A 56,017-nucleotide genomic window follows, 5' to 3' on the forward strand; every position below is an offset into this window, starting at 1 on the left:
CGATGGAGCGGCTGGGGCAGCTCATCGACAGTAATGAGGACGCGGCGGATGCCACGGTGCCGACCATTGCGGCGCCAATCAAGCCGGCAAAGGAAAATGTGATCGAGCTGAACCCCGCTGTTTCGGCCGAAAGACCGACCACCGCGACGGCATCGGAAAGTGACGAAGACCAGGTAGCGCCGGTCACCGCCGCGGCCTTTGCCGCGGTGCCGCCGGATGCCGAATCTGTCGAACCGGCGGAGGAACTGGCCCGGCTGCCCGACGATCCTGGCGTCGATCCGGACGACGAAGACCAAAAATCACCACGCAAGTTTCGGTTGTTTTGATTTGGCTGAGCTTGATAGTTTTGGCCGATGGGAAGTAAGAATCACATGTTCGAACGTGTTCTGTCGTTTCTGAAGGACCTGCCAGCAGGTGGCAGCGCCCGCAACAACGCCGATGATCCGCGCGTTGCCGCATCCGCCCTTCTCTACCATGTGATGAGTGCCGACGGCGTGCGTCAGGATGCCGAATGGGAGCGCTTCAAGGCGGTGCTGGCGGAAAGCTATTCGATCAGCGGCGACGAGCTCGACGCGCTGGCCGCCGCCGGCGAGCGGGCCGACAATGAGGCGATCGACCTCTACGCCTTCACCAGCGTGTTGAAGGGCCAGCTCGATCCGGACGCGCGAAAAGCCTTCATCGGCCTGATGTGGGAAATCGTCTATGCCGATGGCGAATTGCATGAACTTGAGGACAATATCGTCTGGCGGGTCGCCGAGCTGATCGGCGTCGAACGCCGCGACCGCGTCGAGGCACGCCGCAAGGCGGCGGCCGAAGCGCCGGGCGCCACCGGAACGTCGAGCGACGAATAGACGGGATCCCCATGCCATCCACGCCGAGGCCGAGACCAAAAATCCTGATCGTGCTGCATCAGGAGAGTTCGAGCCCCGGGCGCGTCGGCCACATGCTTATCGAAGAAGGCTTCGACCTCGATCTCCGCTGCCCGCCGCTCGGCGACGCCTTGCCGGAAACACTGGACGGTCATGCCGGAACCGTGGTGTTCGGCGGACCGATGAGCGCCAATGACGAGGATGACTTCGTCCGCCGCGAGACCGACTGGCTGAAAGTTCCGCTCAGGGAGAACCGGCCGTTGCTCGGCATCTGCCTCGGCGCGCAGATGCTGGTCAATCATCTTGGCGGCAAGGTCGAGGGTCATGGCGAGGGGCTGGTCGAGATCGGCTGGTATCCGCTGAAGGCGACGGAGGATGGCCGGAAGCTGATGCACTGGCCTGACATGGTCTACCAGTTTCACCGCGAGGGCTTTTCGCTGCCGCGAGACGCGACGCTGCTGGCGACGGCCGAAACCTATCCCAACCAGGCCTTTCGTTATGGCGACAATGCCTGGGGCATCCAGTTCCATGGCGAATTGACCCGGGCGATGATGCAGCGCTGGGTCGTTCGCGGCGCGCACCGCTTCGAGTTGCCCGGCGCGCAGCCCGGCCGCGACCACCTCGGCGGCCGGCTGATCTGGGACATGCATCTGAAGCGCTGGCTCGGCGAATTCCTGCAGACGATCTTCGGCAAGCCCGCGCTGTCCTAATCTAGTCTAACAGCTGACCCTTTGTGAGACGCGCTCGCTGGTCGCCCTTCGTCATTGTCGTCGTCTTGCGCTCAGCTGAGTTCTTGGGCGAGCCCGATGAGAAGCCCTTCAGGCCCGCGGATGTAGCAGAGCCGATACGCGTCCTTGTACTGGACTACTTCGCCTACGAGCTGCGCGCCGCGATTGCGGAGCCTTTCAAGCGTCTCGTCGATGTCGTCCACGGCGAACATGACGCGGAGGTAGCCTAGAGCGTTAACCGGGGCGTTGCGGTGATCCGCGACGGCAGGCGGCGTGAGGAAGCGGGATAGCTCGAGCCGGCCGTGGCCGTCCGGCGTGCGCATCATGGCAATCTCGACGCGCTGATCGCCCAGTCCAGTGACCCGTCCGGCCCATTCTCCTTCGATCGTGCCCCGCCCTTCGAGCTCAAGACCGAGCTCGCGAAAGAAATCGATCGTCCCTTCGAGGTCATCGACGACGATTCCTACGTTGTCCATCCGTTTGAGCGCCATGTGTCCAATCTACAAGGTGTCGTCCTAGGCCGTAAACTCATAAAACTGCTTGCCAGGTGAGCATTCAGGGCTCTGGAAGGGAGCCTTGTGATGCGTCGCTGGTTGATCTGAGGGATTTTGCTCTTCGCTACTGGATTAAAAGGTTATGAGACTGCGGCCTAACGTATGCCGGGGCGCGCTTCTGGCGACCATTGCGACGATTGTTTCGAAGAGTTCGTCCCGCGCCTGCGCGGCCGTGATTTCTTCGGTCGCGGCAGCATAGGACAGGGCCCCGGCTGCGCCGAGCATCGCCCAGAGGCCCGCTGAAGCGACAGCACCAGTTCCGGCGAATGGGGCAAGCGCAATCCGGCACCTCTCGATGAACGCCGTCTCGCAGTCGCGCTTGATCCTTTCAAGCTCAGGCGAACCGGCCAGCGCCGCGATGACACCGGGTATCTCGCGGCCTTGGAGAAGCACGCAGTCGACATAGGAAGACGCGATGACCGCGGCTCTGCCCGTCAAGGTCGGTTCGCTCGCCTGAAGCGCTGCGTCCATGAGCGAATTCTGGCGCGCGTCGAATTCCCGGTAGAGCGCCGCCAGCAGCCCGGACCGCGTGCCGAAATGGTCGTAAACGACGGGTTTTGTAACAGCCGACTGCTCGGCCAGCCGCCCGAGCGTCAAGGCTTCCGTTCCTTCTTCCCCGATCAGCCGCCATGCGACGTCCAGAAGTTGGCGATGCCGTTCCTCCCGCGACAGGCGGCGACGCGGTCGCGAATGGGAAGTCTGCTCCCTTGATCCGGCGCTTGACATGCTTATGTACCATTAGTAACTTACTAAGAGTATATAAGCCTGGCCCTTCGGCCGCAACCAATCAGCAGGAGTTTTGATATGCACGCGCTGATCGTTATCGCGCATCCCGATCCCAGCTCGCTCAGCCATAGCGTCGCCAGGCATGTCGCCGAGGGTGTGTCCCTATCCGATCCCGGCAATTCCTTCGAAATTGCGGACCTTGCGGCGGAAGCTTTCGATCCAAGGTTCACCGCGACTGATCTCGCCGTTCATCGCAAGGGAGCACCGCCCTCAGCCGATGTTGCCGCCGAGCAAGCGAGGATCGATCGCGCCGATGCTCTTGTGCTGGTCTATCCCGTCTACTGGTGGTCGATGCCGGGGCTTCTCAAGGGATGGATCGATCGGGTATTCGCGAACGGTTGGGCTTACGATGAAGGCCCGGACGCCAAACTGGTGAAGAGGCTTCGCCACCTCCGGGTTCATTTGGTTGCCATCGGCGGCGCCAATTTGCGAACCTATGCGCGGCACGGCTATTTCGGAGCCATGAAGACGCAGATCGACCATGGCATCTTCGATTATTGTGGTGCGTCCGTCGTGACGTCCGAGCTCCTGCTCGGCTCGGAGACGCAGGATCCGGCCTCTCATTTCAGCGCCGCGCGCGCCATCGGCGGCAACCTCTTCAAGGCGTCCGCGCGAGGCGCGGAGGCAGCATGACCGCGTAGCGCACCGGCAGCACATGGGCACGGTGTTCGCGGCCCCCGTGCCTGGATCAGTGCCGCCTGAAGCGCCTACAATTCCTGCCGGTTCGACCGAAGCAGGATGTCGTTGACGTCAGACCGGCAGGCCGTTCTGCTTTCGCAGGCTTTTGTCGAATGCGGATGCGGGGACGAAACGGCGCAGGAAACTGACCTGGCGTGCCATTTTTCCCGCCGCATAGCGCCTCCTCGGAACGGAATCGGTCGCTGCTTTCAAGACCGTCCCGGCTACAATTTCGGGAGCATCACCTGTTTCCATCGCTTTGCGCAGGATCACATCCATGCCAGCGCGCGCAGCGTCATAGATTTCAAGCAACTGGTCCGGCCTGGCGAGATTTTCTTCAAATGACGTACGGGTATAGGCAGGCTCGACCAACACGACTCGAATTCCGAGAGGGCGCAGTTCGTGGTCGAGCGATTCGGAATAGCCCTCGATGGCATGTTTGGTCGACGCATAGAGCGCGGAATAGGGTGCTGGGATCAAACCCAGCACAGAACTCAAATTGACGATTCTGCCCGTCCCTTGACGGCGCATTGTCGGCAGGACTGCGTTGGTCACGCGGAGAACGCCGAAGACGTTCACGTCGAACAGCGCCTGAGCCTGGACGGTCGAGGACTCCTCTGCGCCTCCGAGCAGGCCGACGCCGGCATTGTTGACGAGCAGGTCGATACGCCCGGCTTCAGCCAACACGTCATCGACCAGTTTCGCAACGGACGCGTCATCGGTGACGTCGCAGGTCAGCATGGTAACGCCGTCGGATCGTTCGGCGACCGCACGACGGCTGGTTCCGAACACGCGAAAGCCCGCGTTCTGCAGGGCTTTGGCCGTTGCGTGCCCGATGCCGGTGGATGCGCCCGTCACCAGGGCGACGCCTAGATTGGTGTTGTTCATGGAAATCACTTCTTTCTTTGTGCTGGATTTGCCGGCTGCAGGCGTGCGCAAATGGAGATAGGCGCACGCCCCCGCTCCGATGAGGCCATTACTCGGCAATGGCCCCAGTTTGCTGGTTGGACACTGGTCCCACCTCGGTGACGGTAAGCTTGTCGCCGGAGCGCGAAATCTCGAGGTTTTGCTCAGGCTCGCCCAATTTCCGCGGCACGGATATCGTAGCCGACTGCCCTTCGGCGAGAGTGGCCGAGAAGCGCAAGGGAATCCCGGTCTCTCCTTCCGCTATCGTTGCGATCACCCGATAGCCGTCATTTTCGTCGGTGTAGTGTACGACGCCGCGAAAACCGCCGAGATCGATACTCTCCCCGGCCATGGCCGACAGCTCACCGGCATGCAACGGGGACGCGGCCAGGAAGAATGCCGCCACGCCACCAATAAGGTTGATCATCGCGAGGCTCCGTTTGGATGGCGCCGATCTCGGCTGGCCGGCGGCGACATGATGCATCGGTTGCGCGCTCTGACGGTTAAATTCCGGGTTGGTCCTGTTCATGAGGGTCACTCCTTCTTTGTGCTGGATTGCATTTCAAAAAGATGTTACTATCATTTCGATATTAAGTCACTATCAAAATGATATTAACATGAAAAATCTTTCCGATGCCTTTTGCCCGATCGCCCGCGGCCTCACCTGCGTCGGCGATGCGTGGAGCATGTTGATCCTTCGCGACGCGAGCCTGGGCCTCACGCGCTTTGACGAGTTCCGGAAAAGTCTGGGCATCGCTCCCACCATTCTGACCCGGCGGCTGGCGACGCTGACGGAAGAGGGACTTCTGGAACAGCGGCGCTACTCGGAGCGGCCTCCGCGCGATGAGTATGTGCTGACGGCGGCCGGACGCGATTTCTTGCCGGTGCTCATCTTACTGGGTGCGTGGGGACGCCAGTACCGCGGCGAAGGCAGGTTGGCGCGATACGTCGACGCAGAGACAGGAGAAGAAATCGAGCCGGTGGCCGTGGATGCCGTCACAGGGGCAAAGATCGGCACCCGCCCGATTCGCGTTGCAACACCCGAATAGCATCCGCGATCGCAAGCGCCGGGCTGCCAGGCGGTCGGAAGTCAATCACCGGACTCTGCGATGCTTGCGCCGGCGAGCTCGTCCGTCCAGCGCCGGAATAGCGCGCTGGCATTGACGCCTCCGAAGCCGAAGCCGTTGGAGATCGCGTAGTCCATTCCCATCGGCCGGGCTTGGTTTGCGACGAAGTCGATCCCGTCGCCCGCTGGATCCGGAGCGCTCAAATTAAGGGTTGGTGGCGCCACTTGATCCCTCAGCGCCAGGATTGCGAAGATGGCTCCAAGCCCGCCGGCGGCTCCGAGCAGGTGTCCGGTCGCCGATTTGGTTGCGCTGACAGCTATGCTGGAATCTGCGCCGAAGATTCTTTTGATCGCCTCGATTTCCCCGAGATCACCGACTGGCGTGGAGGTCGCGTGCGCATTGAGATGAGATACCTCACGCGCCGAAATGCCGGCTTGGGCAATCGCGATCTCCATGGCTCGGCGCGCGCCGTCGCCGTCCTCGGGACCGGAGGTGACGTGATGAGCATCCGCCGTCGTGCCGTAGCCGACGAGCTCGGCGAGTGGTTTCGCGCCGCGCGCAAGCGCGTGGCTCAGTTCCTCGATAATCAGGATGCCGGCCCCTTCACCCATGACGAAGCCGTCCCGCGACGTGTCGAAGGGGCGCGAGGCTTGAGCCGGCGTCTCATTGAAGCCGGTGGAAAGAGAGCGTGCGGCAGCAAACCCACCGAGACTGACGATGTTCATGCATGCTTCCGTGCCGCCGCACACGGCGATATCGGCTTCATTGGCGCGGATAAGACGGGCCGCGTCGCCGATCGCCTGAATGCCGGCCGCGCACGCCGTCACCGGTGCGCCGAGTGGCCCCTTGAGACCATAGCGGATCGAGATGTGGCCTGCCGCAAGGTTAACCAGGAAGGACGGCACCGTAAAAGGCGAGAGACGGCGGACGCCGCGCCCGTCGACCGTGCGCACCGCCTCGGTTATGGCTGGGAACCCGCCGACCCCTGAAGCAATGATCGTTGCCGTGCGCAGGCGAGCCGCTTCCAAGGCAGGCTTCCATTTCGCCTGCGCAAGCGCCTCTTCTGCCGCCGCCAGCGCAAAGAGAATGAACCGATCCACCTTGCGGCGATCTTTCGCAGCCAGGATGGCATCGGGATCGAAACCAGCGTCCGGATCTTCTTCCAAGGAGGGAACCACGCCGCCGATCTTCGCCGGCAGGTCTCCCACGACATCGTCCGAAAGTCTACGAATGCCCGAGCGACCGGCCAGGAGGCGTGACCAGGACGCTTCGACATTGGCAGCAAGGGGCGTGACCGCTCCCATGCCTGTAACGACAATTCGTCGCATCTGCTCTCCTATCAATTTGGGTGCGCCGCCAGCGTTGCCTACGCCGTTCAAGCGGCGACTGCTTCGCGAACCTGATCGGTCGCCGCATCCAGAAAAGCCTGCGCGAGATCGGGGTCGTTGACGACGCGCGAGAGCAGCACCGCGCCGACCATTGTCGAGAGAATGGCCATGGTCTTGCCGCCAGCCTCCTCGCCGTCGGCCTCGCTAACCCAACTGCCGAGCATCTCAAGGTATTCCCTGATCCCGGCCTCGAATGACGCCTTGACCTCGGCACCCTGTCTGGCGGCATCCGAGCCGAGCGCCACGACCGGGCAGCCGTCCATCTTTTCTCCGCGATGGCCCATGCTGAGGTAGAATGCGATCACCGCGCCGAGCGGATCCTCAGGCTTTGCCGCAGTCGCGGCCGACCATCGGTGAGTGGCGCTCTCCATCGCCCGCCTGGACGCCTGCGCCGCCAGGTCCTCCTTTGATGCGAACTGCTTGTAAAAGGCGCCCTGGGTCAGACCGGCTCCCTTCATAAGATCTTTAAGGCCGATGCCGTCAAAGCCGCGCTCCCGAAAAAGGCGGCTTGCCACATTGATCACGGTTTCACGGTTTTCCGCGGCCTGCATGCGACTCACGCGCATCATCATCTCCTTTTTTAGATTGCATTCGTAATCTATAACCCTTATAGAGGACGAACGCAATCTATTTCGAGATGAGGCGATGGGCATGAAAAACAGACCCGCCATCTTGCTGGCGGGCGTGGCGGCGAACGTCGTCAAAAATCACCGGACGGGAGCGCCACACGGTGCCCTCGATCACGCCATCGAATAAGTTTGGAGGAGAGGTCAAATGCTATACAGTTATTTTGTCGAGAAATCGATCCGACAGAGCTTCGACCACGTCAACAACCATCGCTGGAATGAGGCGGTGAAAGCACTCGTGCCGCGTGTCCGTCACCGCGTTTCCGGCGCCCACGCGCTTGGCGGTGAGCGCCACGACAAAGAAGCCGTGCGCCGCTGGTTTGAGCGCCTCGGCCGCGTCCTGCCCAATCTCCATCTCACGGTCAACCATATCTGGGTGAAGGGCTGGCCGTGGCATACCACCGTATTTGCCCAATGGGACGGCACCGCAACGCTGCTCAACGGCGACGCGTCGTACGTCAACCGTGGTCTCCACGTGTTCACCCTGCGGTGGGGCAGGGTCTATGCACTCGAGGAATTTTACGATTCACAAGCAGCGGCCCGCGGTCTTGCCGCCCAAGCGGCAGCTGGCCTCGAAGAAGCTGCCGCCGAACAAATTGTGAGCTAGCAGCTCGCTTGGACGGGCACCTCGACGGTGACGCCGCGGGGTCGCCTTCGTCGTTGGCGCGGTCCTCGCTGGGCATCGCCCGCAGACGACCCATCCGCCCGAATTCGATCACCTCTGCCGTCTGCTGCGCCCGGATCAGTGCGCTCTGGATCAGTTTCGCCCGTTGAGGTGGCGCACCTTGCGCAGCTGCGGGAACAGCACCGCCCACAACCCGGCGACAATGACTGCGCCGACGCCGCCAATCACCACCGCGGGCACGGTGCCGATCAACGCCGCCATGGTGCCTGCGCGGAATTCGCCGAGCTCGTTGGAGGCGCCAACGAAGACCTGGTTGACGGCGTTGACGCGACCGCGCACCTGGTCCGGGGTCCACAGCTGGATCAGCGTCTCTCTGATATAGACGCTGAACATGTCGGTGGCGCCGAGCAAGGCGAGTGCTGCGATCGACAGCCAGGTGATGGTGGAGAGGCCGAACACCACGGTAAAGGTGCCGAACAGCGCGACGAAGCCGAGCATCACTAGGCCGGCGTGGTTGCGGATCGGATGTCCGGCCAGCCAGATGGCAACGCAGATGGCGCCGATGCCCGGTGCCGAGCGCAACAGTCCGAGGCCCCACGGGCCGAGTTCGAGGATGTCGCGCGCGTAGACCGGCAGCAGTGCTGTGGCGCCGGACAAAAGCACGGCGAACAGATCGAGCGAAATGGCGCCGAGCACGATCTTCTCGCTCCAGATATAGCCGAAGCCGGCAAACAGGGTCTGCATCGTCGGCTTGTCGGTCTCGCTGCGCTGGGCTGGCTTCGGGATGGTGAAGATCAGCACCGCGGCGACAAACATCAGAACGGCAGCGGTGCCGTATGCTGCTTCGGCCGAAAGCCCGTAGAGCAGGCCGCCGGCGACGGGTCCAATGATGGTTGCCGTCTGCCAGGCTGACGAATTCCAGGCGATTGCGTTGCCAAAATCCTCTGGTGGCACGAGATTGGCGAACAGCGACGCTGCGGCCGGTCCGAAGAAGGCGCGCGCGATGCCGAACATGGCGAGCACGCCGAAGATCAAGCCCGGTCCGCTAAGGCCGCGCAGCGTCAGCAGCAGCAGAGCCAGCGCGCAGATCGCCTCCAGCAGGACCGTCAGCGCCATAATCAGACGGCGTCCGAAACGGTCGGCGACCACCCCGGTGACCAGCACCAGCAGCAGCGAAGGCAGGAACTGGACAATGCCGACAAGCCCGAGATCGAACGGATCACGGGTCAGGTCATACACCTGCCAGCCGACGGCGACGGATACGATCTGGGTGGCGAATGTGGAGAGGAAGCGCGCCGCCCAATAGCTCAGGAAGGGTTTGTGGCGGAAGGCGGCATAGCGCTGGTCGGGTGATGTTTGTTCGGCTGTCATTTGTGAATGGCCCCGGCGAGACTGTGTATCGGCCGGCGGGGCTCTTCCACAATGGGCGCTGGTCCGACCACAGCGCTTTTTAGCGCAGTTCGGTGCGGGGCGCGCGCAAAAATCGGCTCTGGATCAAGGGTTTCCAGGTGAGATTGGCGAAATTCTTTTCGAAGGCGTCCTTCTCCCCGTCACTATACGGGGAGAAGTGCCCGGCAGGGCGATGAGGGCAGCGCAAACCTGAAGCGATCAGAGAGATGTCCGCCGGGCGTCGAACGGCGTGTCAGACCGTGGCCTTGGGCTTCCTGGTCTTCTTGACGGGCGCCGGCGGGGCGGCCTTACGGCCGAGGCCGATTGCCTTCGCCAGTTGCGAGCGCGAGGCCGCATAGTTGGGGGCAACCATCGGATAGTCGGCCGGCAAGCCCCATTTGGCGCGGTAGGCGTCCGGTGTCAGCCCGAAATGAACACCGATATGGCGCTTCAGGGATTTGAACTTCTTGCCGTCCTCAAGGCAGACGATGTAGTCCGGCGTTACCGATTTCTTTGGGTTGACCGCGGGGATCAGCGGCGCTGCCACCGGAACGGCGGGTTGTCCGAGTCCACCTATCGACGCGCTGACGCTCGCGATGAGATCGCCGAGGCCGGAAGCGGGCAAGCGGTTCTTCTCGACGTAGGCGGACACGATGTGAGCGGTCAGCTCGAGAAGGTCGATGTCCTTGCGGGCCTTGTTGCTGTCGTCGGTCAATCTATTTTCTCCGTCCGTGGGGGTCATAGAGTTCCTAGTCGGCAAATCTGCGTAACGCAATGACGCCGAGCCACGTCGCACATTATTTTGAATAACAATACTAACGGCAGGGTCGGTTCAACAGGTCTGACCCCAAACCGCCATAATATCAGATAATCAGGGATTTGTCGCGCCACAGTCGAAACCCACCTTCGAAGGCGCGTGTGTTGTCGCCGCGCCTGCAACCGGCAGGCAACTCGTCGAGTTCGTCGACATTGCCGCCGCCGATGACCACATAGTCAGGCTGCATGGCGGCGCGAAGCCGCTCGATGACGTCGAAGACGTGCTTGCGCCATTTCTTCCTGCCGCGCTTCTCCAGGCCGCGTTCGCCGACATAGTCCTCGAAACTGCGGCCCTTCTTGTAAGGAAGATGCGCGAGCTCCATCGGCTGGGCGACGTTGTCTACGATCATCGCAGCACCCAGGCCCGTTCCCAGACCCAGGAACAGCATGCGCCCACCCTCGTAGCTGCCGACAGCCTGCATCAACGCGTCGTTGATCACCTTCACCGGCTTGCCGAACTGCGCTGCGAAGTCGCATCCGACCCAGCCCTTTCCGAGATTGGCCGGGTCGGTCAGCGGCCGGTTGTGATGCACCGGGCCGGGATAACCCATCGAGACGACGTCGTAGGGCAAGCCATCGGCGAGTGCCTGCACGGCCGCGATCATCTGCTGCGGCGTCAGCCCGGGTCCGGAATCGGCCTTGCGCTCCTCGCCGCCGGCGCTGGTAAGGATCTTGACATGGGAGCCGCCAATATCGATCGCAAGCACGATCTTTTCGCTGTCCTGTGCCGGCTTTTTCGCCACCTTGGCCATTGCGTCGCCTCTCCAATTCATTTCGCCGGATTGATCCAGCCGTTCGGCGGTCCAAACCCGGCCATCGCATCGGCAGGCCCCCATGTCCCCGGCTCATAACGCGGGGGCGGCGTGGTGTCGCCAAGCACCGGGCCGACGATCCGCCAGGCAAGCTCGCTGGCGTCTTGGCGGGTGAACAACTGGCCGTTGCCGTTCATGGCATCGCCGATCAGGCGCTCATAGGGCGGCATGTCGTCCTTGCTGTCGTCGAGCGCGGTCAGCTCGACCTGCTCGCCGATCATGTCGTCACCGGCGGCCTTGCGCTGGGCGCCGATCGAGATCGCTACTTGCGGATCGATGCGGAAGCGCACGTGGTTGGCGTCGTCGGGCTTGATCGGGTCGAAGACGTCGAGCGGCGGCCGCTTCAGCCGCACGATTACCTCGGTGGCGTGCACCGGCATCGATTTGCCGGCGCGGATGAAGAAGGGCACGTCCTGCCAGCGCCATGTGTCGACGAAGAAACGCACCGCCGCGAAGGTCTCGACCGGCGAATTCGGCGCCACCCCGGGCTCCTGGAGATAGCCTTTGAATTGGCCGCGCACGACATCGTCTTTGGTCAGTGTCCGGATTGCCCGCAGAACCTGCACCTTCTCGTCGATCAGATCGTCAGCCGAGCGGCCAACGGGCGGTTCCATGGCGAGCAGCAACAGGATGTTGAGCAAATGGTTCTCGATGACGTCGCGGATGCAGCCGACCTCGTCGTAGAAGCGGCCGCGGCCTTCGACGCCGAAATCCTCGGCCATGGTGATCTGCACGCTTTCGACGAAATTGCGGTTCCAGATCGGCTCGAGAAAGGAATTGGCGAAGCGGAAATAGAGCAGGTTCTGGATCGCCTCCTTGCCGAGATAATGGTCGATGCGGAAGATCGACTGCTCATCGAATACCAGATGCAGCACCCGGTTCAGCCAGCGCGCCGATTGCAGATCGTGGCCGAAGGGCTTTTCCACCATCAGGCGCGCACCCTGGGCCGCACCCGACTGCTCCAGCCCCTGGATGACCGTCTCGAACATGGTCGGCGGAACCGCCAGATAGTGCAGGGGATGCTGCGCGGTCCCCAGCACGCTTTTCAGCTTCTCGAATGTCGCAGCGCCACGGTAGTCGCCGCTGACATAGCGAAGCAGCGAGGCGAGTTTCGCGAAGATTTTTTCGTCGACCTTGCCGGTCGCCTTGACGATGCCGTCGCGGGCTCGCGCCTGCAACTGCTGCAGGTCCCAGGCGTCGAAAGCGACGCCGATCACCGGCTCGGTGAGCGTTCCCTTGGCGACCATGGCGTAAAGTGCGGGGAAGATCTTCTTGTGGGCGAGATCGCCGGTTGCCCCGAAAAGCACCAGCGTATCGGACCGTTCCAGGCTCATGAGCGTGTCTCCCCCGTCACGAGCCGGCCTTCGGCTTTTCGACATGGCCGCCGAAAGCGTAACGCATGGCGGATAGCAGCTTGTCGGCGAACTCGGATTCGCCTTGCGAGGAGAAGCGGTCGAACAGGGCTGAGGACAGAACCGGCGCCGGCACGCCGGTGTCGATGGCCGCCTTCAGCGTCCAGCGGCCTTCGCCAGAATCCGAAACCCGGCCGCCGAACTGCGTCAGCCCCGAATCGGCCTTCAACACGCCCGCCGTCAGATCGAGCAGCCAGGAGCCGATGACGCTGCCATGCCGCCAGACCTCGGCCACCTCAGCGATATCGATGTCGAACTGGTAATATTGGGGATTTTCCAATGGACTGGTTTCAGCATCGGCCGTCCGCTGCCGCTTGCCCGCATTGGCCGACTTCAAAATGTTCATGCCCTCGGCATAGGCGGCCATGACGCCGTATTCGATGCCGTTGTGGACCATCTTGACGAAGTGGCCGGCGCCGCTTGGTCCGCAGTGGAGATAACCGAACGGGGCCGTTCCGGCATCCTTTCCCGGAGCAAGTGCCCCGGCATCGGTGCCCGGCGCCAGGGTCGCGAAGACCGGGTCGAGATGCTGGACCGCGCTGTCGGGGCCGCCGATCATTAGGCAATAGCCGCGCTCGAGGCCCCAGACGCCGCCGCTGGTGCCGACATCGACATAGCTCAGGCCTTTCAAGGCCAGACGCGCTGCATGGTCGACAGCCTCGTGATAATAGGAATTGCCGCCATCGATGATGATGTCGCCCGGCTCCATCAATGCGGCCACCTGATCGACGATTCGGCCGGTGATCGCCGCCGGCAGCATCAGCCAGGCGCTGCGCGGCTTGGTCAGCTTGCCGACGAACTCCTCCATCGACGCCGCTCCGATCGCGCCTGCCGTCACAAGGGCTGCGACGCTGGCCGGGTTGATGTCGTAGACCACGCATTCGTGACCATCGCGCAGCAGGCGCCGCACCATATTGGCGCCCATCCTGCCCAGTCCCATCATTCCGATCTGCATGTTTCTCGTCCTGATTCTTGAGGGATAGAAAACCTATTGGCTCTATTGTTGGAGCATGATCTTTTCCGAAAACCGGGTTCCACTTTTCGGGATCATGCTCTAATCCAGCTTGTCGATACCGATAGAAAAGTCGACATTCTCCCAACGGCCGGCATCGGACCAGAAAAAAGTAAAGACGATCGTATTGCCCGGCGAAACATCGGCAACCGGCAGATCCGTGAGATGGATGCCGAAGGCATTCTCGGTCGTCTCGGCGTCATGGGCGGTCGCCCAATTGTCGCTGCTCCAATGCACCACCGCTCGGGCCAGCAGCTCGACGCGCAGCATCTTGCCGGCGGGCAGGATGCGGACCTTGTGGTTGAAGCGCCATGTCCGGCGCGGCGACACGGTCCTGTCCTCGATGTAGCGCTTCACGCCTTGCGGCGGCATGTCGAAGACGGCGCCGTCGCTCAGCGAACGCAGCAGCTTGATGTGCTCCGAATGCGCCCAGACCAGCGGCATGGCGCTGCCCGATGGTCGGCCGCGCCACAATTCCCTTTCCGGCATGTCGGGACCGTCCCAGACCTGCTCGGGCAGCAGGCCGCCAGACCCGGCCGAGGCCTCGAACGTCTTCAGCAGGCTCGCCGCTCTGTCCTTGCGCCCCGCCGCCAGCTCGTAATGCGCGCGCTCGCCGGTGAGCAGCGGCCAAGCGCGACCCTGCCCGGTCCCGTCGAAGGGCGCGCCGTCGGCGTGTTCGCCATAGCCGTCGCCGCTATAGCGATACCAGACAGGCCCCTGCGGCAGGTCGCAGCGCAGCCGCGCATCGATGACCTTGACCGTGTCGACGACGCGCGGATCGTCGGCGGCCCTGAGGCCGAAGCGGACGAGCGCCAGCGCATCCGGGCTGACGATCGCCTCGGCCGGCCGGTCCGTATCGGCGGGCGGTCGGTTCTTGATCGGGACATAACCGTGTTTCGGCGACGCCGCGCCGGCGGTGTCGGGCGGCGCAATACGGACGTAGTAGCCTGCGACGCCAACCTCTTCGCACAGTGGAGTGCCAGTGACATAGGTCCAGCGCTCGATCTGGTCGTTCCAGACATCGGCGGTTTCACGCAGATAATTTGCCGGCTCTGCTTTGCCGCAAACACCGAACATGTCGGCCGCCGCAAGCAGCGCTGCGATCTCGACGGCAAGCGTGAACGGGCTGTAGCCGGCGTCCTCCTCCCAGCGGTCCTCGCCGGTGACCGGACCATTGCGCACGACATAGGAAGCGGCGCGCTCGATCATCGGCATGAAGGCGAGCAGCTTGGCGTGCGGCAGGTGCCCGGCCCGGCGCAGCGCGTCGGCGAGCAGCAGCGGAAAGGCGCATTCGTCCATCTGAATGCCGGGCCAATAGGCTGACCCGTCGAGCCAGGCATTCTGCGGCCAATGGCCGTCAGGCTGCTGGATGGAACGGAGATAGGCGAGAATCTCAAGCGCTTGCGCCGGATCGCCGGCGGCCAGGAAGCCGCCCGCGGTTTCGACCAGGTCGCGCGGCCAGACCAGGTGATAGCCGCCGAGATCGTCGTCGCCCATGCTGAAGCCCCATGGGATCGACAGGCTGGCGACGGCTGCGCCGGATTTCGCGGACGACCGGTGCGCTGCCAAAACAGCCGTGCTGACGCGATAGGTGTTGATCCCGGATACTGCATGCCGGTCGAGCGGAAGCAACCCTTTCTGCCATTTGCGCCATTTTTCGACATAGACCTCGGCAGCGGCATCGAAGCCTTGCTTCAAGCTGGCGGAAGCAACCCCCGCCGCCTCTTGCGGTGTTGCCCCAAAACCCAGCGCCAGCAAGACTTTTGGGTTCTCGGCCGAAAAGCCAATCTCCCCTGTCAGCGCTACATTGCCGTTCTCTGCCCTTTGATAAGCCGGATCGAACCGGCCGTCACAATGGAGTTGCTGCCACCCGTCGGAGGCGCCGACATAGCCGGCCGAGCAGGCTCCCCAAGGCAGCGACGAGGCGAGCGCCAAGTAAACACCACGCCCCGATGCAAACAGGACAGGCTTTCCCTCGTAGTCGTCGACCCAGGCGGTATTGCCCATGCCGGCGTTGACCAGATGCGGCGCCAGCAGCGCGTAGACGCGGTGATCGGCAACCGTGCCTCTCAGCAGCGTGAAGCTGATTTCCTGCAGCAAAACGGGACGTTCCGGATCCGTAATGATCCGCTTTTCGATCCGGTAGGTGCCATCAGCCGCGGTGTTGACCAACCTGTAGGCGGGCACGCCGTCCTCGAACGGCTCGATGCTGTGTTCGGCATCGCGCTTCTCTTCCGAGAAATAGCCGCCCGGTCCCGTGACGACCAACCCCATGTCGCGCGTGCAGGCGCTGTCCAGGTGGGGATAGTAGATCTCGTTGAGGATGCCGTGGCTGATCGTGAACCAGACGCGGCTAGCCAGTGAAAGCGCGGTGCCGACACCGCTCTTGGCGCTCGAGGTCCAGCGCGCCGCAATTCCGGGTGCGCCCGGCGCATCAGTCGGCGTCACTGCCATTCGATTTGGGCCTCCAGACCCTTCCCTAGCCCATGAACCAAAGGCTTTTCAATCATGCACCGCAAGTTGATCGCCAACTCTGCGCGGATTGCAGTTGACAGCTTGCGAGCCATCTGCATTTGTCTGACAATAGATAAAAAACAGGGACGCGAATTTAACAACCATCAGCAGTCAACAAAAGATCAGCAACTCAGGGAGGAGTATGACATGAAGAAAATGCTCATTTTGGGGGCATTCGCGGCGATGCTCGCGTCAGGCACCGCACTGGCCGATACCAGCGACAAGAAGATCGCCTTCTCCAACAATTATGCCGGCAATTCGTGGCGCCAGGCGATGCTCGACAGCTATGCCATCGTGACCAAGAAGGCGGTCGCGGACGGGGTGGTGGCAGCCGCGGACATCTTCACGACGGCCGACAAGGAGGTGCCGACCCAGGCGGCCCAAGTCCAGAACCTGATCCTGCAAGGCTATGACGCGATCGTCATCAACGCCGCCTCGCCGGATGCGCTCAACGGCGCCGTCAAGCAGGCCTGCGATGCCGGCATTGTCGTCGTCTCCTTCGACGGCATTGTCACCGAGCCTTGCGCCTACCGCGTGGTCGTCGACTTCAAGGACATGGGCAAGCAGGAAGTCGAGCAGATGGCCAAGTTCCAGCCCAAGGGCGGCAATCTGCTGGAAATCCGCGGCCTTGCCGGCACGTCGATCGATGACGCCATCCATGCCGGAATTCTGGAAGGCGTCGCCGCTCATCCCGAGTTCAAGATCGTCGGTTCGGTGACCGGCGACTGGGATCAGACCACAGCACAGAAGGCGGTCGCGACGATCCTGCCGTCGCTGCCGGAAATCGTCGGCGTCGTCGATCAGGGCGGCGACGGCTATGGCGCGGCACAAGCCTTCGCCGCCGCCGGCAAGCCGCGCCCGACCATCATCATGGGCAATCGTCAGGACGAGCTGCAATGGTGGAAGGAACAAAAGGACAAGGACGGCTACCAGACCTGGTCGGCCTCCATCGCGCCGGGCGTATCGTCGCTGGCCTTCTGGGTAGCGCAGCAGGTGCTCGACGGCCGCACCGACATCCCGCATGATCTTTTGGTGCCATACCTCGCGTTCACCCAAGATGATTTCGAGGCCGCGCTGCCGAAAATCCCCAAGGGTGGTGTCGCCAGCCACGAATACACACAGGAAGACGCCATCGCGGCGATCAAAGCCAACATCAAGTGAGCATGGCACATCCAATGCCGCACGCGTTGCCGACCGGATATCGCTAGGGATGCCCGAGGCCGGCGCAGACATCATCCGGCTGGACGGCGCCGAAAAACATTTTGGCGCCGTCCGTGCCCTCGCCGGCGTCGATTTCCACGTCGGTGCCGGTGAATGCGTTGGTCTCGTCGGCCACAATGGTGCGGGCAAGTCGACGCTCATGCATATGGTGGCGGGCACGCTAGTGCCCGACAGCGGCCAGATCGCAGTGCGTGGCGGCATCGAGAACAATTATTCGGTGCCGCGCGCCCAACAGCTCGGCATACGCTGCGTGTTCCAGGAACTCTCGCTCTGCCCGAACCTCAGCGTTGCCGAGAACACGCGTATCAACCACCCGGCATTGCGCGGCCTCGGCTGGCGACGCAAGGCTGCCGATCTCATCACGGCCAAGCTCGACGAGATCTTCCCGGACCACAGCATCTCCGCCTCCGATATCGCCGGCGACCTCTCCATCGGCAGGCGGCAGATGGTCGAGGTGGCGCGTGCCTTCACTGTGACGCAGGATCCGCTCGAACTGGTCATCCTCGACGAGCCGACATCGTCGCTCGACGCGCATACGGCCGGCCAGCTGCTGGCATTCGTCCGGCGCTTTGTCGCCGAAGGCAAGAGCTGCATCCTGATCTCGCATGTCCTTGGCGAGGTGCTCGGGAATGCCGACCGCATCGTGGTGATGCGCGACGGCAAGGTCGTTGCGTCAGATGCGGCAACGGCTTTCGATCGCGACAGGCTGGTGACGACCATGGGTGGGGCGGAAGCGCGTGAGAAGATCGCGGCCGAAATTGCGACCCAAAAGCCGGAGACCGGCCCGTTGCGGGTCCGGGCCCGCCCAGCGCGGCAGCAGGACGGCAACGAGCTTGTCGCGCATGCGGGCGAGATCATCGGCCTTGCCGGGCTGGCCGGCCATGGGCAAACCGACCTGCTGCTGGCGATCTTCGCCGCTGCGGCGCGCTCTAAAACCGGCATAGAGGTCACCGCGCCGGTAGCGCTAGTGGCCGGTGACCGGCAGTCGGACGGGATTTTCCCGCAATGGTCGATTGCGCAAAACATCGGCATCCGCTCGCTGAAGCGATTGCGCAACGGCCTGCTGATCTCGCCGCAGCGCGAAGCCGAGCTCGCCGACTTCTGGCGAGGGAAAATCGGCATCCGCACTCCGGACATGAACAACAACATCTTCTCGCTGTCCGGCGGCAACCAGCAGAAGGCCTTGTTTGCCCGGGCGCTCGGCTCCGACGCGAAGATCGTGCTGATGGACGACCCGATGCGGGGGGTCGATATCGGCACCAAGCTCGAGGTCTACGACCTCGTGCGCGAAGAAGCTGGCCGCGGCCGCACCTTCCTCTGGTACACCACGGAAACCGAAGAGCTCGACAATTGCCACCATATCTACGTCTTCAAGAACGGCCGGATCGTCGCCAATCTTGGGCGCGACGAGCTGACGGAGGAAAAGATCATCCAGTCCTCGTTCGGCGACGCGGCCTGAGATGACGGCAGCACCTGTCGAGACCGGCCTCAAAGGTTCCGCCGAGCGTGACAGGCTAGCGCGGGCGCGCCTGTTGCGCAGCCTGCTGCCGGCTTTATCGCTGGTGCTTGTGCTGCTGGCGATCGCGTGGCTCAACCCGCGCGCCATCAGCTATTTCGGCTTCAGCCTGATGCTCAATTTGGCGATCCCGATCGCCCTGGCGACGATCGCGCAGATGTTCGTCATCGCCGGCAACGAGCTCGACCTGTCGATCGGCACCTTCGTCGGTTTCGTCGGCTGCGTCACGGCGACGTGGCTGAAGGACGCGCCACTGGTCGGCATCTTGATCCTGCTCGGCTCGATCGGTGTCTACGCGCTGCTCGGCGCGCTGATCCATCTGCGCAACCTGCCTTCGATCGTGGTGACGCTCGGCATGAGTTTTGTCTGGCAGGGGCTCGCCATCCTCATCCTGCCGAAGCCCGGCGGCAAGGCGCCGGACTGGTTGCTGTCGCTCATGGCTTTCAAGCCGCCTTTCATTCCCTTTCCGATCATTGCCGCGCTGCTGATCGCGGCGGTCGTTTATTTCGGACTGATGCGCACCTCCTATGGCGTGATCCTGCGCGGATCGGGCGGCAATGCCGCGGCACTCAGCCGTGCCGGCTGGTCGCTGCTCAAGACCAAGATCATCCTGTTTGCACTCGCCGGCCTGTTCGGGGTGCTGTCCGGCATGGCCTTGATCGGCATCACCACCTCGGCCGACGCCAATATCGGCAATGGCTACACGCTGCTTTCGATCGCCGGCGTCATCCTCGGTGGCGGCGAATTCGTCGGCGGCCGGGTGTCGCCGATCGGCGCGGTGATCGGCGCGCTGACGCTGGCGCTGGCCGCGTCGCCACTGCTGACCTTCATGCACATTCCGCCCGATTGGCAGGTGGCCGCCAATGGCGCCATCCTGATCATCGTGCTGGCGGCCCGGGTGCTGATCAGCCGCAGGGAGAGGTGAGCGATGGCATCGTTGCGATTGCTGCTCGCCAAACCGTGGATCTGGTCCTTCATCGGCGCGCTGCTGGTGTGGTTGGCGACGATTGCCTTCACCGGCGGATATGGCGGCGGCGGCATGATCACGGCAGCACTTTCGCTCGCCGTCTTCACCGTCATCGTCGGTGTCGGCCAGATGTTCGTCATCACGCTCGGGCCGGGCAATGTCGACCTGTCGCTGCCGGCCAATATCGGCCTCGCCAGCGCCGTTGCCATGAAGGTGATGGACGGCAATGATTCGATGATCGCCGTCGGGCTTCTGGCGGCGCTGGCCTGCGGCATGGCGGTCGGTGCCGCCAACTATCTCTTGATCTGGGCGCTGCGCATTCCGCCGATCATCGCCACATTGTCGGCGAGCTTCATTATCCAGTCGATCGACATCAGCTATGGTCGCGGCTTGCAGATCAAGCCGCCGCCGGGCTTCGCCAGTTTTACCAACTGGCAGATTCTGGGCATTCCGGTCCTGGCGATCCTCACCGTGCTGTTCACCATCGGCGCTGCCATCGCGCTGCAGCGCATGATCTATGGCCGCTCTGTGCTGGCGATCGGCCAGAACCTCCGCGCCGCGTGGTTGGCCGGCATCAATGTTGGCCGCATCCGCTTCCTCACCTACACGCTGTCGGGCGCGCTCGGCGGCCTCGACGGGGCGTTGCTCGCCGGCTATTTCCGCGGCGCCAATGTCGATATCGGCAATGAATACCTGCTGGCCTCGATCGCCGTCGTCGTCATCGGCGGCACGTCGGTGGCGGGCGGCAAGGCCAATGTGCCGGGTGTCTGGGGCGCGGCGCTGTTCCTGGTGCTGCTCCTGACCATGCTCAACACGTTCGGCGTCAGCGCCGGCGTCCGGCTGCTGCTGACGGGGCTGATCATCGTCGGCGTCATCACCGCCGCCGGCGGCCAGAAGGCGCTGCGCTGATCACACCTTCGTCATCCTCGGGCTTGACCCGAGGATCCTGCCGTGACCCTCGCCGAAGATTGCGGCGGGTACGGATTCTGCACCGCTGCGGCGCTCTGATGTCACGGCATGGATCCTGGGGTCTGCGCCGCGTCGCTTCGCCCCTTGCTCCGCCCCAAGATGACGATCGCTGCGGCGGTCTTCCGCGAAAACATCCGGTTCCCATCCAGGCATTGGCCCTGTAAATCCCTCGGCATTGTCGGCGTCATCATTGCGAGAGGTTTGCTTGTCCGATTTCGTGAGCGTTACAAGGGATGGCCGCATTGCCGTCGTGACCATCGACAATCCGCCGGTCAATGCGCTGAGCTTCCATGTTCGCGAGCCGCTGATGCAGGCGCTTGTCTCCTTGCGCGACGAGCCTGATGTCGCGGCCATCGTCATCGCTTGCGCCGGGCGGACCTTTGTCGCCGGCGCCGACATCACCGAATTTGGCAAGCCGGTGCAGCAGCCGGATTTGCGCGCCATCATTGCCGTGCTGGAAACCATCGCCAAGCCGACGGTTGCCGCCATTCACGGCACCGCGTTGGGGGGTGGCCTGGAACTGGCGCTTGGTTGCCATTTTCGCGCTGCGGATACCGGCGCCAAGCTGGGCCTGCCGGAAGTCAAGCTCGGCTTGCTGCCGGGCGGTGGCGGCACGGTTCGGCTGCCGCGTCTCGTCGGCGCGCTGAAGGCGCTCAGCATGATCGTTTCGGGCACGCCGATCGGTGCGGCAGAGGCGCTCGCCGCCGGGCTGGTGGACGCCGTCTTCGAGGATGGCCTGACTGCGCAAGCGGTTCGTTTCGCTAGCGAAATGGTTGGCAGGGGCGGACCGTTCACGCCGGTGCGCGACCGTGACGGCCGTCTCGACCGGGCGGAATTGCCTGAATTCGATAGGCAAGCAGCGGAGCTTGTCAAAAAGGCGCGCGGGCTCGAAGCGCGGATCGCCTGCGCGCAGTCGGTTCGCAACGCCATCACGCTGCCGTTCGACGAGGCGCTGGCGGCGGAACGCGAACTGTTCGTCAAACTCGTTGCTGGTGACCAATCGCGCGCTCAGCGCCATCTGTTCTTCGCCGAGCGCGAGGCGGCGAAGGTTGGGGCTAAAGATATCGTCAGGCGCAAGATCGCGCGGGTCGGCGTCATCGGCGCCGGCACGATGGGCGGCGGCATCGCCATGGCGTTCGCCAATGGCGGGTTTCCTGTGACCCTGCTGGAAACGACGCAGGAGGCACTAGAACGCGGGCTGGCGACGATCGAGAAGAACTATGCCGTCTCCGTCGCACGCGGTTCCCTCAGCGAAGACGCCAAGCGCCTGCGGCTCGGACTGTTCAAGGGTTCCACCGACTATGGCGACCTCGCCGATTGCGACCTGATCGTCGAGGCCGTGTTCGAGGAGATGGCGGTCAAGCGCGAGGTGTTCGGCAGGCTAGACGCGGTGGCCAAACCGGGCGCGATCCTCGCCACCAACACCTCCTATCTCGACGTCAACGAAATCGCCACCTCGACGTCGCGCCCGCAGGATGTCGTCGGCATGCATTTCTTTTCGCCGGCCAACGTCATGAAGCTGCTGGAGATCGTGCGTGCCGAGAAGACCGCGCCCGATGCGCTGGCGACAATCGTCGAGCTGGCGCGGCGGATCGGCAAGGTGCCGGTCGTCGTCGGCGTCTGCCATGGCTTCGTCGGCAACCGAATGCTGGCCGCGCGGGGTTCGGAATCCGAGGCGCTTTTGCTGGAAGGTGCAACGCCACAGCAGATCGACCAGGTATTCACCGATTTCGGCTGGCCAATGGGCCCGTTCCAGATGGGCGATCTCGCCGGCCTCGACATAGGCTGGCGCAACCGCAAGGCGCGCGGCCAGACGGCAATAATCGCCGACACACTGTGCGAACAGGGGCATTTCGGCCAGAAGACCGGCAGCGGCTTTTACCTATACGAGAATGGGTCTCGTATACCGGTAGCCAATCCGAGTGTCGAAGCGCTGATCCGCGCCAAGGCGGTGGAGAAGGGCATCGCACCCCGCACGATTGCTGCTGACGAGATCATCGAGCGCACGCTCTATCCCCTGGTCAACGAAGGCGCGAAAATCCTCGAGGAGAAAATCGCCGCCCGCGCCTCCGACATCGACATCGTCTGGGTCAACGGCTACGGTTTTCCCGTGGGCAAGGGCGGGCCGATGTTCTGGGCCGGTCTCGAAGGGATCGACAAGATCATCGGACGGCTGGACCACTGGCACGAGCGGACCGGCAAGGACGTTTTCAAGCGGGCCCCCCTGCTCAGGCAGATGGCTGAAACCGGCTCCTGGGAAGGCGTTGCCAGCTAAAACTGCCCTGAGCGAAGCCATTTTCGAAATCATTGACTACCGAATCCGCGCGTCGATGATCTCGACGAAACGCGCGAAGAGACCAGCCTGCGATTTGATCTTGAGCTTGCGATAGATGTTGCGGCGGTGGACCTTTACGGTTCCCGGCACGATGCGCATCGCCCTGGCTATCGATTCCGTCGAATGGCCCTGAAGCACCAGGTCGACGACATGTTTTTCGCGCGGCGTGAGCGAAAGGCTCTTCCAGATATGGGCACGTTCGAACTCGTTGACCGGCGCAATCGCCTCGTCCTGCTTCGTCGCTGCCGGTTCGTCGGCCGGAAGGGCCGGCCAACGCAGCCTGGCGAGACCGATCACCGCCGGCGCCATGTCGCGCAGCAACCTGGCATCGGCGGTTCCGAATGGTCCCGAAGCATGCAGTCGCATCAGCGAGACCACCAGCGCGTCCTTTCCCGGCAGCGGCACGAAGAAACCGACCTCCTCGGCCAGCTTGGTCTGGCTATAGTAGGAGCGATAATATTCGCTGGCGTAGAAGCGGTCCGGCGCCAGCTCGCGCATGCGCCAAAAACCTTCCTTGCGCTCGACCGCCGCGTGGTGGAACGGGTCGAGCAGATAAGGCCCTTCCTGGTAGAGCGCGACGAAGACGTGGCTTTCGGCCGGCGAGAACGTCTCGAACAGCAGCGGCGGGCGCGAGGCGCCGCGATAGCCGAAGATCACACAGTGATCGAAGCTGACATGCCGCCGGAGCCAAGCGACCATCGCCTTGCCGAAAAGCTCGCCGCTCGTCTCCCGTGTCGCCGCGATGAGCGCAGCGAGCTGATTGTATTCGTCGCCGCGCGATCCGCTCAATTTATACCCCTTTAAACGAGAAAATAGACCAAATATACCACCTGCGAGGTATATACTAGTCACCGTTGGCTCTGATAGCGTCTTGAAAATCGCCTTCGCTGGAGCCCGCAGCTTTGACCGCAGTGCCAGATATCGAGTTTCGCGGGGTCACCAAACGCTACGGCAGCGTGACTGCGGTCAGCGGCATCGATCTAGCCATCCCGCCGTCTGCCTTTGTCGCCTTGCTCGGGCCGTCCGGCTGCGGCAAGACAACCTGCCTGCGCATGATCGGCGGCTTCGAACAGCCGAGCGAAGGCGCGGTGTTCATCCGCGGCCGCGACATGGCCGGCACGCCGCCCTACCGGCGGCCGGTCAACATGGTGTTCCAGCAATATGCGCTGTTTCCGCATCTGGATGTCGAGGACAACATCGCCTACGGGCTGCGCCAGGCAAGGCCGCGGCTGTCGTCGCGGGAGATCAGCCTGAGAGCAGGCGAGGCGCTCGCCATGGTGCGGCTTGCCGGCTACGGCCGCCGCAAGATCCACGAGCTTTCCGGCGGCCAGCAGCAGCGTGTCGCCTTGGCGCGCGCGTTGGTCAACAAGCCGGCGGTGCTGCTGCTCGATGAGCCGCTGGCGGCGCTCGACAAGAAGCTGCGCTCCGACATGCAGATAGAGCTGCAGAACCTGCAGCGCGAGATCGGCATCACCTTCGTCCTTGTCACGCACGATCAGGAAGAAGCACTGTCGATGAGCGATTTCGTCTGCGTCATGAATGGCGGGCGCATCGTCCAACTCGGACAGCCAAGCGAAATCTACGACGAGCCCGCCGATCTCTTCGTCGCGGACTTCGTCGGCAAGACCAATCTCTTGAGCGGCAAGGTCGCGGGGCATTCGGGCAACCTCGTCGAGGTGGCGCTTGCCGACGGCACCGTCATTGCCGCGCGCAAGCGGACTTCGCTGCGGCAGGACGAAGCCGTTGCCGTCAGCCTGCGTCCTGAATCCCTAAGCCTCGGCGCGCCGGGAAGCGGCCGGCTGAACGGCATTGTCCGCAACCGGATCTTTCTGGGCTCGACCGCGGAATATGCGATCGAGGTCGGCGGTATCGGAACGCTGCTCGCCAAGGCCGATCACCTGATCGGCAGTGGCAACCTCTTCAAGCCGGGTGAACCCGTCGCCATCGGCTTTACAGCCGGAACGCCGCTCGCGTTCCCGGACCCCAAGAATAACGGGACCAACCAGAGGGAAAATAAACATGTCGAAATCATATCGTGACGGACTGCCGATAAGCCCTGAAAAATTCGTCGATCAGTTGATGCGGCTCAAGCGCGGTTCCATCGGCCGCCGCGAGTTCCTTGGCCTCACCGGTCTTGGCATCGCAACGGCGGTGATGGCCCGCGAGCTCGGCATCATGCCGTCGCCCGCCTTCGCCCAGGAGGGTCTTGGCGACCGCATGTCGATCGCCACCTGGCCCAATTATCACGACCCGGCGACGTTCGAGAATTTCAAGGCGGAGACCGGCGTTGCTGTCGAGGTCAATGTGTTCGGGTCAAACGAAGAGATGCTGGCCAAGCTGCAGGCCGGCGCCTCGGGCTGGAGCCTCTTCGTGCCGACCAACTACACGATCTCCACCTACAAGAAGCTCGATATCATCGAAGCGCTCGACATGGCCAAGCTTGCCAATTTCGACGGCTCGCAACAGGACCCGCGCTTCACCGGGGAAGGCACGATCGACGGCGCGACCTACGCGGTGCCGAAGAACTGGGGCACCACCGGATTTGCCGTCAACACCAAGAAGCTCACCAAGCCGATAACGAGTTGGAAGGAATTCTGGGACACGGCCATGGCGGACGGCGACGGCCGGACCATGGTCCATGACTACCAGCTCACCACGATCGGCAATGCGCTGAAATATTTCGGTTTCTCGTTCAACTCGCTGAAGCCGGACGAGCTCGCCAAGGCGGAAGAATTGCTGCTGAAGGTCAAGCCGCATCTGTTCGCGGTTTCCAGCGATTATCAGCCGTCGATGCGTGCCGGCGACGCCTGGATGACGATGTGCTGGACCAATGACGGGGCGCAGCTCCACCGCGACATTCCCGAGATCGCCTATGTCCTTGGCAAGGAGGGCGGCGAGATCTGGACCGACTTCTACGCCATTCCGAAGGATGCGCCCAACAAGCCCGCCGGCTATGCCCTGCTCAACTACCTGATGGACCCGAAAGTCGCGGTCAAGGAGCACCTGGCCAACGGCGCGCCTTCCACCGACGCGCGGGTCAATGCGCTGCTGCCTAAGGAGGTGCTGGACAATCCGATCCTCTACCCGGCGGCGGAACTATTATCTCCGCTGGAATTCGGTGCGGCTGCGACGCTGACCGATCCGGCCCGGGCCGAACTGATGGCCCGCTTCAAGTCGGCTTGAACGGGCCATAAGTCCGATGCAGGCAACGCACCCGGCGGGCAGACGTCCGCCGGCACCGGGGCGGTTTTCAATGCGCAGCAATGTCCTTCGTCATAATCTCCTGACCGCGCTGCTGCTCGGTCCAGCAACCGCGTGGCTGGTGGTGTTTCTGGTCCTGCCGTTCGTCGCGATCGCCGTTTTCAGCGTCGGCGAGCGGGCGCCGGAAGGCGGCTATCAGGCTGCTTTCACGCTCACGCAATATGCCAATCTTCCGGCACGGGCGACTGCCTTCTGGAACACGATGGTGCTGGCGCCGGCAGGCGCCTTGGCCTGTCTCCTCGTCGCCTATCCGGTCGCCTATTACCTCGCCTTGCGCGCGCCGGAGCGGTGGCGGCTGATCCTGCTTGCGCTTGTCGTCATCCCGTTCTGGACCAGCCTGCTGATGCGAACCTATGCCTGGATGTATGTTCTGGGCGGGCGCGGCATCCCGGCATTGCTGGCCTATGTCGGGTTTGAAGACGTGCGGCTGATCAACACGCCGGGCGCGGTCCTGCTCGGCATCGTCTATGGCTATCTGCCGCTAATGATCCTGCCGATCTATGTCAGCCTCGAGCGGCTCGATCGCCGGCTGCTGGAAGCCTCCGCCGATCTCGGCGCCACGCCGATCTCGACATTCCTAGGCGTGACGCTGCGGCTGTCGCTGCCGGGTGTGATGACCGGCTTCTCGCTGGTCATGATCCTGCTGCTCGGCGAATATCTGATCCCGACGCTGCTCGGTGGCGGCAAGGTCTTCTTCATCGGCAACGCGCTGGTCGACCTGTTCCTGCAGTCGCGCAACTGGCCGTTCGGGTCGGCAATCGCGATAACGCTGGTTCTGGTTTCCGTGGTGGTGCTGCTTGCCGCCAACCGAATTTCGACCCGGCTTTCCGGAGCGCGCCGGGTGGACCTGATCTGATGCGCGCCTTCGTCATAGCGGTCTTTGCATTTCTCTACCTGCCGATCGCGCTTGTGGTGCTGTTCTCCTTCAATGCCGGCCGCCACGCCAGCGAGCTCACCGGCCTGTCGGTGCAATGGTACGGCAAGGCGCTGTCGAACCCGTTTCTGGTCGAGGCACTGAAGAACAGCCTGTTCATCGCCACCACCAGCGCCTTGCTCGCAGCACTGTGCGGCACGGCGGCGGCGCTTGGCCTGGCGCGCGTCGGCGCGCGGACACGCGCCGTTTTCGATGCGCTCCTGGGTGCTGCGATCGTTGTTCCGGGCGTCGTCATCGGCATCTCGACGCTGGTCGCGCTCGTCCAGCTGTTTGGGGTCCTCAATCCGTTTCTCGCGTCGCTGTGGCCGAACGACCAGCCGCCGCGCCTCGCACTCGGCTACGGCTCAATTATCGCCGCGCACGGGCTGTTTTCGATGGCGCTGGTGGCAATGATCGTCGGCACACGCCTCGGCAGCCTCGACCGCAATCTGGTCGAGGCCTCAAGTGATCTCTATGCCACCCCGCTGACGACGTTCCGCAGCATCGTGTTGCCGCAGATCATGCCGGCGGTGATCGCCGGCTTCCTGCTTGCCTTCACCTTCTCCTTCGACGATTTCATCGTCGCCTTCTTCGTCGCCGGCGCGCAGACGACATTGCCGATCTATGTCTTTGCCTCGATCCGGCGCGGCGTGACGCCCGAAATCAACGCCATCGCGACGATCGTCCTCGTCGCCTCCGTTCTGCTTGTGGTGCTTGCCCAATGGCAATTGCGCCAACGCAAACCATCAAACTGAAAGTCGCATCATGATTCTGAAAGATCGCATCGCCGTGGTGACCGGCGCCGGGTCGGGCATCGGGCGCGCCGGTGCGATGATCATGGCTAGGGAAGGCGCGGTGGTGGTGATCGCCGACAGGGATCAGGCTGCGGGCGAAGCCACGGCTTTCGACATCCGTACCGCCGGCGGCCGGGCCGAAGCGGTCGCCACCGATGTCGGCGACGATGCGGCGATCGAGCAACTCATTACGGGCACACTGGGCAAACATGGTCGGATCGATGTCCTGCACAACCATGCCGGGGTCCAGGTCGGCGGCACGCTGACCGAAGTCGGCGTCGACGGCATGGATGCCTCCTGGCGGATCAACGTACGGGCGCAGTTCCTCGCGGCCAGGCTCGTCATGCCGTCGATGATCGAACAGGGCGGCGGTGTCATCGTGAACACCGCCTCGAATTCGGGTGTGTTCTATGACCGCGAGATGATCGCCTACGCAACCTCAAAACATGCCGTGGTGGCGATGACCCGGCAGATGTCGCTCGACTATGCCAAGCACAATGTCCGCGTCAACGCACTCTGTCCGGGTTGGGTCGACACGCCCTTCAACGAGCCGTTCATCGCCCAGATGGGCGGGCGCGACGCGATCGAACGCTATGTCCGCACCAAGATTCCCATGCAGCGCTGGGCCGCGGCGGAAGAAATCGCCGAAGCGATCCTGTTCCTCGTCTCCGATCGTTCGTCCTTCATGACCGGCCAGGCGCTGGTGATCGACGGCGGCGAGAGCATCGGCTGACGCAGCCGTTCATATCTCATACGTGCTTGCGTCCGCCGGCCTCGCGAAACCAGCTGTCGGGATAGGGATACCACCAGTCCTGGATCGCTGGCTTGTGGTCGATGATGACCATCTTCGAACGGCGGAAGGCATCGAGGCCCTGGCGACCGAGCTCACGGCCGAGGCCCGACGCCTTCCAGCCGCCGAAAGGCAGCGCGTCATTGTCGATCAGCGGATTGTTGACCCAGACCATGCCGGCTTCGAGCCGTTCGGCGGCCTCATGCGCCTCGGCAAGGTCGGTGGTGAAGACCGAGGCGCCGAGCCCGAACGGGCTGTCATTGGCAAGTTCTATCGCCTCGTCGAAATCCTTGACCCGGCAGATCGCGGCGACCGGTCCGAAACACTCTTCGCGCACGATCGCCATATCGGGGGTGACGCCGGTCAGGATCGTCGGCTCGTAGAACCAGCCAACATTGTGCGCCGGGGGAATGCGCCCGCCGGTGACCGCCTTGGCGCCATTGTGCACCGCATCGTCAACCAGCCGCATGACTTTCGCGCGCGCCGCCTCGCTGACCAGCGGCCCGATCTCGGTCTTGTCGAGGCCGTTGCCGATGCGCAGCGCACGTGTCTTCTGCGCAAACAGCTCGACAAAGCGGTCGTGAACGGCATCGACCACAAAAAACCGCTCGGCCGAAGTGCAGACCTGGCCCGTGAGATGGAACGCGGCGGTGACGCTGCCGGCGGCCGCCACGTCCAGCGGGGCGTGTTGGCTGATGATCATCGGGTCGCTGCCACCCGCCTCGATGACGCAAGGCTTCATGCGTTCGGCGCAGGCGACGGCGACAGCCTTGCCGGCGGCGACCGAGCCGGTGAAGGCGACCGCGTGGATACGATCTGAAGCGATCAGGGCCTGCGCGGTGGCCGCCCCGCCGGGCAGGCAGGAAACCAAGCCATCAGGCAGGGAGCGGAACACGGTCATGTAATCCAGCGTCGACAATGTCGTCGCTTCAGCCGGCTTGATCACGCAGGCATTGCCGGCGGCAAGCGAGGCGGCGACGGTCCAGCACATCAGCAGGATCGGGAAATTGTAGGGCATGATGTGCACCGACGTGCCGTAAGGCTCGTAGCGCGCATACTGGAACGAACCGGCCTGCGTCGTGCCAGCAATCTTGCCGGCATCGTCGCGCGCCATCTCGGCGTAGTAGCGGAAGATCGGCGCGCAATTGGCGATCTCGCCAATCGCTTCCGGATAGGGCTTGCCCATCTCGCGCACCATCAGCTCGGCGCAACGCGTGAAATCGGCCGCCTCGATGGCATTGGCTACTGCATGCAGATGCTTGGCACGGCTCTTGGCGTCGAGTTTTTTCCAAGCCGCTTGCGCCTTGGTCGCCGCGGTGAACACAGCGTCGATCTCGCCATCGGCTGCGGCAGCGATGGCGCCCACGGTTTCGAGCGTCGCCGGATCGATCACCGGTTTTGCCGCACCGGTCATCGGCCGATAGTCCGGATTGACGAAAAAGGTCGGCCGGTCAGCAGAGAATTCCATGGTCTTCCTTTCAACCCCGCTCAGCGGATCATGTAGACCTTCTTGATCGTCTCATGAACGGTGCAGACGCCCTTCCAGTCCTGCGGAAAGAACGCCGCGGTGTCCGGCTCGATCTCGATCACCTCGCCGGATTCGTGGACATAGGTGCAGCGTCCCTCAAGGAAGTGGCAGAACTCGTCGCGGGTGACATGGCAGTGCCATTTGCCTGGGGTGCAGACCCACAGCCCGCATTCGGAGAGACCGTCCGGCCCCTTGTGCAGCAGCTTGCCGGAGGTGCGGGATTCGCCCTCGATCATGGTGGGAATGACGCCCCAGTCGACGAGGTCGGTGATGGCGAGCGGCGATTTCATGATCGGTGTCGGCATGTCGTGAAGCTCCAGTGCGGCAGGCTTGAGTCAGGCCAGCATGTAGACGTTGCGGATGGTCTCGTGGACGGTGCATTCGCCGGTCCAACCGGCCGGGAACATGACCACCGTGGCGGCGGAGACTTCTATCACCTCGCCGTCATCCGATCGGTAGGTCGCGCGGCCGGCAACGAAATGGCACAGTTCGTCGCGCGGGATTGCCAGCCGCCAGCGGCCGGGCGTGCAGACCCAGATGCCGGATTCCGGCTGGTTGTTCGGCCCCTTGTGCACCAGCCTGCCGGTGGAGTGCGAAGCACCTTCCAGCGCATCCGGCTGGGCGCCCCAGTCGACAAGGTCGGTGCGGGTGGAAGCTTGGTGGAGGTGTGGGGCGGAGGCGGTCATGCGGGTGCTCCGCTGGTGCGACGCATGACTTCGCGATGGTCTCGCTCTACGGCGCCCCCCTCTGTCCTGCCGGACATCTCCCCCACTTGGGGGGAGATCGGCAGCTTTGCCGGCAGCGCCTCTTTTGCGAGTTTGGTAATTGGCGAAACCAATGATGACGGCCAATCTCCCCCCAAGTGGGGGAGATGTCCGGCAGGACAGAGGGGGGCGCGAAGGAACGCCATACCCATCAGCCCGGTCACAGCAGCGCCTCCAACAGCCCAGTCGCTTTCTCCGGGCCGTTCTGCGACTGCATCTGCGCCGATGTCTTGGCCAGCTTGGCCTTCATCTTGGGGTCGGTCAGGCAGGTTTCGATCTTCGCGATCAGCTCGGCGTCGCTCCAGTCGTAGCGCGGCATGCCGAAGCCGTGGCCGGTTTCCTCGACCCGTGTAGCGTTGTCGTGGCCGTCCCAGACATAAGGCATGATGATCGCCGGCTTGCCGAAATAGAGGCACTCGGTGAATGAGTTGTTGCCGCCATGGTGGATCACCGCATCGACCTGCGGGATGACCGAGGGCTGTGGAAACCAGCTCTCGACGATGACGTTTTCGGGCACTTGCGCGTACTGGTCCTTGTAGCCGCCGACATTGACCAGCGCCCGGTAGCGCGTCTTGCCTAGCGTCGCGATAATGCGCTTCAGTAGGTCGACATCACCGGCGCCAAGGCTGCCGAAGGAAACATAGAGCAGCGGCCCGTCGTTATTCTTCGTAAAAGTCGGCACCGTGTAGGGTTTCTCCTGCCGCACGCAGCCTTCCAGATACTGGAATTTTGCCGGGTCGAGCGGATGGCGGCGCTTGAACTTTGCCGCCTCGGGATAGAGCAGCAAATTGAGGTAGGGCGAGGCCTCGAAGAACTGGCCGATTGGATAAGGCGCTTCGTTGTTGGCAGTGAGGAACGCGTTGAAGCCGTCATGGATCGGCTTGATGACCGCGTTGAAATGGTCGCGGTAGCGCTGATGACAGGCGTGATCGTTCTCGCCGCAGCCGGACAGATGCGGCGGGATGTCCTCGTCCTCGATCTCGTTCTCCGAGCAGGAGATGACGCGCACCCACGGCTTGCCATACTGCTTGATCGCCGGAAACAGGATGACGTTGTCGACGCAGATGACATCGGGCTTGATCGTCGCAAGCACACCGGGCAGGTCCTTCTCAGCCCATTTGGCGCTGTCGACGATCGCCGTCCAGCAATCCTTCACGTAATTGTCGACCTGGTCATAGGGCGACTTGCGGAAGTTCGGGATATGGCCGTTGATGAAGTCTTCCCAGAACTTGGCCATCTGTTCGGGCGGCATCGGCTCGGAAAGGTTCACCGGATGGGCTTCGAAGCCATAGCCCTTGTAGACGTCGATAAAGCCGGGATCCGACAGGAACACCGCTCTATGGCCGCGCGCCTCGACTGCCTGGGCGATGCCGACGGAATTGAGCGCCGGGCCATAGGCCGCTTCCGGAAAAAACGCGATCGTCTTCTGCGCCATGAAAGCTTCTCCTTCGATCAATCTGCGAAAATTCTGACGTCGGCGGCATCCCAGCCGAGCTCGACTGCATCGCCTGACGAGACCGGGCGCCGGTCAGCGGCGTCGGCGGTGACGCGCACCAGGAACGGCTTTGGCGACAGAGCGGTGCGGACATGCAGCTGCAGGTCGAGCCCCTGATAGGCCAACGCCTCGACGGTGCCGGCAACACGGTTGGCCGTTTCTGGCGACGGGAACAGCCGGATGCGTTCGGGCCGCACCGAAGCAACCGCCGCAGCGCCGGGCGAAAGTGTTGCGGGAACTGTGCCGACGATCCGTGTGCCATCCGCTGCCAACACGCCGTCGCTGGCGGCCTTGCCCGGCACGAAATTCATAACGCCAATGAAGTCGGCAACGAAACGATCGGCCGGATACTCGTATACCGCGTGCGGTGTATCGCATTGCAGCAGCTTGCCGTCCCTCAGCACCGCCATGCGGTCAGCCATGACGAGCGATTCCTCCTGGTCATGGGTGACGATGACGAAGGTGATGCCGACCTCGTGCTGCAGGCGCTTCAGCTCCAGCTGCATGGCGCCGCGCAATTTCTTATCGAGCGCGCCGAGCGGCTCGTCGAGCAGCAGCAGCCGCGGCCGCTTGACCAGCGCTCGGGCAAGCGCGACCCGCTGTTTCTGCCCGCCCGACAATTGCTCCGGCTTGCGGTCGGCGAAGGCGACGAGCTCGGTCGTCGCCAGGATGGCGTCGACACGGGAGCGGATTTCCTTTGCCGGCAAGCGTTCCATTTCGAGGCCGTAGGAGACATTGGCCCTGACGCTCATATGCGGAAACAGCGCATAGGACTGAAACATCAGATTGACCGGCCGTTTGTTGGGCGGGGTCCTGGCGATGTCGCGCCCGTCGAGCAGGATGCGACCTTCATTGGGTGTCTCGAAGCCGGCCAGCATGCGCAGCAACGTGGTCTTGCCGCAGCCCGAAGGTCCGAGCAGGGCGAAGAACTCGTTCTCGCGGATGTCGAGCGATATGCCGTCGACGGCGGTCACCCGGCCGAAGTTCTTCGACACCTTGTCGATCGCCAGCAGCGTGCGGGGCTCGTTCATTGGCCGATGACCCCGCGGTTGAGCCGCTGCGACAGGGTCAACGCGGTGATCGAGACCGCCATGACGATAGTCGCCAATGCATTGATCTCCGGCGTGATGCCGAAGCGGATCATCGAATAGATCTGCATCGGCAGCGTGGTCGAGGCGCGGCCGGCGCCGGCGGTGAAGAAAGCGATGATGAACTCGTCGACCGACAGGGTGAAGGCGAGCAGCGCGCCGGCGACCACCGCCGGCAGGATGACCGGCAATGTCACCCGCCTGAAGGTGGTGAGCGCGGTAGCGCCGAGATCGGCGGACGCCTCGACGATCGACCAGTCGAAGCTTTTCAGCCGGGCGCGCACCACCGAGCAGACGAAGGCGAGGTTGAACACGACATGGGCGAGGATGATGGTGTGCAGGCCCAGGGTGAAATCGAGCATGGAGAAGAAGCTGAGCAGCGCGATCGCCAGCACGATGTCGGGAATGATCATCGGCGCAAAGATCAGCGCCTCGAGGCCTCTTCCATACTGCCGGCGCATTTCGACGCCGATGGCCAGCAGCGTGCCGAGCAGCGTGGCGATTGCCGTCGAGACAAGCGCCACGATCAGCGTGTTAAGGGCGGCGGAAAGGATCGCGGCGTTTCCGGCGAGCGAGGCATACCATTTCAGCGAAAAGCCCGACCAGACGGTCGGCAGCCCGCCTTGGTTGAAGGACAGCGCCACCAGCACGGCGATCGGGATGTAGAGAAAGGCGAAGACGAACGAAAGCACGAGCCAGAGCGTGCGACGCGTGGCGGGGGAACGCTCAGCCATCGGCGCCTCCTTTCGCTTCGGCGATACGGCCAGCGGCGCGATCTGCGGCCAAAGCCTGCGCGGTCAGCACCAGCAGCATTATAGCGATCAGCGCCATCGCCAGCGCCGCGCCGAAGGGCCAGTCATTGGCGGTCAGGAACTGGTCGTAGACGAGATTGCCGATCATCTGGAAGCGGCCGCCGCCGAGCAGCGCCGGCGTGACGAAATTGCCGATCGACAGCACGAAGACGAAAACCGCCCCGGCGGCGATACCCGGCACCGTCAACGGCAGAATGACCCGGCGAAATGTTGTCATGGCCGAAGCGCCAAGGTCGCGCGAGGCTTCAGCGAGCTCCGGGTTGAGCCGCGACAGCGGCGCGTAGCAGGCCAGGATGACGAAGGGTAAATAATTGTAAACCAGACCGGCGATGACGGCGCCTTCGGTATAAAGCATCGACGGCGGCTCGCCGGTGTAGCCAAGCCAGCGCAAGAGCTGGGTGATCAGGCCCTCGCGGTTGAGCAGCACGATCCAGGCGTAGGTGCGGATCAGGTAGTTGGACCAGAACGGCAAGACAGCGAAGAACAGGAACACCGGCTGCCACCGGCGCGGTGCTGCCGCGATCGCATAGGCAGCGGCATAGCCGATCACCACCGCGATCAGGGTTGCCGTGCCGGCGATGCGTGCCGAGTTGAGGAAGATGCCGGCATAGAGCGGGTCGAACACCAGCCCGAAATTCTCCAGCGTGAAGGTGTATTCGATGCCGCCATAGATGCCGCGCCGGAAGAAGGCGAGCGCCAGCACCAGCGCACATGGCACCACCATCAAGGCAGTGAGCCAGGCCAGCGCAGGCGCCATCAGCAACGAGGAGCGGGAAGGTTGCGTCAAGTCGCACCCCCCTCTGGCCTGCCGGCCATCTCCCCCTCAAGGGGGGAGATTAGCAGTTCCAACCTCTCGCTTACCTTCAAATATTGAAGATTGGCGAAAGCGACGCCACAGCCAATCTCCCCCCTTGAGGGGGAGATGGCCGGCAGGCCAGAGGGGGGCGTGAAGGAACGCAAGTTGACTTCCAGTAATCGATTTTACTGCGCGGCCTTGATCTCGCTGACGATCTTTGAATAGTCGCGCTGGGCGTCGCCGACGTCACGCAACTGCTCGAACTTGACGAGCTCGGCCACCGGCATGCCCATATTGGGAAACTTGGCAAGGAAATCGGCCGGCAGGCTTTCCATGGCCGGCTTGTTTGGCACCTTGTAGTCGATGTTCTGGGCCGCCCAGGCGTGGTTCTTGGCGTCCAGCATGAAGTTGATGAATTGGAACGCGGCGTCCTTGTTGGCTGACGCCTTCATCACCACCATCGTGTCGACCCACAGGTCCGAACCCTCCTTGGGGATGACGTATTTGATCTCAGGCTTCTCGGCGATGCCATAATTGCACCAGCCATCCCATGCCTGCACCATCAGCGCCTCGCCCGAGACCAGCTTCGAATAGAAGGTGGTGTCGTCATAGGCGAGCAAGGTCTTCTTGGCCGAGATCAGCAGGTCCTTGACCTCGGCGAGTTTGGCCGGATCGGTCTCGTTGACAGAATAGCCTTTGGCGAGCTGGCCGGCGGCAAGCAGCCAGCGGTCGGTCGCCAGCATGGTGGTCTTGCCCTTGAGCGCATCGGATGGGGCGAGAAGATCGTTCCAGCTCGCCGGCTCGGTCTTGACCAGATCCGAACGGTAGCAGAGGCCGGTGGTGCCCCAGGTGTAAGGCACGGAGAAATTGTTGCCGGCGTCGTGCGGCAGCTTCGCCGCCTCGGGATAAAGATTGGCGAGGTTGGGGATCTTGGCGTGGTCGATCGTCTCGATCAGGCCGAGCTTGTTCAGCACTTCGGCGAAGGGCGAGGAGACGAAGACCACGTCATAGCCCTTACCGCCCGAAGCGACGAGCTTGCCCATGATCTCCTCATTGGTGGCGTGGACGACGACCTCACCGGAAACGCCGGTCGCGGCCTTGAAGGCGGCCATGGCATCCGGCGCCATGTAGCCATCCCAGTTGGAAATGACGAGGTCGGCGGCAGAAGCCGGCGCCGACAGCGCCAGGGCGAGGCCAAGCGCAATCCAAGATATCTTTAACGGATGGCGCAGGCGGGTTGAGGCGGTCATGACAGACTCCCATTCTGGTTGATCGTCGAATTCAATCAATCGTCGGACCAGCGCTTGCGACCATGCCGCCGCTTCGATCCTGTTCCCCGGTCTTTTTATTGCCGATTGACCTGACAGTACTATTGCAGAAAAAAGTACGTCAATCCATAATTTGGAAAATCGCTGCGAAACCTGGCCGATTGTGTCTGCAAGGGCGATCGGTCAAGCCGCAGCGGTCAAGTCCGTTCATGAGAAATCGCCATGCAAGCCGCTGCCAGACGACCGCGCACCAACCATCTCGATCTCGCTCAGCGCATCCTGGATGTGGCCCGGCAACGCGGCTTCGAAGCCGGTGCTCATCTTCCGGAACAGCAGATCGCGTCTCTCTGCAACGTTTCGCGGACTCCGGTGCGGGCCGCATTGCGTCTGCTCACCGAAAAAGGCGTCGTGCGCTGGGAGGCTGAATCGGGCTACCGCCTTGCGGTGGACCTAACCAGCCAGGCGACTCTTGCCACCGATCTGCCTGTTACCGAGGAGGACGAGCTCGCGGAGATGATCCTGCGTGATCGGTCGGCGCGCCGGCTGGATCAGACGGTGACCATCGGCGCGCTGATGCGGCGGTATGATGCCGAGCGGAAGACGGTACTAAAAGCGTTAAAGAAACTGACAGATGAAAATCTTCTGGACCGCGCGCCGGGTCAGTCCTGGCTGTTCAGGCGGGCGCCCGATGATCCGGAGGCACAAGGGGAAAGCTACGAGTTCCGCCTGCTGCTCGAACCTGCCGCCATTCTGGCGCCTGGCTTCCGGCTGGACGGGACCCGCGCGGCGGCATTGCGCCAGGGCATGGAAGCACTGCTGTCGCTGCCCGATGCCGCATTCGACACCAAAGAGTTCCAGCGCCTGGACATCGACTTTCACGGCCTAATCGCCGATGGCGCCGCCAACCGGTTCGTCACCGACGCGCTGTCCGACCATCTCAGGCTGCGCCGGCTGCCAGGGACCTATGCCGGCGTCAACGTCTTCCGGCTGAAGCAGTCGCTGCGCGAGCACCTGACCATACTCGACCAATTGGAAAGCCGGCAGTATGAGGTTGCGGCCGACCTGCTTCGCGTCCACTTGCGGCTTTCCCGCAGCCAGCGGCCGCAGGCGGCCAGTCGCGGGGCCCCCGCATTGTTCGGCATGATCAGCCGGCCGGCTTGACGAGGACCATAGTGACGCGCAAAGCCAGCCCGACCATCGCGCTGTTTCCCGAAGCGAGCTTTGGCGCGGCGCTCAATTGCGTCGGCATCGCGCAGGCCTTGCGCGCTCGTGGCGCCCGGCCGGTGTTCATCTGCCATGCCGGCTTCTCCGGCGTGTTTGCCGACTATGGTTTTCAGGAATACCAGTTGCCGACCGACGAGCCGCTGACCGACAGCGAACGCCAGAGCTATTGGCAGGCTTTCGTGCGCCGGCATCTGCCGCATTTCAGGCTGAGCCCGATCGACCAGCTCGAGACCTACGTCGCCCCGACCTGGGAAGCGATTGTCGACACCGCCGTCAATGCCGAGGCGCCGCTGCGCCAATTGCTGGCGCGGCTGAAGCCGGACGCGGTCGTGCTCGACAATGTCATCATGTTTCCGGCGCTGGCTTCCGCCGGCTGCCCATGGGTGCGCGTCGTCTCCTGCGCCGAGACCGAGTTGCCCGACCCCGATGTGCCTCCCTATCTGTCCGGTCTCGCCGCCGACGATCCGAGCCGCGCGGCCTTCGAGGCCCGCTATCTGGCAGCGGTCGCTCCGGCCCATGACCGGTTCAACCGGCTTCGGGCGGATGCCGATCTTGCGTCCTTGCCGAAGGGTCTTTTTCTCGAAGCTTCGCCCGACCTCAATCTGCTGCTGACCCCGACGATCGTGCGGCGGGAACGCGCCGAGCCGCTCGACCCGGCCCGCTTCGTCTATCTCGAAGGCTGCGTCCGCTCGGAAGGGCCGTTCGATGTGCCGGTGTTTCCGCGTAATGACGGGCCGCTGGTCTATCTCAGCTTCGGCAGCCTGGGCGCCATGGATGTCGGGCTGATCGAGCGCATGCTCGCCGTGTTCGACCGGCTTCCGGCCCGCTTCATCGTCAATGTCGGCGGTCTGCGCGACACCTATCGCGCGGTTCCGGACAATGTCTATCTCGATGCCTGGTTTCCGCAGCCATCGGTTGTTGCGAAATCCGACCTCTTCATCCATCACGGCGGCAACAACAGCTTTTGCGAAGCGCTGCGTTTCGGCGTGCCGTCGCTGATCATGTCCTATTGCTGGGACGGGCACGACAATGCGCAACGTGCCGAGGAAACCGGCGTCGGCCGCCACCTCAGCCGCGATGGCTGGAGCGACGATGAACTTGAAAATGCCATCCTTGGCCTAATGGCCGACGGCGAAATGCGCTTTCGTCTCAAGGAGAATGCCGCCACCATGGCACGGGCGCCGGGAACGGACGCCGCCGCCGAAGCCATTCTCGCCCTTGTAAGGACGTGACCTGATGCTCAAGACCACAACAACGGATGCACCTGAAATGACCCCAATGGAGGATCCGAAAGGATGGCTGGAGCAGCAGGGGATCAGGGAAGTCGAGTGCCTGGTGCCGGACGTGAATGGCGTGTTGCGCGGCAAGACCTTGCCGACGGCCAAGCTGCTGAAGTCACTCGAGGATCGCGCGCTCTATCTGCCGAGCAGCGCCTTCCTGGTCTGCATCGACGGCCGCTATTCCGGTTCCAACGACGAGGGTTTTGGCTACCAGGACCCCGATATGCGGATGGTGCCGGATGTTGCGACGCTCTGCCTTGCGCCTGGCGCCGGAGCAGGCAGAGCCTATGTCTTTGCCGATGCGTTTCACATGGACGATCGGCCGTGGATGGCCTCGCCGCGTCATGTCCTAAGGGCCGTGCTTGATCTCTATCGCCAGCGCGGATGGCGGGCGGTGGTGGCGCCTGAGCTCGAATTCTACCTGACCGCGCCCAATCCCGATCCTGATCGGCCGCTGACAGCACCGGTCGGGCGCAATGGCCGCTCCGAAACCGTGCAGCACCCCTACGACATGGCGGCGCTGGAGGAGTTCGAGCCGGTGATCCAGCGACTCTACGACTACGCCGCAAAGGCCGGGCTGCCGCTCGACACGCTGATCCATGAATCGGGCACGGCGCAGCTCGAGATCAATTTCCTGCATGGCGACGCGCTGCCGCTGGCCGACAAGGTGCTGCTGTTCAAGCGGTTGACGCGCCAGGCCGCACAGGAATTCGGCATGCATGCAACCTTCATGGCCAAGCCGATCGCAGCACAAGCCGGCAGCTCCATGCATCTCCACATGTCGGTCATCGACGAGGCCGGGAATACGCTGTTTGCCGGGCGTGATGATGCCGACACCGATATGTTTGGGCATTTCATCGGCGGCCTGCAGAAATACATTCCCGAGGTGATGCCGCTGTTTGCACCGAACGTGAATTCGTTCCGCCGCATCCGGCCGAACCACAGCGCGCCGGCCAACATCGAGTGGTCGCATGACAACCGCTCCTGCGGCCTGCGCGTGCCGGCCGGTGGGCGCGCCGCCCGTCGGGTGGAAAACCGGCTGCCCGGCGCCGATTCCAATCCCTATCTGGCGATGGCCGGCTCGCTGCTCTGCGGCTATCTCGGCGTCGAGGAAAAGCTCTCGCGCTCGCCAGAGGCATCGGGCAACGCCTATCGCAGCAAGAGCACGCTGCCGAAAACCATGGAGGAGGCGCTCGACCGTTTCGCCGCGTGCAGTCCGGTCCGGGAGTTGCTCGGCGAGGATTTCTTCCAGACCTATCTGCGCGTCAAAAGCGTCGAACTCGACTTGTTCCAGAGCGTCGTCACGAGCTGGGAACGCGATCATCTGCTGCTCAAGGTGTGATGATGGGCTTCAACTCCGGCCTGGATATCGGCAAGTCCTACTACGTCGCGACGGCCAATCCGGCGCCCGATCAACCGGCGCTGCAAGGCGACGTTGACGCCGATCTGGTGGTGGTCGGCGGCGGCTGCACCGGCCTGTCCGCGGCTCTTCATGCCGCCGAACGCGGGCTGAAGGTGGTGCTGCTCGAAGGCGGCAAGATCGGCTGGGGGGCGTCCGGGCGCAATGGCGGCCAGATCATCCCCGGCCTGCGCAAGGGCGCCAAGGGTCTGGTCAAGCTTTATGGGCCCGAACGGGCGCGGGCGCTGTTCGACCTCGCCTTCGAGGCGCGCGGGCTGGTGCTCGACCTGATCGAGCGCCACGCCATCGATTGCGACCTCCGGCTGACCGGCCACCTCGCCGGTGCGGTCAATAGCTCCGACCTGCGCGACCTCGAAGAAGAGGCCGAGTGCCTTGCCACCGTGATGAATTTTCATGACATCGAGATGCTGTCGGCAGCGCAGGCGCGCGGAATGGTAAACACGCCCTATCACGGCGCGATGTACGAGAAGCTCGGCGGCCATATGCATTCGCTGAACTATACGCTGGGTCTTGCCCGCGCGGCGGCAGCGGCGGGCGTCACCATCCACGAAAATTCGGTGGCGCTGCGGCTGGAGCGGGAACCAGCCATCAGGGTTTCGACGGCCAAAGGCTCGGTCCGGGCCAAGCATGTCGTGCTGGCTGGCGACGCGCTGCTCCAGGGGCTCGAGCCGCGCGTCAACAGCCGCATCATGCCGGTCGGCAACTACATCATCGCGACCGAGCCGCTGGACGACACGAGCGACGTCATTCCAAGCAATGTGGCCGTTTCCGACACACGCTTCGTGGTCAACTACTATCGGCTGTCGGCGGATGGCCGCCTGCTGTTCGGTGGCGGCGAGCGCTACACGCCGTCACCGCCCACCGACATTGCCGGCTTCGTGCGGCCGCATATGGAAAACACTTTTCCGCAATTGCGCGGTCGCCGCATCGACCATGCCTGGGGCGGGCTCGTCTCGGTGACGACATCGCGCCTGCCGGATGTCGGCCACTATGGCGAGGTCTATTTTGCACATGGCTATTCCGGCAAGGGCGTGATCCTGTCGACGCTGTCGGGAAAGCTGCTCGCCGAGGCGATCACCGGCGACGCTTCGCGGTTGGATCTGTTTTCGACCCTGAGGCCAATGCCGTTTCCTGGCGGCACCGCCCTGCGCGGTCCGCTGTATGTGCTCGGCATGCTTTGGTACGCCATGCGCGATCGCATCAAGCATTGAGGATCGGCAAGTGAGTCCGCACCAGGGAAACGCAAAAGAGAAAGCTGCATAGATGGCCGAAGCCTACATCTGCGACTACATCCGCACGCCGATCGGGCGCTTTGGTGGGCAGTTGGCGTCGGTCCGCGCCGACGATCTTGGCGCGATACCCCTGAGGGCGCTGGTCGAGCGCAATCCCAGCATCGACTGGGCTGATATCGATGACGTCATGTATGGCTGTGCCAACCAGGCTGGCGAGGATAATCGCAATGTGGCGCGCATGGCGCTACTGCTCGCCGGACTGCCCAAGGAGATTTCGGGTTCGACCGTCAATCGCCTCTGCGGTTCGGGCATGGATGCCGTCATCATCGCCGCGCGCGCCATCAAGGCGGGCGAGGCGGAGCTGATGATAGCAGGCGGCGTCGAATCGATGAGCCGCGCTCCCTTCGTCATGCCCAAGGCGGAGACGGCGTTTTCGCGCAATGCCGAGATCCACGACACCACCATCGGCTGGCGTTTCGTCAATCCGTTGATGAAGAAGCAGTATGGCGTCGATTCGATGCCGGAGACCGGTGAGAATGTCGCAAAAGAGTACGCCATCTCCCGCGCGGACCAGGATGCCTTCGCCCTGCGCAGCCAGGACAAGGCGGTCGCCGCGCAAGCCAATGGCCGGCTGGCGAAAGAGATCACTCCCGTAACGATCCCGCAGCGCAAGGGCGATCCGGTTATCGTCTCGAAGGACGAGCATCCCCGCGCCGGTACGACGTTCGAGGCGCTGGCGAAATTGCCGACGCCGTTTCGGCAAGACGGCACGGTCACGGCCGGCAATGCCTCGGGCGTCAACGATGGCGCCGCTGCGCTGATCGTTGCCTCGGAAGCCGCGGTGAAGAAATACGGCCTGACGCCGATCGCCCGCATTCTTGGAGGCGCGGCCGCCGGCGTGGCGCCACGTATCATGGGCATCGGTCCTGTGCCGGCGACGCAGAAGCTGTGTGCCCGGCTCGGCCTGAAGCCAACAGATTTCGACGTCATCGAGCTCAACGAAGCCTTTGCCTCCCAGGGCATCGCCGTGCTCCGCCAACTCGGCATTGCCGAGGACGCGGAGCACGTCAATCCGAATGGCGGTGCCATCGCGCTCGGCCACCCGCTCGGCATGTCGGGTGCGCGCATATCAGGCACCGCGGCGCTGGAGCTTCGCGAGCGCGGCGGCCGCTATGCGCTCGCCACCATGTGCATCGGCGTCGGCCAAGGCATCGCCGTGGCGCTGGAAAGGCTGTAAAACAAACTGCAATCAACGGTCGCCGCCACGAGGCGCGGCCAGCTGCAGCTTCCCGGCAAATTTGACCATGTGGACAAAGGTCGGACGCCGTTCCATAGTTCCCTCGCTGATAATTCAAAGAAACAGCCGGCTCGACACGGCGTCAATCAGAGGGGCATGCAATGGAAAATGGGAAGAGCAAAATCCAATCGAAACGCGAAGGACTTTCGCGACGCAATGTGCTGGAGCTGGGCGCGCTAGGCTTGGCAGCAGCCATGCTGCCGGGCAGTGCCTTGGCGCAGGACAAGAAGCTGAAGGTGGCGGCGATCTTCGCCACGCCGATCGAGGAGCCATGGGACCACCAGATCCATGTCGCCCTGCAGAGGGCCGAGAAGGAACTCGGCATCGAATACAAATGGTCGGAGAAGGTGCAATCGGCCGATTTCAGCCGGGTCATGCGCGAATATGCGCAAGGCGGCTATGAGCTGGTTCTCGGCGATGCTTTCGCCGCCGAGCGCGAATCCCGCCGAACCGCCAAGCAGTTCCCGAAGGTCGCCTTCCTGTTCGGCTCCGGCGCCGGGCCGGCCGAGCCGAATTTCGCAGTCTTCGACAACTGGATCCACGAGCCGGCCTATCTCTCCGGCCTGATCGCCGGAAAGATGTCGAAATCAGGCACGATCGGCGCCGTCGCGGCGATGGGCATTCCTGAGGTCAACCGGCTGGTCAACGCCTTCTTTGCCGGTGCCAGGGAGGTCAATCCTGATATCAAGAGGAAGGTCGCTTTCATCGGCTCCTTCTTCGATCCGCCGAAGGCAAAGGAAGCGGCGATCGCCCAGATCGACGCCGGCGTCGACGTGATCTATGCCGAACGCTTCGGCGTCATCGAAGCGGCGGTCGAGAGGAAAATCCTCGCCATCTCCAACATGTCCGACCAGTCGAGCCTCGGCCCGGACACGGTGATCACCGGCCCGGTCTGGGACATGTATCCGACGGTCGAGCACGCGATCAAGCTGGTCAAGGCGGGTGTCTTCACCGCGCAGGATTACGGCGATTTCTCGCGCATGGCCAAGGGCGGCTCCTTTCTGGCGCCCTACCACAAGTTCGACAAGACGCTGCCTGCTGACGTCAAGGAGCTGGTCGAGAAGAGGAAGGCCGAAATCCTAGACGGCAATTTCCGCGTCGATGTCGACGAGAACACGCCGGTTTCGGATTAGAGCGCTGTCTTTTTTGGGGATCTGGCGCTTGTCGCACCCCCGCTCAAAGCTGAATCGTAGAGCCAATCCCGATCAGGAGTCTCCTTGCCCTTGCCCGCCCCACTCATCGAAATGCGCGGCATCTCCAAGAGCTTCGGCGCCGTCAAGGCAAACGAAGCCGTCGATCTGAGCGTGGCACCCGGTGAAATTCTCGGGCTGCTGGGTGAAAACGGCGCCGGCAAGACGACGCTGATGAACGTGCTGTTCGGCGCCTATGCGCCCGATGCCGGCGAGATCCTGGTTCAGGGCCGTCCGGTGACGATCAACAGTTCGGCCGATGCGCTTGCCGCCGGCATCGGCATGGTGCACCAGCACTTCCATCTGGCGCCGCGGCTTTCGGTGCTGGAAAACCTGCTGATCGGCATTCCCGGAAAGTCGGGCCGGATCGATCGCGCCGGCGGGCTGGCGCGGCTGGGGGAGATCGGCCGGCAGCACGGGCTCACGCTCGATCCGGACCTTCCCGTCTCGGCACTCTCGGTCGGCGAGCAGCAGCGTCTCGAAATCGTCAAGGCGCTGTTTCGCGGCGCAAGGCTGCTGATCCTCGACGAGCCGACGGCGGTGCTGGCGCCGACAGAGGTCGACGGGCTGTTTTCGGCACTGCGGTCGATGGCGGCCCAGGGCCTCGGCATCATCTTCATCTCGCACAAGCTCAACGAGGTCAGGGCGCTGACCCATCGCTGCGTGGTGCTGCGGCATGGCCGCGTTGCCGGCAGTGTCGACGCGCCTGCCAGCACGACGTCCTCGGAGATGGCGCGGCTGATGTGCGGCCACGAGATCGTTCCGCCGGCCAGGGGACCATCGACGCCGGGTGCCGCGGTGCTGACGCTCGACGATATCTCGACGTCGCGGCATTCCGGCATGGCGCTGCGTGACGTGTCGCTTGCTGTGCGAGCCGGTGAGATCCTTGGCATTGCCGGTGTCTCGGGCAATGGCCAGCGGGCGCTGGCCGAGGTGATCTCCGGCGTTCGTGCGCCCGATGCCGGCCGGATGACCATAGCCGGCAAAATTGTCTCGCGGTTCTCGCCGCGCGAGGTGCAGGCGCTCGGTCTCGGGCGCATTCCGGAAGACCGCATGACGACCGGGCTGGTCACCAACCTGCCGCTCGCCGATTCGATGGTGCTGCCGCGCATCGGCACCGACGCGTTCAGCCGCAACGGCCTGCTCAGGCCCGACGCGATCCGCGCCTTCGCCGAGGCGCAGATCAAGGCCTATGACATACGCTGCCCCGGGCCGATGACACGGGCCGGAGCGCTGTCCGGCGGCAATCTGCAAAAGGCGCTGCTGGCGCGCGAGCTCGCCTTCGACCCAAAGGTGCTGATCGTGTCGCAGCCGACGCGCGGTCTCGACATCGGCGCGGCGCGCTTCATCCACGAAAAGTTCCTCGACATGCGCGCCAAGGGCTGCGGTATCATCGTCCTCGGCGAGGATCTCGAAGAGCTGCTCATGCTCTGCGACCGCATCGCGGTAATGTACGAGGGACGCATCGCCGGCACGCTCGCCAGCGCCGACGCCACCATCGCGCGGCTCGGCCTGATGATGACCGGGGCGGAGGGTCACGGCTGATGTTCCGCTTGGAAGCCCGCACCAACACGCCCGCCTGGTTCAATCTCGCTCTGCCGCTGCTGGCGATCGGGGCAGCGCTGGTGTTATGCAGCGGTCTGATCGCGCTGGCCGGCGCCGGCGTGATCGAGGCCTATGGCGTGATGTTTTCGGCGTCGCTCGGCGACAGCTATGCGATCACCGAAACGCTGGTGCGCGCAACGCCGATGATCTTCACCGGACTTGCCGTCGCCGTCGCCTTCCGCGCCAAATTCTGGAACATCGGTGCCGAGGGGCAGTTGCTGGCCGGCGCGGTGGCGAGCTGCGCGGTCGGCGCAATCCCGATGCCGGGGCTGCTCGCCATGCTGCTGATGGCCCTGGCGGGCGCGGCTGCCGGCGCTGCGGTCGCGCTTATTCCCGCGACGCTGCGCGTAAAATTCAGGGTTGATGACGTGGTCAGCTCGCTGCTGCTCAACTCGGTCATCTTCTATGCCCTGATGGCGCTGATCGAGGGTCCGTGGAAAGACAGTTTCAGCGGCTACCCGATCTCGCCGCCGATCGAGGATTCGGCGAATTTCCCGGTACTGCTCGAAGGCACGCGGCTGCATCTTGGGGTCGTGGCGGCGTTCCTTGCTGCGCCGGTCATCTGGTTCCTGATCGCGCGCACGACGCTCGGCTTCAGGATCAGGATCATCGGCGAGAACCCCGAAGCGGCGCGCTATGGCGGTATCCATGTCGAGCGCGTGCTGATCTCGACGGCGCTGCTGTCGGGCGCGCTCGCCGGCCTTGCCGGCGTCGGCGAGGTCGGCGGCGTGCATTTCCAGGTGATGAGCGACATCTCGCCGGGCTATGGCTATTCCGGCATCGTCGTCGCCATGCTGGCGAGGCTCAATCCGCTCGGCGTGGTGCCGGCGGCGCTCTTCCTCGCCGCCGTCATGACCGGGGCCGAAGCGATGTCGCGGGCCACCGGCGTTCCGGCCTTCCTCAGCGACGTCATCCAGGGAACCGCGCTGCTCGCCATGCTGGTGGCGCTGCTGTTCACCGCCTACCGCATCCGCCGCGTGGGGACAGCCAAATGAGCGTGGTGCTCGAACAGATTTTTCAGGTCGGCTTCCTCGCCGCGATCATCCGCATCGCCACGCCTTTGGCTTTTGCGACGCTGGGCGAGATGTTCTCCGAGCGGGCCGGCGTGCTCAATCTCGGCATCGAAGGCATCATGCTGTTGTCGGCGATGACCGGCTTCACCGCGACCAACCTCAGCGGCAGCCTGTGGCTCGGCGTGCTGGCGGCAGTTGTCACCGGTGCGCTGATGGGTGCCCTGCATGCATTGTTCACGGTGGCGCTCGGCCTCAGCCAGCATGTCTGCGGCATCGGTGTCACGCTGTTCTCATCGGGGCTTGCCTATTTCCTCTACCGGCTGATCTTCGGCCAGCAATCGGTGCCGCCGAGCATCAAGAGTTTCGAAACGCTGCCGATCCCTGTTCTCTCCGACATCCCGGTGCTCGGGCCGGCGGTGTTCAATCAGTTTTCGCTGGTCTACATGGCGATCCTTGCGGTTCCCCTGGCCGCCTTCGTTCTCTACCGGACACCATGGGGCCTGTCGGTGCGCATGGTAGGCGAAAATCCGCGTGCCGCCGATTCGGCCGGCGTCGGCGTCATCGCCACGCGCTTCCAGGCGGTGATCCTCGGCGGCGCCTTGATGGGGCTGGCCGGCGCCTTCCTGTCGATGGTGCAGTTCAACGCCTTCACCTTCGGCCTCGTCTCGGGGCGCGGCTGGGTGGCGATCGCGCTCGTCGTCTTCGGCCGCTGGGACCCCTGGCGTTCGGCGGGGGCCGCCTTGCTGTTCGCCTTCGTCGATGCCTTGCAATTGCGCATGCAGGCGAGCGGACTCGGCCATATCCCCTATGAGGCGTTCCTGATGCTGCCCTTCATCTTCACCATCGTCGCCATGGCGGTGATGTCTCGCAACGCCGTCGCTCCTTCGGCGTTGCTCAAACCGTTTCGCCGGGAAGAACGCTGACAGCCAGGCGAAATGCCGGGTCCTTAGCTGGCGACTGCGGGCTTCAGTACTTCCTCGCACCATTGGCGAAAGCTGGTGGGTGTGGTGGACTCAGGAGTACGCGGCTCGGCGGTATCGAGGTCTTCGTTCTTGGCCTCAAGCATGTCGACCATGGCCTGCGCGAAAGCCTCGGAGGCGCCGCGTTCGATGAAACCCGCTCTGAATGCCTCGAAGGAGACCTGCTCAAAGCGTACTGGTTTTCCCAGCACCTGCGACATGATCTGCGCCATGTCGTTGAAGGACAGGTCCTCTGGGCCGAGGATTGGGACACGGTCTTGTCCGCTCCAGGTGGGGTCGAGCAGCAGCTTGGCGGCGGCAGCGGCAATGTCGCGGGTGGCGCAGGTAGGGAGCTTGCGGTTCCCGGAGATTGGCCAGAAGAACATGCCCTGGTTCCTGATCGGCACCACCTGGCGCAAGATGTTGTCCATGAACGAAGGCATCGTCAGCGCCCGGTAGCTCACGCCCGTGCTCGCAATCAGATCGTCCATTGCCAGCGATGCCGACACATGTCCGGCCTTCCCGGCCACCGCCGTCCCGCGGCCAAGGGCCGACACCGCGACCACCCGTTTCACGCCCTGGCTCTTGATCGCGTCGCATGCCGGCCGGCTGAAATCCACATAGGCTGCCTCGACGTTCTCGGCGTGGACGTTTGGGGGCACCAGCCAGAACACGGCGTCGGCGCCAGCGAACGCCTCGTTGACGATGCCGATGTCGCCGTGCGACCCCTGCACCACCTCGACGCGCTCGCGTGTGTGCGAGGACAGACGGGAGGGGTCGCGCGCGATCACACGGATAGGCTCGCCGCTGCCGAGGAGAATCTCGAGGACTTGGTGGCCGATGCTGCCTGTAGGTGTGGTGACGACGATCATATGGATCTCTCACTTCGTGTCGTGACCGCATTTCGCGATCGACGGGATAGATCGCCCTCGCGTTCCCGGTCGATGGCGGTCGCTTGAATCATCCAGACGACCGCCATGAGCGCAACGAGGCGAGGGTGAGCACCTCCCAATTCAGGCGTTGAGCGCCGCCAGCACGCGCTCCGGCAGGAACGGATAGTGCCGGAGCCGCACGCCGCCGGTGAGCCGCGCCACCGCGTTGGCGATCGCCGGACCAATCGGCGGCAGCCCGACCTGGCCGATGCCCCCGATCGGTCCCTCGGGCGTTGGAATAACGGTGACGTTGATATCGGGTGCCTCGGACATGCGTATCACCCGATAGGTGTCGAAGTTCGTTTCCTGCACCTCGCCATCGACGATGTTGATCTGCTCGAACAACGCATGGCTGGCGCCGCCTGTGATCCCGGTAATCATCAGCGCTTCGATGTTGCGTGGCTGTATCGCTAATCCCGGATCGACAGCGCACCACACGGTGTGCACGCGGATCTCGCCGGTCTCGCGGTCAAGCGAGACCTCGGCGATCTCAGCGCAGTGGGAGCCAAAGGCATCGGAATAGGCGACGCCCAGCGCCCGCCCGTCGCGTTGGCGGTCCCATTCCGCCATCTGGGCGACGGTCTCGATGACCTTGCGCGCCCGCGGCTGGTCTCTCAGGAGCTCCAGCCGAAGCGTCACAGGATCGACTCCCTTGGCGGTGGCGATTTCGTCGATGACGCATTCGATGCCGAACCTGGTGTAGCCAACGCCGACCCCGAACCAGAAGCCGATATCAAGGCCGTTATCCCTACGGATATACTCGATCTGATGCGCAGGGACGGCATAGTTGAAATGCGCGCCCTCGGTCACCACACTGTCGTGGCCGCCTTCGCTCTCGAACAGTTGAGGCATCGTGCGGGCAAAAATGGAATCCGCCACGATGCGGTGCCGCCAGCCGACGATGTTGCCGTCGCCGTCGAGCCCGACCTGCACATGTTGCGCTTCGAGCGGCCGGTACTTGCCATGCTGGACGTCGTCTTCGCGGCCCCAGATGACCTTGACCGGGCGGCCCTGCACCGCCTTGGCGAGCGACACTGCATCGATGATGAAGTCGGCCTCGGCTTTGCGGCCAAAACCGCCGCCGAGCAGGGTGGTGTTCACCTTGACCTTGTCAGGGGTGGTGCCGGCCACCTCCGCGGCAAAGCCCTGAGTGCCGGTTGGGCCTTGCGTCGGCGCCCAGACTTCAACTGTATCGCCCGTCACGAGCGCCGTGGCGTTCATCGGCTCCATGGTCGCATGGTGAACATGGTCGCTCATGTAGTCGACCTCGATGAGAGTTGCGGCCTTCGAGATCGCGGCCTGTGCGTCGCCCTCCGCGGCAGCGTTGACGCCGGTTTGGGCGAGGTCGCGGCCAACGCGGCGATACTCTTCCAACAGCCGATCGCTGGTGTAGCTGCGGATCCGCGACGACGTGGTCCACACGATTTTGAGCAGATCCTTGGCCCGCTTCGTCGCCTCGACCGTTTCGCCGATGATGCCGACGCCGTAAGGCAGCGGCACGATGTGCGTGATGCCCGGCACGGTCCTGGCTTCGGCATCGTCGATGGTTGCCGGCTGCTCGCCCTGAACGGGCGCCCGCAGCACCGCTCCGTACAGCATATCCGGAAGCTGCACGTCGATGCCGAAGATCGCGGTGCCGTCGACCTTCGAGGGTATGTCGACACGCGGCACCGTCAGATTTCCGATATAGCGCCACTGATCGCTCGGCTTCAGATCGGCGTCGGTCGCCTGCGGCAGCGGATCCGGAAGCGCGCCGGCCGCGGCGACCTCGCCATACTCCAGCGAGCGGCCCGACCGCGCGTGCACGACCCGGTTGGGCTCCGTGGTGAGTTCGCTCACCGGAACGTTGAGCATGTCGGCGGCACTTGCCAGGATGATCTTGCGGGTCTGGGCGCCGACCAGGCGCAACATTTTATAATAGCCCCGCGTGGATTCGCTGCCGCCGGTGAGCTGCACGCCGTAAAAGCCAGGGTTGCCGTATTTCTCCGCGTCGGACGGAGCCTGGACGACGCGAACCTTTTGCCAATCGGCATCCATGTCCTCGGCGATGAGCAGCGGCAGCGTCGTCATGATGCCCTGCCCCATCTCGGATGCGGGTGACATGATGGTCACGGTGCCGTCGGCGGCGATGGTCAGCCAGGCGTTCGGCCGGTAACTGCCCTCGACCGCCGGCGCAATGCTGGCGCCCGAGGCATCCTGGAGCAGGCCTCCAAACGCAACTGCGATGCCGGTGGCGCCGACCGTGATGAGGAAGCTGCGCCGCGAGAGCGCTCTGGTGTGCAGCTGCAATGTCTCGGTCATGGCTCAGGCCTCTCGTGCGGCGCGCTGAATGGCGCTGATGATGCGCACATAGGTTCCGCAGCGGCAGATGTTGCCGTCCATGTGTTCGACGATCTGATCGCGGGTGGGGTTGGGGTTGCTCTTGAGTAGCGCCGCCGCCTGCATGATCTGCCCGGACTGGCAATAGCCGCATTGCGGCACCTGCTCGGTGATCCAGGCCTGCTGCAGCGGATGGCTGGCATCCGGCGACAGGCCTTCGATTGTCGTCACCTCCATTCCGGCCACCTCCTGAAGCAGCGTTATGCAGGAGCGCGTCGGCTCGCCGTCGACGTGAACGGTGCAGGCGCCACATTGCGCGATGCCGCAGCCGAACTTGGTGCCGGTGAGCTTCAGATGCTCCCGTATCACCCATAGAAGCGGCGTATCTGGCGCGGCGGCGAGATCCACGGCCCGTCCATTGATCGTGAACGCTGTCATGTCTATTGTTCCCTAAACTGGCGCGATCTTCTGATTTCTTCCGGTGATAATGGCACTTTATCCGCATTATCCGTGGATTTTTCTGTGGTATCCGCGGATGTGACATCACAAACATTTCAATGATTTGATCGTTACTTCGGATTTAGCCACATTGCCGGAGACGTTGTTATTAAATACCCTGTTGAGGAAATGCGATCTATGCTGTAAAGTCCGTATTATCTTCGCAATCGTCCGGGACGCCCATGGATCCGCTCTCAGATGTGCTGTCGCTGCTAAAGCCGCGCAGTTATGTGTCCGCCGGCTTCGACGCGGGTGGAAACTGGTCGATCCAGTTCTCCGACCAGCACGAACTTATCAAATGCTACGCTGTGGTTTCCGGCGGGTGCTGGCTGTCAGTGGAAGGCGTTGCCGATGCGGTGCGGCTGGAGAAGGGGGACTGCTTCGTGCTGCCGAGCGGGCGGCCTTTCCGCCTCGCAAGCGACATGACTTTGACGCCTGTCGGAGCCGGCACGATTTTTCCCCCCGCGCGCGCTGGCGGCGTCGTGACGTATAATGGCGGCGGTGATTTCTTTCTTGTCGGTAGCCGCTTCGCTGTCAGTGGCAATCATGCCGGCATGCTGCTGGGCATGCTGCCGCCCATCGTGCATATCCGGAAAGAAACGGATCAGGCGGCGCTGCGCTGGTCGGTGGAGCGGATGATGCAGGAACTGCACGAGCCGCAGCCGGGCGGTTTCCTGGTCGCGCAACACCTCGCCCACATGATGCTGGTTCAGGCCTTGCGCCTGCATCTGGCGGAAGGGCTGGGAGGTGGCGTTGGGTGGTTCTTCGCGCTGGCAGATAGACAGATGGCTGCTGCGATCAACGCCATGCACGACGATCCGGCGCATCGCTGGACGTTGCAGGAGCTGGCGGAGCGTGCCGGCATGTCGCGATCGACCTTTGCCCTGAAATTCAAGGAGATGGTTGGGACGTCGCCGATGGAGTACCTGACGAACTGGCGAATGCTGTTGGCGGGGGACAGGCTGGCAAATTCCAGCGACCCAATTTCCGTCATTGCCCTGTCGCTCGGCTACGAATCCGAAAGCGCCTTCAGCACGGCCTTCAAGAGGGTCATGAACTGCACACCACGGCAATATGGCCGTGGCCGGAACCCCGCTTCCCCTTCAACGTTCAACACGCGCCCAGAGGACACGGCCGCTGCCCGCTGGCTGAAAGCCGGTTGATCCGACCCGAGCCGAAGGGAAATCTCAGCCGCCGCTTAGCGCCCGCACCACATTCGGCAGCGCCGGCAGCGTCAACAAAACCGTGCAGGCAAGCCAGATAGACGAAACGACGATGCTTCTGGGCTGCGCCGACCAGCGCTCATAGAGCGCGGCCGGCACGCCGGCGAGCATGATGGTTATCGTCGACAGGATCAGCGCACTTGCCATGTAGACGATCTGACTTAGGGGGGGCGCCCAGGCCGGATACCAAACCGGATAGAACAGGAACACCATCAGCACCCAAGGCGAAAAGATACCGTTGACGATTGCGACCGCCATGACAGGCACAAGAGCGTTTCTGTCCATCGCCTCAACCCCCCTGTGAAGTCATCGGCGCGATGCCGAAATTGATCAGCAAGACGAGATAGCTGATGCGCAAGGCCATAAGCCAGAGCACGCTGAAGACGATCACAACCGGCTGGGTCAGGATCGACGGCGTGACGGTCCGCACGATCCGCAGGAATGGGTCGGTGACGGTCTTGAAGAAGCGCCAGATGTAGTTGTCCCAGCTTTCGGGCACGAAGAGGCCGAGCAGGAGACGCCCCATCAGCGTGTACATCACCGCGGCAAGGATGAAATTCGGTAGGTGGAAATACCAGTAAGACCAGAAATCGTTCATGTGGATTTTCCAAGGAGCGGCGGCGCCGCGTTATGCCAGCGACGCCCCCGAAATGAAAGCGGGGTCCGTCGCCGGACCCCGCCTCGAGCGCCGATCGCTATGCGAGATCAGGCGATCTTTTCTTCCATCATCTGCTTGCCGCGAGGCACACGGATTTCCTCGATGAAATCCTGCATATCCCGGGACGGCGCCTTGGTGAGAAGGCTGACGATGATCATCACGGCGAAGCCCACCGGCAGACCAAAGGCCGCCGACGAAATGTTCTTCACGCCCCACCACAGTTCCATATTGGGCGTCGCCTTGTCGAAGTCGGCGCCGTACTGCGTCATGACGAGATAGAAGATGGTGATGCCGAAGCCAGCGATCATGCCGGCGACAGCGCCAGCCGAATTGGCCCGCTTCCACCAAACGCCGAGCACCAGGGCTGGGAAGAGCCCGCCGGCTGCAAGCGAGAACGCCCACGACACCATCGACAGGATGTCCGACGGCTTGGTCGATGCGACGTAAGCAGCCAGCACCGCGACCATAACCAGCAAGATGCGCGACACGATCAGACGCCGCGACGTCGGCGCGTTCTGGTCGATCATCTTGTAGTAGATGTCGTGGCTGAGCGCGTTGGCGATGGCCAGCAGCAGGCCGTCCGCCGTCGACAGCGCGGCGGCAAGACCACCGGCGGCGACGAGGCCCGAGATGACGTAAGGCATGCCGGCCATTTCCGGCGTGGCCAGCACGATCATGTCGGCGTTGAGGTTGATATCGGCAAACGAAAGTGCCGTCACGCCCTTTTCGGCGCAGGCCGCGACGATCGCCGCGGTGTCTGTCGCCGCTTTGCCGCAAATCTGCACGAGCGTATTGTCGGCAGCGGCCCAGCGCATCATCCATCCGGCTTTCTCCGAGATGTTTTCAGGCGTCAGGCCGGACGCCACCAGGTCGAGCATCGTCCACTTGGCGAACGCCGCATAGGCGGGCGCCGTGAAGTAGAGGATGAAGATGAACAGCAGCGACCAGGCGACCGAAACGCGCGCCTCACGCACCGACGGGGTGGTGAAATAGCGCATCAGGACGTGCGGAAGTGACGCGGTTCCGACCATCAGGCAGAGGATCAGCAGGAAGTAGTTCTTTGCATCATAGCCACCATGCACGAATGGCGTGATGTGGTGCACCGTGATGCCCTGCGCCGTCTCAAGCGCGGTGATGTTTGCCAGCGCCTGGCCCTGCATCAATTGCGGGATCGGCACGCCGGTCTTCACCGTCGACATCCAGATGACAGGGATGAGATAGGCGATGATCAGCACGATGTACTGGGCGACCTGCGTCCAGGTGACGGCGCGCATGCCGCCGAGCATCGAGCAGACCAGAATGCCGGCGAGGCCGACATAGACTGCGACGTTGAAGTCGATGCCAAGGAAGCGGGCCGAGATCAGCCCGGTGCCGAAAATCTGCGCGACCACATAGGTGAACGAGCAGGAGAACAGAACGACCACGCCGATCAGACGGGCAAGATTGCCGCCATAGCGCGCCGACAGGAAGTCGGGAACCGTGTAGGCGCCGAACTTGCGCAGATAGGGTGCAACGAGGATGGCCACGAGCACGTAGCCGCCGGTCCAGCCGAGCACGAAGCCGAGGCCGTCATAGCCGAGCAGGTAGAGCGAACCGGCCATACCGATGAAGGAAGCCGCCGACATCCAATCGGCGCCGGTCGCCATGCCGTTGTAGAGCGCCGGCACGCGCCGCCCGGCGACGTAATATTCGCCAACATGCATGGTGCGGCTCAGGACGCCGATCACCGCGTAGATGACGATGGTAAAGCCCATGAACAGGTAGCCGATTACAACGTTTTCGACACCCAAGGCGCTCAAGATAGCCATCAGGATGATGAAGGCTATGAAGCCGCCGGTGTAGATGCCGTAGATGCGGCCGAGGTTGGAGGTGAAATCGCCTCCGCCTGCCGTAGTCGCTGTCGTGTTAGCCATTGAAGCCCCCCCGATCATTCTTCATTGACATGATGCTCTTCGTCGATCGCGTTCTGGCGCCGTGCGAACCAGAACAGCATGACGACGAAGGCGATGAGCGAGCCCTGAGCGGCCATGTAGAAACCGAGCGGAAAGCCAAAAATGACGATGGTGTTGAGTTGCTCCACGAACATGTGGATGACGTAACCGAAGAACACCCACAGTCCCAGCATGACGAACATGAGACTCTTGGTCTTGTTCCAATAACTTACGCGGTCTGGCGTCGCCATAGCGTTGAACCTCCCTTGGTTGGCAGCTTGCGAACCGTCTCGAGCGCAAGGCGCCGTTTAAAGCTTGCCTCTTCCGCTAGCGCGGAAGTCCTCCGGCATATGTTGCGGCCAGGTATAGAATCAGCCGACCGTAACTTTATAGGAGTAACACTTCTTGCCGCTGCTGTTCATACGACTTTAGAATCGGTGGGAGGACTGGAGAATTGGTGAGAGGACTTGAATCGGTAAGAGGGCTGGCGGTGCGGCGTGGCGGAGGCTAAACGGTTAACATCGGTTGGAAACAAAA

General features: G+C 63.3%; 53 protein-coding genes and 1 pseudogene. 26 read left to right on the forward strand and 28 right to left on the reverse strand.

From position 1 onward, the window contains the following. The 3 genes and pseudogenes from EOB36_RS13380 to EOB36_RS13390 all read left to right on the forward strand — a co-directional run. A pseudogene (locus EOB36_RS13380) lies at positions 1–326 on the forward strand (heme biosynthesis protein HemY); the annotation flags it as partial. Positions 327–371: 45 nt separating this feature from the next. Further along, the gene (locus EOB36_RS13385; protein WP_126104376.1) at positions 372–851 is read left to right on the forward strand and encodes a TerB family tellurite resistance protein; all 480 of its coding nucleotides are present in this window, start codon (positions 372–374) and stop codon (positions 849–851) included. Positions 852–862: 11 nt separating this feature from the next. Continuing rightward, complete coding sequence (locus EOB36_RS13390; RefSeq protein ID WP_126104377.1) at positions 863–1,579, forward strand: glutamine amidotransferase; 717 nt, start codon at positions 863–865, stop codon at positions 1,577–1,579. Positions 1,580–1,650: 71 nt separating this feature from the next. Here the strand turns inward: EOB36_RS13390 and EOB36_RS13395 are convergent, their stop codons facing one another. Together EOB36_RS13395 and EOB36_RS13400 are read right to left on the reverse strand one after the other, a co-directional pair. Then, positions 1,651–2,088, reverse strand: a complete 438-nt coding sequence (locus tag EOB36_RS13395) for a VOC family protein (protein WP_095484940.1) — start codon at positions 2,086–2,088, stop codon at positions 1,651–1,653. A 135-nt stretch (positions 2,089–2,223) separates the two neighbouring features. Next, positions 2,224–2,877 carry a helix-turn-helix domain-containing protein gene (locus tag EOB36_RS13400; protein WP_128285025.1) on the reverse strand — a complete coding sequence of 218 codons (654 nt, stop codon included), beginning with the start codon at positions 2,875–2,877 and terminating at the stop codon, positions 2,224–2,226. A gap of 78 nt (positions 2,878–2,955) precedes the next feature. On the opposite strand from EOB36_RS13400, the gene EOB36_RS13405 reads away from it, so the two are divergent. Next, a complete protein-coding gene (locus EOB36_RS13405) occupies positions 2,956–3,570 on the forward strand; it encodes an NAD(P)H-dependent oxidoreductase (protein ID WP_095484942.1) in 615 nt (204 codons plus the stop codon). Between the two features lie 117 nt (positions 3,571–3,687). Here the strand turns inward: EOB36_RS13405 and EOB36_RS13410 are convergent, their stop codons facing one another. Then, positions 3,688–4,503, reverse strand: a complete 816-nt coding sequence (locus EOB36_RS13410; protein WP_128285026.1) for an oxidoreductase — start codon at positions 4,501–4,503, stop codon at positions 3,688–3,690. Between the two features lie 88 nt (positions 4,504–4,591). Further along, the gene (locus tag EOB36_RS13415) at positions 4,592–5,050 is read right to left on the reverse strand and encodes a hypothetical protein (RefSeq protein ID WP_245458138.1); all 459 of its coding nucleotides are present in this window, start codon (positions 5,048–5,050) and stop codon (positions 4,592–4,594) included. Between the two features lie 88 nt (positions 5,051–5,138). On the opposite strand from EOB36_RS13415, the gene EOB36_RS13420 reads away from it, so the two are divergent. After that, positions 5,139–5,570 carry a helix-turn-helix domain-containing protein gene (locus tag EOB36_RS13420; protein WP_206637165.1) on the forward strand — a complete coding sequence of 144 codons (432 nt, stop codon included), beginning with the start codon at positions 5,139–5,141 and terminating at the stop codon, positions 5,568–5,570. A 41-nt stretch (positions 5,571–5,611) separates the two neighbouring features. Here the strand turns inward: EOB36_RS13420 and fabF are convergent, their stop codons facing one another. Next, positions 5,612–6,916: a beta-ketoacyl-ACP synthase II gene (gene fabF / locus EOB36_RS13425; RefSeq protein WP_128285027.1), complete on the reverse strand. Its 1,305-nt coding sequence runs from the start codon at positions 6,914–6,916 to the stop codon at positions 5,612–5,614. Between the two features lie 47 nt (positions 6,917–6,963). Then, a complete protein-coding gene (locus EOB36_RS13430) occupies positions 6,964–7,542 on the reverse strand; it encodes a TetR/AcrR family transcriptional regulator (RefSeq protein ID WP_126107308.1) in 579 nt (192 codons plus the stop codon). 208 nt (positions 7,543–7,750) lie between these two features. Here EOB36_RS13430 and EOB36_RS13435 point away from each other — a divergent pair, with 208 nt between their 5' ends. Beyond that, positions 7,751–8,209, forward strand: a complete 459-nt coding sequence (locus tag EOB36_RS13435; RefSeq protein ID WP_095484945.1) for a nuclear transport factor 2 family protein — start codon at positions 7,751–7,753, stop codon at positions 8,207–8,209. A 150-nt stretch (positions 8,210–8,359) separates the two neighbouring features. On the opposite strand, the gene EOB36_RS13440 is transcribed toward EOB36_RS13435, so the two are convergent. The 6 genes from EOB36_RS13440 to EOB36_RS13465 all read right to left on the reverse strand — a co-directional run bounded on the left by EOB36_RS13440 (position 8,360) and on the right by EOB36_RS13465 (position 16,122). Next, entirely contained in the window at positions 8,360–9,598 is a 1,239-nt protein-coding gene (locus EOB36_RS13440; RefSeq protein WP_095484946.1) for an MFS transporter, read from the reverse strand. A 271-nt stretch (positions 9,599–9,869) separates the two neighbouring features. Continuing rightward, the gene (locus EOB36_RS13445; protein ID WP_095485124.1) at positions 9,870–10,331 is read right to left on the reverse strand and encodes a MucR family transcriptional regulator; all 462 of its coding nucleotides are present in this window, start codon (positions 10,329–10,331) and stop codon (positions 9,870–9,872) included. Positions 10,332–10,479: 148 nt separating this feature from the next. After that, positions 10,480–11,184: an ROK family protein gene (locus EOB36_RS13450; RefSeq protein WP_095484947.1), complete on the reverse strand. Its 705-nt coding sequence runs from the start codon at positions 11,182–11,184 to the stop codon at positions 10,480–10,482. A 17-nt stretch (positions 11,185–11,201) separates the two neighbouring features. Continuing rightward, positions 11,202–12,578, reverse strand: a complete 1,377-nt coding sequence (zwf, locus tag EOB36_RS13455) for a glucose-6-phosphate dehydrogenase (protein ID WP_128243499.1) — start codon at positions 12,576–12,578, stop codon at positions 11,202–11,204. Positions 12,579–12,594: 16 nt separating this feature from the next. Then, positions 12,595–13,611 carry a phosphogluconate dehydrogenase (NAD(+)-dependent, decarboxylating) gene (gnd, locus tag EOB36_RS13460; RefSeq protein ID WP_095484949.1) on the reverse strand — a complete coding sequence of 339 codons (1,017 nt, stop codon included), beginning with the start codon at positions 13,609–13,611 and terminating at the stop codon, positions 12,595–12,597. A gap of 99 nt (positions 13,612–13,710) precedes the next feature. Beyond that, positions 13,711–16,122, reverse strand: coding sequence for a glucan 1,4-alpha-glucosidase (locus EOB36_RS13465; RefSeq protein WP_127206617.1), 2,412 nt, complete (start codon positions 16,120–16,122; stop codon positions 13,711–13,713). A 207-nt stretch (positions 16,123–16,329) separates the two neighbouring features. Here EOB36_RS13465 and EOB36_RS13470 point away from each other — a divergent pair, with 207 nt between their 5' ends. The 5 genes from EOB36_RS13470 (at position 16,330) to EOB36_RS13490 (ending at position 23,130) form a co-directional block, all read left to right on the forward strand. Further along, positions 16,330–17,343, forward strand: coding sequence for a substrate-binding domain-containing protein (locus tag EOB36_RS13470; protein WP_095484951.1), 1,014 nt, complete (start codon positions 16,330–16,332; stop codon positions 17,341–17,343). 49 nt (positions 17,344–17,392) lie between these two features. Continuing rightward, positions 17,393–18,862, forward strand: a complete 1,470-nt coding sequence (locus EOB36_RS13475) for a sugar ABC transporter ATP-binding protein (protein ID WP_095484952.1) — start codon at positions 17,393–17,395, stop codon at positions 18,860–18,862. A 1-nt stretch (position 18,863) separates the two neighbouring features. Next, a complete protein-coding gene (locus EOB36_RS13480) occupies positions 18,864–19,844 on the forward strand; it encodes an ABC transporter permease (RefSeq protein ID WP_095484953.1) in 981 nt (326 codons plus the stop codon). Positions 19,845–19,847: 3 nt separating this feature from the next. Beyond that, complete coding sequence (locus tag EOB36_RS13485) at positions 19,848–20,795, forward strand: ABC transporter permease (protein ID WP_128243502.1); 948 nt, start codon at positions 19,848–19,850, stop codon at positions 20,793–20,795. Positions 20,796–21,060: 265 nt separating this feature from the next. Next, positions 21,061–23,130: a 3-hydroxyacyl-CoA dehydrogenase NAD-binding domain-containing protein gene (locus EOB36_RS13490; RefSeq protein ID WP_128285028.1), complete on the forward strand. Its 2,070-nt coding sequence runs from the start codon at positions 21,061–21,063 to the stop codon at positions 23,128–23,130. A 36-nt stretch (positions 23,131–23,166) separates the two neighbouring features. Here EOB36_RS13490 and EOB36_RS13495 read toward each other — a convergent pair whose 3' ends face one another. After that, entirely contained in the window at positions 23,167–23,979 is an 813-nt protein-coding gene (locus EOB36_RS13495; protein WP_128243504.1) for a LuxR C-terminal-related transcriptional regulator, read from the reverse strand. Between the two features lie 113 nt (positions 23,980–24,092). Here EOB36_RS13495 and EOB36_RS13500 point away from each other — a divergent pair, with 113 nt between their 5' ends. The 5 genes from EOB36_RS13500 to EOB36_RS13520 all read left to right on the forward strand — a co-directional run bounded on the left by EOB36_RS13500 (position 24,093) and on the right by EOB36_RS13520 (position 28,891). Then, positions 24,093–25,229: an ABC transporter ATP-binding protein gene (locus tag EOB36_RS13500; RefSeq protein WP_128243505.1), complete on the forward strand. Its 1,137-nt coding sequence runs from the start codon at positions 24,093–24,095 to the stop codon at positions 25,227–25,229. Next, the gene (locus tag EOB36_RS13505; protein WP_128243506.1) at positions 25,210–26,373 is read left to right on the forward strand and encodes a spermidine/putrescine ABC transporter substrate-binding protein; all 1,164 of its coding nucleotides are present in this window, start codon (positions 25,210–25,212) and stop codon (positions 26,371–26,373) included. Before EOB36_RS13500 ends, EOB36_RS13505 begins: the two co-directional genes overlap by 20 nt. 70 nt (positions 26,374–26,443) lie before the next feature. Further along, entirely contained in the window at positions 26,444–27,307 is an 864-nt protein-coding gene (locus tag EOB36_RS13510) for an ABC transporter permease (RefSeq protein ID WP_127315220.1), read from the forward strand. Next, entirely contained in the window at positions 27,307–28,119 is an 813-nt protein-coding gene (locus EOB36_RS13515; RefSeq protein ID WP_128243507.1) for an ABC transporter permease, read from the forward strand. Before EOB36_RS13510 ends, EOB36_RS13515 begins: the two co-directional genes overlap by 1 nt. A gap of 10 nt (positions 28,120–28,129) precedes the next feature. Then, positions 28,130–28,891: a glucose 1-dehydrogenase gene (locus EOB36_RS13520; protein WP_128243508.1), complete on the forward strand. Its 762-nt coding sequence runs from the start codon at positions 28,130–28,132 to the stop codon at positions 28,889–28,891. Positions 28,892–28,907: 16 nt separating this feature from the next. On the opposite strand, the gene EOB36_RS13525 is transcribed toward EOB36_RS13520, so the two are convergent. The 8 genes from EOB36_RS13525 to EOB36_RS13570 all read right to left on the reverse strand — a co-directional run bounded on the left by EOB36_RS13525 (position 28,908) and on the right by EOB36_RS13570 (position 36,681). Further along, a complete protein-coding gene (locus EOB36_RS13525; RefSeq protein ID WP_128243509.1) occupies positions 28,908–30,416 on the reverse strand; it encodes an aldehyde dehydrogenase family protein in 1,509 nt (502 codons plus the stop codon). Positions 30,417–30,436: 20 nt separating this feature from the next. Continuing rightward, complete coding sequence (locus EOB36_RS13530; protein WP_128243510.1) at positions 30,437–30,781, reverse strand: cupin domain-containing protein; 345 nt, start codon at positions 30,779–30,781, stop codon at positions 30,437–30,439. Between the two features lie 30 nt (positions 30,782–30,811). Continuing rightward, positions 30,812–31,162: a cupin domain-containing protein gene (locus tag EOB36_RS13535; protein WP_128285029.1), complete on the reverse strand. Its 351-nt coding sequence runs from the start codon at positions 31,160–31,162 to the stop codon at positions 30,812–30,814. A 238-nt stretch (positions 31,163–31,400) separates the two neighbouring features. Further along, positions 31,401–32,675 (reverse strand): glycosyltransferase, encoded by a 1,275-nt coding sequence (locus EOB36_RS13545; RefSeq protein WP_128285030.1) that lies wholly within the window; start codon positions 32,673–32,675, stop codon positions 31,401–31,403. 17 nt (positions 32,676–32,692) lie between these two features. Further along, positions 32,693–33,766 (reverse strand): ABC transporter ATP-binding protein, encoded by a 1,074-nt coding sequence (locus EOB36_RS13550; RefSeq protein ID WP_126104396.1) that lies wholly within the window; start codon positions 33,764–33,766, stop codon positions 32,693–32,695. Continuing rightward, positions 33,763–34,557, reverse strand: coding sequence for an ABC transporter permease (locus EOB36_RS13555; protein ID WP_126104397.1), 795 nt, complete (start codon positions 34,555–34,557; stop codon positions 33,763–33,765). Before EOB36_RS13555 ends, EOB36_RS13550 begins: the two co-directional genes overlap by 4 nt. Beyond that, positions 34,550–35,392, reverse strand: coding sequence for an ABC transporter permease (locus EOB36_RS13560; RefSeq protein ID WP_126107309.1), 843 nt, complete (start codon positions 35,390–35,392; stop codon positions 34,550–34,552). The genes EOB36_RS13555 and EOB36_RS13560 overlap by 8 nt, the downstream gene beginning before the upstream one ends. A gap of 224 nt (positions 35,393–35,616) precedes the next feature. After that, complete coding sequence (locus EOB36_RS13570) at positions 35,617–36,681, reverse strand: spermidine/putrescine ABC transporter substrate-binding protein (RefSeq protein ID WP_128285031.1); 1,065 nt, start codon at positions 36,679–36,681, stop codon at positions 35,617–35,619. Positions 36,682–36,921: 240 nt separating this feature from the next. Between EOB36_RS13570 and EOB36_RS13575 the strand changes: the two genes are divergently transcribed. The 9 genes from EOB36_RS13575 (at position 36,922) to EOB36_RS13615 (ending at position 47,883) form a co-directional block, all read left to right on the forward strand. Next, a complete protein-coding gene (locus tag EOB36_RS13575; RefSeq protein ID WP_126104399.1) occupies positions 36,922–37,860 on the forward strand; it encodes a GntR family transcriptional regulator in 939 nt (312 codons plus the stop codon). Between the two features lie 11 nt (positions 37,861–37,871). Then, complete coding sequence (locus EOB36_RS13580; protein ID WP_126104400.1) at positions 37,872–39,155, forward strand: glycosyltransferase; 1,284 nt, start codon at positions 37,872–37,874, stop codon at positions 39,153–39,155. Between the two features lie 4 nt (positions 39,156–39,159). Then, on the forward strand, positions 39,160–40,545 hold the full coding sequence (locus EOB36_RS13585; RefSeq protein WP_164547079.1) for a glutamine synthetase family protein: 1,386 nt from the start codon (positions 39,160–39,162) through the stop codon (positions 40,543–40,545). Next, positions 40,545–41,834 (forward strand): FAD-binding oxidoreductase, encoded by a 1,290-nt coding sequence (locus EOB36_RS13590; RefSeq protein ID WP_128243514.1) that lies wholly within the window; start codon positions 40,545–40,547, stop codon positions 41,832–41,834. The genes EOB36_RS13585 and EOB36_RS13590 overlap by 1 nt, the downstream gene beginning before the upstream one ends. A 52-nt stretch (positions 41,835–41,886) precedes the next feature. Continuing rightward, positions 41,887–43,092, forward strand: a complete 1,206-nt coding sequence (pcaF, locus tag EOB36_RS13595; RefSeq protein ID WP_128285032.1) for a 3-oxoadipyl-CoA thiolase — start codon at positions 41,887–41,889, stop codon at positions 43,090–43,092. Positions 43,093–43,253: 161 nt separating this feature from the next. Continuing rightward, positions 43,254–44,285 carry a BMP family protein gene (locus EOB36_RS13600; protein WP_126104403.1) on the forward strand — a complete coding sequence of 344 codons (1,032 nt, stop codon included), beginning with the start codon at positions 43,254–43,256 and terminating at the stop codon, positions 44,283–44,285. A gap of 90 nt (positions 44,286–44,375) precedes the next feature. Further along, on the forward strand, positions 44,376–45,887 hold the full coding sequence (locus EOB36_RS13605; RefSeq protein WP_128285033.1) for an ABC transporter ATP-binding protein: 1,512 nt from the start codon (positions 44,376–44,378) through the stop codon (positions 45,885–45,887). Beyond that, positions 45,887–46,942 carry an ABC transporter permease gene (locus EOB36_RS13610; protein ID WP_128285034.1) on the forward strand — a complete coding sequence of 352 codons (1,056 nt, stop codon included), beginning with the start codon at positions 45,887–45,889 and terminating at the stop codon, positions 46,940–46,942. Before EOB36_RS13605 ends, EOB36_RS13610 begins: the two co-directional genes overlap by 1 nt. Further along, positions 46,939–47,883 carry an ABC transporter permease gene (locus EOB36_RS13615; RefSeq protein ID WP_127205293.1) on the forward strand — a complete coding sequence of 315 codons (945 nt, stop codon included), beginning with the start codon at positions 46,939–46,941 and terminating at the stop codon, positions 47,881–47,883. The genes EOB36_RS13610 and EOB36_RS13615 overlap by 4 nt, the downstream gene beginning before the upstream one ends. 23 nt (positions 47,884–47,906) lie before the next feature. Here the strand turns inward: EOB36_RS13615 and EOB36_RS13620 are convergent, their stop codons facing one another. From EOB36_RS13620 to EOB36_RS13630, 3 genes are all read right to left on the reverse strand, one after another. Continuing rightward, positions 47,907–48,791: an NmrA family NAD(P)-binding protein gene (locus EOB36_RS13620; protein ID WP_127205294.1), complete on the reverse strand. Its 885-nt coding sequence runs from the start codon at positions 48,789–48,791 to the stop codon at positions 47,907–47,909. Between the two features lie 141 nt (positions 48,792–48,932). Further along, positions 48,933–51,152, reverse strand: coding sequence for a molybdopterin cofactor-binding domain-containing protein (locus EOB36_RS13625; RefSeq protein WP_128285035.1), 2,220 nt, complete (start codon positions 51,150–51,152; stop codon positions 48,933–48,935). A gap of 3 nt (positions 51,153–51,155) precedes the next feature. Further along, complete coding sequence (locus EOB36_RS13630) at positions 51,156–51,608, reverse strand: (2Fe-2S)-binding protein (RefSeq protein WP_127205296.1); 453 nt, start codon at positions 51,606–51,608, stop codon at positions 51,156–51,158. A 242-nt stretch (positions 51,609–51,850) separates the two neighbouring features. Between EOB36_RS13630 and EOB36_RS13635 the strand changes: the two genes are divergently transcribed. After that, positions 51,851–52,831: an AraC family transcriptional regulator gene (locus tag EOB36_RS13635; RefSeq protein WP_127205297.1), complete on the forward strand. Its 981-nt coding sequence runs from the start codon at positions 51,851–51,853 to the stop codon at positions 52,829–52,831. Between the two features lie 24 nt (positions 52,832–52,855). On the opposite strand, the gene EOB36_RS13640 is transcribed toward EOB36_RS13635, so the two are convergent. From EOB36_RS13640 to EOB36_RS13655, 4 genes are all read right to left on the reverse strand, one after another. Next, a complete protein-coding gene (locus EOB36_RS13640) occupies positions 52,856–53,176 on the reverse strand; it encodes a hypothetical protein (RefSeq protein ID WP_127205298.1) in 321 nt (106 codons plus the stop codon). A gap of 4 nt (positions 53,177–53,180) precedes the next feature. Continuing rightward, complete coding sequence (locus tag EOB36_RS13645; protein WP_095484982.1) at positions 53,181–53,489, reverse strand: YggT family protein; 309 nt, start codon at positions 53,487–53,489, stop codon at positions 53,181–53,183. A gap of 107 nt (positions 53,490–53,596) precedes the next feature. Continuing rightward, entirely contained in the window at positions 53,597–55,462 is a 1,866-nt protein-coding gene (locus EOB36_RS13650) for a sodium:solute symporter family protein (RefSeq protein WP_126104410.1), read from the reverse strand. A gap of 14 nt (positions 55,463–55,476) precedes the next feature. Then, positions 55,477–55,731 carry a DUF4212 domain-containing protein gene (locus EOB36_RS13655; protein ID WP_095484984.1) on the reverse strand — a complete coding sequence of 85 codons (255 nt, stop codon included), beginning with the start codon at positions 55,729–55,731 and terminating at the stop codon, positions 55,477–55,479. Positions 55,732–56,017: the final 286 nt, after the last annotated feature.

It is taken from the genome of Mesorhizobium sp. M6A.T.Cr.TU.017.01.1.1 (assembly GCF_004023115.1).
Classification (GTDB): Bacteria; Pseudomonadota; Alphaproteobacteria; order Rhizobiales; family Rhizobiaceae; genus Mesorhizobium; species Mesorhizobium mediterraneum.

What these genes read in the sequence shown, in the direction of transcription:
- EOB36_RS13550 (WP_126104396.1), bottom strand. Translation starts at nt 33,766, where the DNA reads ATGAACGAGCCCCGCACGCTGCTGGCGATCGACAAGGTGTCGAAGAAC.
- EOB36_RS13480 (WP_095484953.1), top strand. Translation starts at nt 18,864, where the DNA reads ATGACGGCAGCACCTGTCGAGACCGGCCTCAAAGGTTCCGCCGAGCGT.
- EOB36_RS13575 (WP_126104399.1), top strand. Translation starts at nt 36,922, where the DNA reads ATGCAAGCCGCTGCCAGACGACCGCGCACCAACCATCTCGATCTCGCT.
- fabF (WP_128285027.1), bottom strand. Translation starts at nt 6,916, where the DNA reads ATGCGACGAATTGTCGTTACAGGCATGGGAGCGGTCACGCCCCTTGCT.
- EOB36_RS13385 (WP_126104376.1), top strand. Translation starts at nt 372, where the DNA reads ATGTTCGAACGTGTTCTGTCGTTTCTGAAGGACCTGCCAGCAGGTGGC.
- EOB36_RS13515 (WP_128243507.1), top strand. Translation starts at nt 27,307, where the DNA reads ATGCGCGCCTTCGTCATAGCGGTCTTTGCATTTCTCTACCTGCCGATC.
- EOB36_RS13440 (WP_095484946.1), bottom strand. Translation starts at nt 9,598, where the DNA reads ATGACAGCCGAACAAACATCACCCGACCAGCGCTATGCCGCCTTCCGC.
- EOB36_RS13615 (WP_127205293.1), top strand. Translation starts at nt 46,939, where the DNA reads ATGAGCGTGGTGCTCGAACAGATTTTTCAGGTCGGCTTCCTCGCCGCG.
- EOB36_RS13450 (WP_095484947.1), bottom strand. Translation starts at nt 11,184, where the DNA reads ATGGCCAAGGTGGCGAAAAAGCCGGCACAGGACAGCGAAAAGATCGTG.
- EOB36_RS13415 (WP_245458138.1), bottom strand. Translation starts at nt 5,050, where the DNA reads ATGAACAGGACCAACCCGGAATTTAACCGTCAGAGCGCGCAACCGATG.
- EOB36_RS13545 (WP_128285030.1), bottom strand. Translation starts at nt 32,675, where the DNA reads ATGGCGCAGAAGACGATCGCGTTTTTTCCGGAAGCGGCCTATGGCCCG.
- EOB36_RS13510 (WP_127315220.1), top strand. Translation starts at nt 26,444, where the DNA reads ATGCGCAGCAATGTCCTTCGTCATAATCTCCTGACCGCGCTGCTGCTC.
- EOB36_RS13400 (WP_128285025.1), bottom strand. Translation starts at nt 2,877, where the DNA reads ATGTCAAGCGCCGGATCAAGGGAGCAGACTTCCCATTCGCGACCGCGT.
- EOB36_RS13535 (WP_128285029.1), bottom strand. Translation starts at nt 31,162, where the DNA reads ATGACCGCCTCCGCCCCACACCTCCACCAAGCTTCCACCCGCACCGAC.
- EOB36_RS13630 (WP_127205296.1), bottom strand. Translation starts at nt 51,608, where the DNA reads ATGACAGCGTTCACGATCAATGGACGGGCCGTGGATCTCGCCGCCGCG.
- EOB36_RS13525 (WP_128243509.1), bottom strand. Translation starts at nt 30,416, where the DNA reads ATGGAATTCTCTGCTGACCGGCCGACCTTTTTCGTCAATCCGGACTAT.
- EOB36_RS13560 (WP_126107309.1), bottom strand. Translation starts at nt 35,392, where the DNA reads ATGGCGCCTGCGCTGGCCTGGCTCACTGCCTTGATGGTGGTGCCATGT.
- pcaF (WP_128285032.1), top strand. Translation starts at nt 41,887, where the DNA reads ATGGCCGAAGCCTACATCTGCGACTACATCCGCACGCCGATCGGGCGC.
- EOB36_RS13635 (WP_127205297.1), top strand. Translation starts at nt 51,851, where the DNA reads ATGGATCCGCTCTCAGATGTGCTGTCGCTGCTAAAGCCGCGCAGTTAT.
- EOB36_RS13520 (WP_128243508.1), top strand. Translation starts at nt 28,130, where the DNA reads ATGATTCTGAAAGATCGCATCGCCGTGGTGACCGGCGCCGGGTCGGGC.
- EOB36_RS13475 (WP_095484952.1), top strand. Translation starts at nt 17,393, where the DNA reads ATGCCCGAGGCCGGCGCAGACATCATCCGGCTGGACGGCGCCGAAAAA.
- EOB36_RS13585 (WP_164547079.1), top strand. Translation starts at nt 39,160, where the DNA reads ATGCTCAAGACCACAACAACGGATGCACCTGAAATGACCCCAATGGAG.
- EOB36_RS13505 (WP_128243506.1), top strand. Translation starts at nt 25,210, where the DNA reads ATGTCGAAATCATATCGTGACGGACTGCCGATAAGCCCTGAAAAATTC.
- EOB36_RS13570 (WP_128285031.1), bottom strand. Translation starts at nt 36,681, where the DNA reads ATGACCGCCTCAACCCGCCTGCGCCATCCGTTAAAGATATCTTGGATT.
- EOB36_RS13485 (WP_128243502.1), top strand. Translation starts at nt 19,848, where the DNA reads ATGGCATCGTTGCGATTGCTGCTCGCCAAACCGTGGATCTGGTCCTTC.
- gnd (WP_095484949.1), bottom strand. Translation starts at nt 13,611, where the DNA reads ATGCAGATCGGAATGATGGGACTGGGCAGGATGGGCGCCAATATGGTG.
- EOB36_RS13655 (WP_095484984.1), bottom strand. Translation starts at nt 55,731, where the DNA reads ATGGCGACGCCAGACCGCGTAAGTTATTGGAACAAGACCAAGAGTCTC.
- EOB36_RS13645 (WP_095484982.1), bottom strand. Translation starts at nt 53,489, where the DNA reads ATGAACGATTTCTGGTCTTACTGGTATTTCCACCTACCGAATTTCATC.
- EOB36_RS13430 (WP_126107308.1), bottom strand. Translation starts at nt 7,542, where the DNA reads ATGCGCGTGAGTCGCATGCAGGCCGCGGAAAACCGTGAAACCGTGATC.
- EOB36_RS13465 (WP_127206617.1), bottom strand. Translation starts at nt 16,122, where the DNA reads ATGGCAGTGACGCCGACTGATGCGCCGGGCGCACCCGGAATTGCGGCG.
- EOB36_RS13600 (WP_126104403.1), top strand. Translation starts at nt 43,254, where the DNA reads ATGGAAAATGGGAAGAGCAAAATCCAATCGAAACGCGAAGGACTTTCG.
- EOB36_RS13620 (WP_127205294.1), bottom strand. Translation starts at nt 48,791, where the DNA reads ATGATCGTCGTCACCACACCTACAGGCAGCATCGGCCACCAAGTCCTC.
- EOB36_RS13420 (WP_206637165.1), top strand. Translation starts at nt 5,139, where the DNA reads ATGAAAAATCTTTCCGATGCCTTTTGCCCGATCGCCCGCGGCCTCACC.
- zwf (WP_128243499.1), bottom strand. Translation starts at nt 12,578, where the DNA reads ATGAGCCTGGAACGGTCCGATACGCTGGTGCTTTTCGGGGCAACCGGC.
- EOB36_RS13470 (WP_095484951.1), top strand. Translation starts at nt 16,330, where the DNA reads ATGAAGAAAATGCTCATTTTGGGGGCATTCGCGGCGATGCTCGCGTCA.
- EOB36_RS13625 (WP_128285035.1), bottom strand. Translation starts at nt 51,152, where the DNA reads ATGACCGAGACATTGCAGCTGCACACCAGAGCGCTCTCGCGGCGCAGC.
- EOB36_RS13610 (WP_128285034.1), top strand. Translation starts at nt 45,887, where the DNA reads ATGTTCCGCTTGGAAGCCCGCACCAACACGCCCGCCTGGTTCAATCTC.
- EOB36_RS13530 (WP_128243510.1), bottom strand. Translation starts at nt 30,781, where the DNA reads ATGCCGACACCGATCATGAAATCGCCGCTCGCCATCACCGACCTCGTC.
- EOB36_RS13590 (WP_128243514.1), top strand. Translation starts at nt 40,545, where the DNA reads ATGATGGGCTTCAACTCCGGCCTGGATATCGGCAAGTCCTACTACGTC.
- EOB36_RS13650 (WP_126104410.1), bottom strand. Translation starts at nt 55,462, where the DNA reads ATGGCTAACACGACAGCGACTACGGCAGGCGGAGGCGATTTCACCTCC.
- EOB36_RS13405 (WP_095484942.1), top strand. Translation starts at nt 2,956, where the DNA reads ATGCACGCGCTGATCGTTATCGCGCATCCCGATCCCAGCTCGCTCAGC.
- EOB36_RS13640 (WP_127205298.1), bottom strand. Translation starts at nt 53,176, where the DNA reads ATGGACAGAAACGCTCTTGTGCCTGTCATGGCGGTCGCAATCGTCAAC.
- EOB36_RS13410 (WP_128285026.1), bottom strand. Translation starts at nt 4,503, where the DNA reads ATGAACAACACCAATCTAGGCGTCGCCCTGGTGACGGGCGCATCCACC.
- EOB36_RS13555 (WP_126104397.1), bottom strand. Translation starts at nt 34,557, where the DNA reads ATGGCTGAGCGTTCCCCCGCCACGCGTCGCACGCTCTGGCTCGTGCTT.
- EOB36_RS13390 (WP_126104377.1), top strand. Translation starts at nt 863, where the DNA reads ATGCCATCCACGCCGAGGCCGAGACCAAAAATCCTGATCGTGCTGCAT.
- EOB36_RS13395 (WP_095484940.1), bottom strand. Translation starts at nt 2,088, where the DNA reads ATGGCGCTCAAACGGATGGACAACGTAGGAATCGTCGTCGATGACCTC.
- EOB36_RS13435 (WP_095484945.1), top strand. Translation starts at nt 7,751, where the DNA reads ATGCTATACAGTTATTTTGTCGAGAAATCGATCCGACAGAGCTTCGAC.